Genomic DNA, 57,671 nt, shown 5'->3' with positions numbered 1-57,671 from the left:
CGTAAAGCTGGCGTAAGTCCTAAGCTATATCGCGAACAAATCACTTAAATTGATGTGTCGGTTGTTTTTTTGTTTTTACGTTTCGTTTGTTGAACCAAAAGACCACCGACTATCATTATGAGACCAAATAACGTAGAAATGTGTATCGTTTCACCGATGATGGTCGCGAGTAAAATGAGCGAGATGAAAGGTGATATAAAGATAAGATTGCTTATTTTAGCCGTGTTTTTTGTATTTTTTAGCGCGGTTAGCCACAATACGAAGGTAATGCCCATTTCAAATAACCCCACATAAGATACCGCAGCCCAACCTGTCCACGTAACTCCACTCCATGATGTATCGCTGTATAAACACAAGATAATACAAATGGGTAAAGCAATAAGAAACCCAAGTAGAACGCTGACGATAGGATCGGCCGTTTTTTTGGTATTAAGAATCCAATATCCCGCCCAAAGTAATGTCGAAAGTAGTGCCAAACCGACTCCTGTCAAACTAGTGACGTGTAAATGCAGTAGTTGACCTTGTGTGGCAATAATAACGACGCCGAAGTAACTTATGAATGCGGCAATCCAATCCTTTTTCGTAATCCGTTGGCCTAAAAATAGTGCCGCCATTACCGTCAGCGTTATCGCCCAACTGTAATTAATAGCTTGTGCTTGAGAGGCTGGCAGCAAGGCATAGGCTTTGAAAAGGATAAGGTAATAAGCTAAAGGATTAATTAACCCCATACACAAATAATAAAGCGGTGCTGCATAAAACTGTCGTGACACTTGGGCTAATTTGCCTGTTACCCCACAAATAATCAGTAATACGGCAGAAGATACAGCACTGGCAACTGTGACCATTTGCAAAGGCGTGAGTTGCTGTAGCGTGATTTTAAAAGCGGTCGCAACGGTAGACCATAATAAAACGGAGGCGAGCCCTAACACTAAAGCACGGCGTTCATCCATGAGGTGATTGTCCATAAGAAAAGATAGCTCAGTGTAGCGAGGGATTTATTGAGTAACAAACTGGACATTTATCCAGTATGGAAATACCATTTTCTCAAGGTAATAAAATGAGTAAGCTGTGATTATGCAATGGATTTTTGAACATCTCGACACCTTGATAGCCGCGTTGGCAAGCGCTGCGATATCAGGCGCTGGTGCAAGCTGGTGGCTGAAACAAAAACTACAGCTAAAATCTGAGCTGCTGCAACAACAGTTAGACAGCCAGATTCAGTGGCATGAACAGCAGCAAGCTCATTTACAGCAGTCGTTGGATAGTGCTAACAAAGAGCTCGATGAATTGGATAAGCAGCGTGATAGGGCCGAATACGAATTAAAACAATCACATGGAAAAGTGATGGCGGCGATGGAAAAGCTACGTTACTTTGAAGCTGTGAAGCAAGAAAGACAGCAGTACTCTGATGAGCTTAACCGAGTTCGCGAGCAAAAAGCGCAGTTAGAAGTACAATTAAAAGAGCAAGATGCTCGTCATGAACAGCAATTGGTGTCCAATCAGGAGAAGCTAGAATTACTGGAACGTGCGGAAGAACGCTTAAAGCAGCAATTTGAACAAGTAGCTAATCAGCTCTTTGAAGTCAAAACTGCCAAAGTTGATCAGCAAAACCAGCAGAGTTTATCGGCAATTCTAAATCCGTTACGCGAACAGCTTGATGGTTTTAAACGTCAGGTTAACGATAGTTTTAATTCTGAATCCAAAGAGCGACACACATTAGTTCATGAGCTAAAGAACTTACAACGTTTGAATGAGCAAATGGCACAGGAAGCTGTTAACTTAACTCAAGCACTAAAAGGTGACAATAAACAACAAGGTAATTGGGGTGAGGTGGTCTTAGCCCGGGTTCTGGCAGAATCAGGCCTGCGCGAAGGACACGAATATCAAACCCAAGTCAGCTTGCAAAATGATGCAGGTAAACGTTATCAGCCGGATGTTATTGTGTATTTGCCACACGATAAGCAAGTGGTGATCGATTCGAAAATGACATTAGTGGCCTATGAGCGCTACTTTAATGCAGACACTGACACCGCACGCGATAAGGCGCTGGGTGACCACCTAGCGGCACTACGTAGCCATATTAAGGGTTTGAGTCAAAAGGATTATCACCAGTTAAAAGGGTTGACGAGCTTAGATTATGTTTTAATGTTTATTCCGGTGGAACCTGCCTTCCAAGTCGCGATTCAAGCCGATCCAAGTTTGGTCAATGATGCGATGGAGCAAAACATTATTTTAGTCAGCCCTACAACACTCTTAGTGGCACTAAGAACCATTGATAATTTATGGCGTAATGATAGGCAGAACCAAAATGCGCAAGTGATCGCCGAACGGGCGAGTAAACTTTACGATAAATTGCGTCTATTCGTTGATGATATGGAAGTATTAGGTAGTACACTGGATAGAGCCAATCAAAGTTACCAAGGCGCAATGAACAAACTGTCGACTGGGCGAGGAAATGCTATTCGACAAGCGGAGAGTTTTAAGCAACTTGGCGTGGAAGTAAAACGAACCATGCCTCCCAAAACGCTAGAAAGAGCGATGCAAGGCTATGATGAAAGTACCTTGCCGGAAAGACATCCGCTTAAGGATAAAGTAAACTAGTAGCCCCAGTCGCCGTTTGAGAGTTAGGCTGTGCCTAAGAGGAATAGAAATGACGGATAACCGTGTAGAATCGAATTTAACTGACAATCAAGACACTACCCATTTTGGTTTTCAAACTGTAAAAACGACCGATAAAGCTAACAAAGTGGCCGAAGTCTTTACTTCTGTTGCGACTAAATACGACATTATGAATGACTTAATGTCGGTTGGTATTCACCGTCTTTGGAAGCGTTTTACAATCGACTGCGCAGGCGCTAGAGCTGGTCAAAAAATTCTCGACTTAGGTGGGGGAACCGGAGATCTGACGGCGAAGTTTTCACGCATAGTGGGTGACCAAGGTCGCGTCGTTCTTGCAGATATTAATAATTCAATGTTAAACGTTGGTCGCGATAAGCTACGTGATAGTGGTATTGTTGATAACGTGCATTATGTACAAGCGAATGCGGAAGAGCTACCTTTTCCTGATAATTACTTTGATTGTATCACCATCAGTTTTTGCCTACGCAACGTAACGGATAAAGATAAAGCGATTCGCTCTATGTTCCGAGTCCTTAAACCGGGTGGTCGCTTGTTGATTCTGGAATTTTCCAAACCATTACTTGAGCCATTATCCAAAGTGTATGATGCGTATTCATTCCATATTCTACCTCGTATTGGACAATTGATTGCTAACGATGCTGAAAGCTACCGCTACTTAGCGGAATCCATTCGTATGCACCCAGATCAAGACACCTTGAAAGGGATGATGGAAACCGCTGGGTTTGAACAGGCTCAGTATTTTAATTTGACTGGTGGCATTGTTGCGTTGCACCGAGGTTATAAATTTTAAGGCCAAAGATTATGCCCTTTGAACCATTCGTGACTGCTGTGATAGAGGGAACGTTAAATACCCTCATTAACGATAATCCAGATTCGCTCAAACGCTTGAATCGTTTAAAAGGGCGAACGATACAGCTGCACTTAAAAGAACTGAACAAAACGTTAACGTTTATATTCAGTCACCAAGTGGATGTGCTTGCTGATTATGATGGGGAACCCGATTGTTACTTATCGTTGCAGTTGTCGGTACTGCCAGAGCTTAAAGATCAGGCCAATATCACTCAGTTAATTAAACAAGATAAGTTAGTGTTGACTGGGGATATTCAATTAGCACAAAAATTTGCCCAATTGCTAGGTGAGTGTAAGCCAAATATCGAAGAGTGGTTGTCGCGTGTTACGGGAGATGTCGTGGCGCATTCTGCGGTAAGTGGTGTAAAAAGCGTTACGCAAAGCATCGTGACTCATGCTCGTAAACATCAACGACACTTAGGGCAAGTTGTGACTGAAGAATGGCGCCTAGCACCGACATCACTTGAACTTACGCATTACTGTGATCAGGTTGATCAGGTGAAAAGTCAGGCTGCCCGTCTTGAAGCCAAACTCACACAGATTCTGGAAAAGCTATGACGTTGTCAGAAATTAAGCGCCTATATCGTATTATTAAGGTGTTGCTGGAATATGGATTAGATGAGCTTGCGCCTGTCCATCAGTTCACCAAAGGTCCATTATTGGCGCGTAAAGCCTTATTTTGGATACGTAATCGTCATGCGGATAAACCGATAGGTGAGCGTTTACGCTTAGCATTAGAAGAGCTTGGCCCGGTGTGGATTAAATTGGGCCAGATGATGTCGACACGCCGTGATTTGTTCCCGCCACACCTTGCTGATCAGTTATCGTTACTGCAGGATAATGTAGCGCCATTTGATGGTCAGCGAGCTCAGCAATTGATTGAAGACGTGTTGGGAGGACCAATCGAAACATGGTTCCATGATTTTTCTATCAAACCATTAGCATCCGCTTCGATTGCCCAAGTGCATACTGCGCGTTTGAAAAGTAATGATAAAGACATTGTTATCAAAGTGATTCGTCCAGATATTCGCACTGTGATTGATGATGATTTACGCTTAATGTTTCGTTTAGCGCACATTGTTTCGAAATGCGTGCCGCATTCTCGCCGCTTGAAGCCCGTTGAAGTCATTAAAGAGTACAAAAAAACGTTAATAGATGAGCTCGATTTACGTCGCGAAGCGGCGAATGCGATTCATTTAAGACGTAACTTTTTAGGCAGTGATGAGCTTTACATTCCTGAAATTTATAGTGATTTTAGTAATGAAACTGTCATGGTTTCTGAGCGAATATATGGCATTCAAGTGTCTGATGTCGACGCGATAGTCGCACAAGGCACTGATATGAAGCTGCTCGCTGAGCGAGGTGTGACAGTCTTCTTTACACAAGTATTTCGCGACAGTTTTTTTCATGCGGATATGCATCCGGGCAATGTTTTTGTGAATGCTGATCGCCCAGAAAATCCACAATGGATTGGGTTAGATTGCGGTATTGTGGGCACATTAAATAGCGAAGATAAGCGTTATTTGGCTGAAAACTTCTTAGCGTTCTTTAATCGTGATTACCGCAAAGTGGCTCAACTGCATGTGGATTCAGGATGGGTACCTTATGATACCAATATTGACGAATTTGAAGGCGCGATTCGCGTAGTGTGTGAGCCTATTTTTGCTAAACCACTATGTGAGATTTCTTTTGGACATGTCTTATTGAATCTATTTAATACCGCGCGACGTTTTAATATGGAAGTTCAGCCACAATTAGTGCTTTTACAGAAAACGTTGCTCTATGTAGAAGGGTTAGGTCGTCAGTTGTATCCACAACTCGATTTATGGCAAACCGCCAAACCATTCTTAGAGACTTGGATGTTAGAGCAAGTCGGCCCCAAAGCCCTCTTTAATGCGATTAAAGAGAAGGCGCCACATTGGGTAGAGAAACTACCGGAGCTTCCTGAGCTGTTATACGATAGCTTGAAACAAGGGCGTGTGATGAATCAGAGAGTTGATGCTCTCTATGCAGGTTACCGTGAGAGTAAAAAACAACACTCTACGGGTAAATTTCTATTAGGTGTCGGCGCGACGCTTGTTATATGTTCAGCAATTTTTTTAACCAATCAGCAAGAGACATATGCGATGGGCAGTGGTTTCGCTGGAGTGGTTTCTTGGCTCTTAAGTTGGCGTACATATCGTCGCTAACGAGCAAAAATAATTTATTGATAATGGAGTAACCAATATGGGTGGTATTAGTATTTGGCAACTATTGATTGTTGCACTGATTGTTGTGGTGCTATTTGGCACGAAAAAGTTACGCAATGTCGGTAGTGACGTTGGTGGTGCTGTCAAAGGCTTTAAAAAAGCGATGGAAGAAGATGACTCTACCGCCAAAAAAGAGTCAGACAGTGATTTTGAAAACCAAAATATTTCTCATAAAGAATCCGCACAGAGTGACTCTACTGAGAAAAAACACGACAAAGAGCAGGCATAAATTTTGTTTGATATCGGCTTTTGGGAACTGGTTCTGATCTCCATTGTCGCGCTTGTCGTTTTAGGTCCTGAGCGATTACCTCATGCGATTCGTACAGTGATGAAATTTATTGGTGCAGCGAAGGGCATGGCGAATAACGTTAAAGATGAGTTAACGAAAGAGTTAAAGATTCAGGAACTGCAAGAGAACTTACGTAAAGCTGAGCAAATGGAGATGAAAAATCTTTCTCCTGAATTGCAAAAAACCGTAGATGATTTAAAGCACTCGGCGAATGAAGTTCAACAATCCATTGCGAAAGAAACATCGGCGATACAATCAGCTCATCAATCAGTGAGCCAGAATGCACAGCGAAAGCCTGTCGAACACTCTGCTAAGGCGGAAGATAAATCCGATAATCAGGCGTAATAAAAGAGTTACCGAATCAAGGTAACTCTTATGACTTGTCCAATATGAGGTTTCAATGTCGTCAGTTGAACCGGAACAACAAAGCCAGCCGTTAATTTCACATCTGCTTGAGTTGCGTAATCGTATTTTACGCAGTGTGGCAGCGGTAATGACCGTTTTCTTAGGGCTGGTTTATTTTTCCAATAAAATTTATGAATTTGTTTCTCAACCATTAGTTGAGCGTTTGCCGTCAGGCGCGAGCATGATCGCGACAGACGTCGCGTCTCCGTTATTTACACCACTCAAGTTAACGTTAATTGTGGCGGTATTTTTAGCGGTGCCGTTTATTCTTTATCAGGTATGGGCCTTTGTTGCGCCTGGCTTATACAAGCATGAACAGCGTTTGATTTTTCCACTTCTCATTTCAAGCTCTCTGTTATTTTATTCAGGAGTCGCGTTTGCATACTTTGTTGTTTTCCCGCTAATTTTTGGTTTCTTTACGACTATTTCATTGGGTGGGGTCGAGTTCATGACCGACATCACCAGTTATTTAGATTTTGTCTTGTCACTCTTTATGGCGTTTGGGATTGCGTTTGAAGTGCCTGTCGCGATTATTTTGTTGTGCTGGACAGGGGCAACAGATGTGCAGAGTTTGAAAGAAAAACGACCTTATATTGTGGTCGCTGCATTCATTATTGGTATGGTGTTAACACCGCCAGATATGATATCGCAAACACTGCTAGCGATTCCAATGTGCTTATTATTTGAAATTGGATTGTTTTTTGCGAGGTTCTATACACGCAGACATACCGATGACGAATCACAAACGACTGAGTAAGAAAAAAGCGACCGCAAGGTCGCTTTTTTACATTATTTTATCGTAACTTTTTCGCCACATTGTGCACAGCGATAGACTTCTTTAATGCCAACTAGTTTTTGTCGCCAAGTTCTATGTTGGCGTTCCAGATGGTTTCTATGATCACATTTGCGATTAGTCGCAGTGTTCTCATGGGGTTCAACGTTGTTAGCCATAAATTTAGTATAATTAGTTATTTATGGCGTAATTTTATACTTCATGCGTATGATTTTATGTGATCAATATCATTGAAAAAAACGTAATTATCAGGTTTGGTGTGTCGTTACTGAGACAAATTAAAAAGTTTTACTGCATTGCGAGTTGTCATGGTATCGACTTGCTCTTCTGAGTAATCTGTTAATGACACAATTCGTTCTAATACCAAACGTGTATAAGCAGGTTCGTTACGTTTACCACGATGTGGAACGGGAGCCAGATAAGGGCAATCCGTTTCTAGAATGACATAATTCATATCCAAATGAGGAATGACTTTGTCCATACCGCCATTTTTAAACGTGGATACGCCGCCCAGCCCTAAGTGAAAGCCAATATCATTAATCGCTTGAGCCTCCTCTAGGCTGCCACCAAAGCAGTGAAATACGCCACGTAAGCGACCATCTTGCTCTTGGCGTAATAGTTCGAGTGTTTCTTGAATACTATTACGAGTATGGATAACGACGGGAAGATCTTTTTCTTTTGCCCAGCGCAACTGAGTGATAAAGGCCTGTTCTTGCTGTGCTTGATAAGTGCTATCCCAATAGAGATCTATGCCAATCTCACCTACGGCAATGAATGGATGTTTATCAAACCACTGGTAAATAGTCTCGAGTGTACTGTCGACATTCTCATCAACGTAACATGGATGCAGTCCCATCATTGAACGACAATGATTTGGGTAGGCTGCCTCAGTGGCAAGCATTGGTTCAATGGATTCTAGATCGATGTTCGGCAATAGAATTTGAGTAATACCTTGCTCTGAGGCGCGCTGCACGACTTCGTCACGGTCGTGATCAAATTCATTGGCATATATATGGGCATGAGTATCTATCATTATACGGTCTCGGTAAAAAACAGTTGTATAAAGTATACGTGAGTCTGGTTCTTTACGTATAGAGGGTTTTAGTAATCAGGTTATGACACTTAATTCTTAGAGTGATATTATGAAAGTACACTTCAAGAGTGCCGCTCAATAACCTGAAGTGCGTATTGCATTTCAGGTGAAAACCAAAGGAGAGTAGCGTGTCTGTATCAATATTAGGCCAGTTCCCTGGCCGTCGTCTTCGTCGAATTCGTAAACATGATTTTAGCCGCCGTCTAGCTGCGGAAAATACTATTTCTGTTAACGATCTGATTTATCCAGTCTTTGTTCTTATGGGAAAAGGTCGACGTGAAGAAGTTGAGTCGATGCCTGGCGTTGATCGTTTATCTATCGATTTGTTGATTGAAGAAGCTCAATATTTGGCAAACTTGGGAGTGCCTGCTTTGGCGTTGTTCCCAGTTGTGAATCAAGAAGTAAAAACATTGGATGCTTGTGAAGCCTACAACCCTGAAGGCTTAATTCAGCGTGCGGTTCGCGAATTGAAATCTCATGTACCTGAAATGGGGATCATCACCGATGTCGCGTTAGACCCTTATACCACGCACGGGCAGGATGGCATCATTGATGAGACGGGCTATGTGCAAAATGACATCACCACTGAAGTGCTGGTCAAACAAGCGTTGTCTCACGCAGACGCCGGTGTGGATATCGTTGCACCATCAGACATGATGGATGGTCGTATTGGTAAAATACGTGCCGCCTTTGAAGAAGCCGGGCATATTAATACACAAATTATGGCGTACTCGGCAAAATACGCGTCTTGTTACTATGGGCCATTTCGCGATGCATTAGGTTCTTCATCTAATTTAAAAGGCGCGAATAAGAAAAATTACCAAATGGATCCGGCAAACAGCGATGAAGCCTTGCACGAAGTTGCTATGGATATTAATGAGGGCGCGGACTCTGTCATGGTGAAACCGGGAATGCCTTATCTTGATGTGGTGCGTCGTGTTAAGACAGAACTGCAGGTTCCTACCTTCGCGTATCAAGTTTCTGGCGAGTATGCGATGCATAAAGCTGCCATTATGAATGGTTGGCTCAAAGAAAAAGAAACCGTCATGGAATCGTTACTCTGCTTTAAGCGTGCAGGTGCCGATGGCATTTTGACGTACTTTGCGAAAGATGTAGCCGAATGGCTTGCTCAAGAAAATGCAGAAACAGCTCAGCACTTGAAGTCAGAATAATGCTCGATTGGTGATGACAAAACCAGCATATTTTATGCTGGTTTTTTTATTGTTAAAGATAAGAAGAGGTCTAGCACGGATGTGGCTTAGATCACTTTTTGTACACCTTTTTAACTGTAATGATAATTTTTCGCATTTAAGTCTTGCTATTTAAATGAGAATAGTTATTATTACATTCGTCTTAGGGAATAAAGCACACACGCTTATTTGATGCATAACTCACCGTCCTTGCAAAGAAAAGCCGTGATACTGATATTCTTTTTGACACGACATTGCTCACATTGCTTCCAGTGTAAATTCGGCTTTCAGGAAAATAACGTCTTATGTTATTTATCCTATATAGCTAAGCGACATCCTCGGGTGTCGCTTTTTTTATGTATGTACGATCCCGTAAACTATCCTCCTAGCATTGAGAGGGCTTTCTATAGATTGATCGGTGTTGAATAAACCTTCTGCAATAAGATCCTGACATTCCTCTAATATTCAAAATAAGATGCCAATATATTGTCCACAGTGGTCGATCGGGTGAGGATCCTTTGTAAGTCTTTGGATCTTTAAAAATGTTTAATATTATCAATAATTTAAATCTATATATCTGAGTGTTTAAGACCGTTTAATAACCAGTGGATAAAAACTATGAACAGAGTTATCCACAGAGGGGTGCTGTGTTGCAGAATAATTGAACGAGAAAAATTTGGGTTGTAACTATGTTGTCAATGGAAACCCGACGATAGTCGTGGCATTCTACGCGATAAACCGATTTCTTATTTGGACAACATTAAATTATGGCTCGCATTCCTGAAAATCCGCTGATTTTGATCGATGGCTCTTCTTATCTCTACCGTGCATTTCATGCCTATCCAGGCACGATGAGTAATGGTGACATACCGACCAATGCTGTATTCGGTGTTGTGAATATGGTTCGTAGCCTAATGCGTCAGTTTTCTTCTGAGCGTATTGCCGTCGTTTTTGATGCTAAAGGCAAAACATTTCGAGACGAGATGTATGCAGAATATAAAGCGAATCGTCCTCCAATGCCTGATGAGTTGCGTTGCCAGATAGAGCCTTTACACGCGATTATCAAAGCGCTCGGTTTACCGCTGATTTGTCATGAGGGAGTAGAGGCCGATGATGTGATTGGGACTTTAGCCTCGCAAGCCTCACATGCTGGTTTGCCGGTGCTGATCAGTACCGGTGATAAAGATATGGCTCAGCTTGTGGATGACAATGTGACGCTAATCAATACGATGACCAATGTTGTGATGGACCGTGACGGTGTTGTCGATAAATTTGGTATTCCGCCTGAGTTGATCATCGATTACTTAGCCTTAATGGGCGATAAAGTGGATAATATTCCTGGTGTTCCTGGAGTCGGGACTAAAACGGCGACGGCGTTGTTACAAGGGATCGGTGGGCTAAAAGAGTTGTACAACAATCTTGATGCAATTGCAGACTTAGGCTTCCGTGGCTCAAAAACGATGGCGAAAAAGCTAATCGACAATAAGAAAGAAGCGGAGCTTTCTTATGAACTGGCGACGATTAAACTCGATGTTGAAATGGATTTGGCACCTCACGATCTCGATAAAACGAAACCTGATGTGGATGCCCTGATTGAATTATATGGAAAAATGGCCTTTAAATCATGGCTTGCTGAACTACTAGATGGTGGTGATGGCGTAGTCGTCGCAGATGAAAAATCAGGTGCTGGTCGTTATCAGGCCGCAGATAAAGCGGCTCCACAAGCCAATGCTGCGAAGATTGATCGCAGCCAGTATGTCACTATTTTGGATGAAGCGACATTCACTGAGTGGCTGGAAAAACTCAAGTCCGCAGAGGTTGTTGCATTTGATACCGAGACCGATAGCTTAAACTATATGGTTGCTAATTTAGTTGGCGTGTCATTTGCGATTGAAGAAGGGCTGGCCGCGTATGTTCCTGTGGCTCACGATTACCTTGATGCGCCAACACAATTGGGGCGTGATTGGGTATTAGAGCAATTAAAACCACTATTGGAAGATGCCAACCTTGCCAAGGTTGGACAGAACCTTAAATATGATATGAGTGTACTGGCTCGTTATAATATCCACATGCAAGGTATCAAGCATGACACTATGCTCGCATCCTATGTCTACAATAGTGTAGGCGGTAAGCATGATATGGATAGCTTAGCATTACGTTTTTTACAGCACAGCTGCATTTCGTTCGAACAAATTGCGGGCAAAGGTAAGGCGCAACTGACGTTTAATCAAATTGATTTAGATGAAGCCGGGCCGTATGCAGCAGAAGATGCTGATGTGACTTTGCGTTTACACAATGCACTGCAACAGCAAATGATAGGTGATGGGTCATTAGAAACCATTTATAACGATATAGAGATCCCTTTGGTTCCGGTTTTATCACGTATGGAACGGACGGGTGTGTTCATTGATGACATGCTGTTAGGGGCCCAGTCTCAAGAACTCTCTTTACGTCTTGATGAGTTAGAGCAAAAGGCTTACGACATCGCAGGACAAGAATTTAATCTTGGCTCGCCTAAGCAATTACAAGCGATTCTATTCGATAAAATGGAATTGCCAGTTGTGAAGAAAACGCCTTCAGGCGCTCCATCGACTAATGAAGAAGTATTACAAGAGTTGGCGTTAGATTACCCACTCCCTGCCGTGCTCCTAGAGTACCGTGGTCTGGCAAAATTAAAATCGACCTATACCGATAAACTACCGAAAATGATTAATGCGGAAACAGGGCGAGTCCATACGTCTTATCATCAAGCGGTGACGGCAACGGGACGTTTATCATCGACAGAGCCAAACTTACAGAATATTCCAGTACGTAATGAAGAAGGGCGTCGTATTCGCCAAGCATTTGTTGCCCCCCATGGCCATAAAATCATGGCGGTCGATTACTCGCAAATCGAGTTACGTATTATGGCCCATTTATCGGGTGATGCTGCGCTATTGTCAGCCTTTAAAGAGGGGAAAGACATTCACTCGGCAACCGCGGCAGAAATTTTAGGAGTGACGATTGATCAAGTGACGAGCGAGCAACGTCGTAAGGCGAAAGCCGTTAACTTTGGTTTAATCTATGGCATGAGTGCCTTTGGTTTGGCTAAGCAGCTAGGGATCCCTCGTCATGAAGCTCAGCACTACATGGATACGTATTTTGAACGTTATCCAGGCGTGATGCAGTATATGGAAGACACACGCAGCCGAGCGTCTGCACAAGGCTATGTCGAAACAATTTATGGGCGTCGTCTACATTTACCAGAAATTTCTTCACGTAATGGTATGCGTCGTAAAGCAGCTGAGCGTGCTGCAATCAATGCTCCGATGCAAGGGACCGCAGCGGATATCATTAAAAAAGCCATGCTATTGGTGGATGAGTGGATTGAAAATGAAGGGGACGGTCGGGTACGTCTTTTAATGCAGGTTCACGATGAACTGGTTTTAGAAGTCCAAGAGCAACACTTGGCTGAAATTGAAACAAAAGTACGTGATCTTATGGAGTCTGCAGCACAACTTGAGGTGCCACTTATCGCGGAAGCTGGACACGGCGATAATTGGGAGCAGGCTCACTAAGCCCAGACTGCAACGGTGCATGTTAAAAAGCGAACGTCGCGACGCTCGCTTTTTTTATTTCGAGTCATGCATAAAACGTTTTCTATTTGCCTATTTCATAAAAAGTTAATGAAAAAAACTTACAAAAATGGTTTTCATTTCTGAGCAATTGTTGTACATTATCTCTTGTAGGGTACAGAGGTAAGATGTTCTATCTTTCAGACCTTTTGTTTCACGTTATTGGATTAGGCTGATTCAGCCGCCCCAGTCAGTTTTTGACTGGGGCGTTTTTTATTGTGCAAACCCCTTTCTACAACTGCCTTCCCAGCATATCTATATTGTTTTTATTCCTCGTTACAAAGCGATTTTTGTCCCATTATTTTTTGTCTACGCTTGAGCGATAGGTGATGCGCTTAGGCAATATCATGTTTGAATAAATTTAACAGTTTTGTAATAAAACTTCAGTTTTAGCCCTAAAATGGCGCGCTATGATAAGTTAAGGTGCAAGGGGGTCGCGTAGCTAAGGGCACGTAAGGGCGATGAGAGACTCGCTGAGATTTAGATTTGCACTTTACTGGTGCGTTTGAGCCGAATATAAAAAAACCTCACTAAGTCGTGAGGTTTTTTTGAAACAGAGCAGGAGTTAACCATGCATTATTCTTGTTCATCGACGCCGGTGTCTTCTATATCGATAAGCGTGTCTTCTGCATTTACTGCATACCACTCATCAAGACGCTGTCTGAGAATATCCACACCTTGGCCGTTTGATGATGAGAACGCTGCAACTTGCACGTCTCCGCCCATGGTTGCGACGTCTTTACGGACCATTAATTCTTGAGCTTTGCGTGCGCCGCTTTTGAGTTTGTCTGCTTTAGTGAGTAATACTTGTACTGGGATATGGCAATCAATCGCCCAGCCAACTAATTGTCGGTCGAGATCTTTCATTGGGTGGCGAATATCCATTAAGACAACCAATCCTTTAAGATTTTCACGTTTTTGTAAGTATTCACCTAATGACTTCTGCCATTTCTTCTTCATTTCAAGCGGGACTTGAGCAAAACCGTAGCCGGGTAAATCGACAATATGACAACTGTCTGTCACTTTGAACAAGTTAATTAGCTGGGTACGGCCTGGTGTTTTACTGGTTTTTGCCAAGGCTTTTTGGTTCGTTAAACGATTTAGTGCGCTTGATTTGCCAGCATTTGAGCGACCCGCAAATGCAATTTCAACACCGACGTCATCAGGTAGGTGGCGAATATCTGGGGCACTGGTGACGAATTGGGTGTTCTGATAATGAATTTTTGCGTTCACTCTAGTTACTCCATCTTTACGGATTCAAGGTATTGGTTATTGCTGACAATGGTCTGTGCTATCCACAGAACCAGCGATTATACCATGAGTGCTTTTAATAAAAACGAATAACTCACTTTGAGCTTTATATTTTATCTAGCTCGAGTCCATGAAACGTACCGCGTAGTATGGTTGTTTGATTCTATCTGGAGAAATATCGCTTTTTTATACTTTGTAGTGCGAAATAAAACAAGCTTTCGCAGTGTGTCTAACTCTTATTGAGTCATGCTTGAACTATTCATATAGCCCATTACTTTCAAACGTGGAATTCACATTATTAATTGTGTGTTGATGTACGGAGCCTCACAAAGGAAGGGAACTTGAATGTCGATATATAAAAAAAGCATGTTAGCCACTGCATTGTTACTCAGCAGTACGACGCTCGCACTGGCCAGTAATCCAATTATTAAACATATTTATACCGCTGATCCGTCGGCGGCTGTATTTGACGATACGGTTTACATCTATACCGGTCATGATCAAGCAGAAGTAACGGATACAGGTTATCGAATGTATGATTGGCATGTATTTTCGTCGCAGGATCTTGTGAATTGGCAAGATCATGGCCCCGCCCTCTCTTTAGAGGACTTTAGTTGGGCATCGGCCGATGCTTGGGCTGGCGAGGTCATCAAGCGGGGAGATAAATATTATTGGTATGTGCCTGTCAATAATGACCGTGATGGCTGGTTTGGTATTGGTGTGGCGGAGAGTGATTCTCCAAGCGGGCCATTTCATGATGCGTTAGGACATGCCTTGATTACCGATAGCATGACGCCAAATGAAACTTTAGATATTGATCCCACGGTATTTATTGATAACCAAGGGCAAGCCTACATGTTTTGGGGCAATGCCACTGACGGTGGCTTAATTAAAGCCGTGAAACTGAAAGAGAACATGGTCGAGCTTGATGGAGACATACAAACCATTGGTAATGATCAGGTCCCTTGGTTTACCGAAGCGCCTTATGTACATGAACGCAACGGTACGTATTACTTATCTTATGCTGCTGGGTGGCCGGAGCGGATTGTCTATTCCACCTCCACCAACCCTATGGGGCCTTATCGTTATCAAGGGATCATTTTAGAGGCGGATGATGTCAATTCCCCAACGAGCCATCAGTCAATCATTACCTATCATGATCAATCTTATCTTGTTTATCACAATGCAGAATTACCGGATGGCGGAGAATATCGGCGTAGTGTGGCAATGGATAAGTTGGAATATGATCAATCAGGTCATATTAAAAAAGTTATTCCAACCCAGCAAGGCGTCGGAACGCCTGGATTGTCAGGGGAGTTCGTGGTCAAAAATAGGCTAAGTGAGCGTTGTTTACAGCCGAATCAAGATAGCATGAAGCTGGTTCAGCATAGTTGTAATGCAACCGTCAATCAGACGTTTCAATTGCGTCATACTTTAGATGATCGGTATAAGCTGATACATAAAAAAACTGGACAAGTACTCGATATTCGCTCTTCTTCGACAGACAATGGAGCGCTTGCGGTATTGCGTCCTGATAGTAATAGTATGAGTCAATATTGGAATATTACTCAGCAGGATACGCCACAGGCTTTCCATGTGAAAAATAGTCAGAGCCAAAAGTTATTAGAGAGTATTAATGCGGTAACGACGCAAGATGCGGTTGTTGGTCAGTGGCAAAATAACGGAGGGTATCAACAAGATTGGTTACTACTGCGTGCCAATGCAACCACCATTACTCCCGTTGGATGGGAGGACAGCCAATTATCGTTTCGTGCGAATGGCGTATGGCTAGAGACGAATCCGACCCCTGCAACATCGAGCCAATTTAAAGTTGTTGCTGGGCTTGCTGACCCGCAAGGTATCTCTTTTGAATCAGTCAGCCATCCGGGATATTATTTGCGTCATCGTAATTTTTCTTTATATATGGAGTATAATAAAGGAAATACGTTTGCCGCAGATGCCACTTTTTATCGACGTCAAGGGTTATCGAATCCTGATAAAACCTCGTATGAGTCGTATAATTACCCGCAGTATTTTATTCGCCATAAAAACTACCAACTCGTGGTAGAAACGCTCTCATCGGATCTCGATAAAGCGGATGCAACCTTTCACGAAATGTGAGACTAGGTGTTTTGCTTGAAATGATGCAAAAAACGACAGCGGCGGCTGTCGTTTTTTGCAATAAGCGGGAATTTGGTTGTAAAGTCTCCACTCTGAGGTGGATTTCTGGTATGTTGCGCATCCCATTCAAGGAGTCCAGGTTATGCATTTATGCCCTTTGTGTCATGGTGAGAAAACGACCGCCTATTTTTCGGATGAGGTGCGTGACTATCTACAATGCGTACGATGTTCATTGGTATTTGTTCACCCTGAACAGCGGTTAGATGCAGCGCGAGAAAAAGCGTTTTATGACCTGCATGAAAATAATCCCCAAGATATGGGGTATCGACGGTTTCTATCACGAGTGAGTACTCCACTCCTTGAACGGTTAAGCCCTCATTCTCAGGGGCTAGATTTTGGATGTGGGCCCGGGCCTACATTGTCTGTGATGCTTGAAGAAGCCGGACATAAAGTTGCGTTATACGACATTTTTTTCCATCCTGATAAAGAGTCGTTGCGACATACTTATGATTTTATGACTGCTACGGAAGTGATTGAGCATCTACATGATCCTCATCAGGTGTGGCAGCAATGGTTGAATTTGGTTAAGCCGAAAGGCTGGATTGGTCTTATGACCAAGATGGTACAAAATGTGGAAGCATTTGCTGGATGGCACTATAAAAACGATCTAACCCATGTGGTGTTTTTTAGTCGCGAAACCTTCCAGTTTTTGGCTGAGCGGGATAAGCTCGAACTTGAATTTATTGGCAATGATGTAATTCTACTGAGGAAGGCCCAGCAATGAGTCGCTCAAAAAAATCCAGAAAACCTGGAGCTAATAGCAGTGCTGAAATAATTGTTACTCGTAATCGTAGCGAAGCTGATCAAGATGGTCGTCTCCGTAAACGATTGAAAAAACGTAAAGGCTTGAAAACAGGCCAGCGTCATTCAACGGCTCAAGATGAGCAGGCGAATAAAGGCGGTCAAAAACGTGATGCTCGTTTGGGTAGCAAGAAAAAAATACCACTCATCGTGGAAGCACCTAAAAAACAGACTAAACAAGAACGTCGTGTCTCCGCAGCACAAGAGCTAGAGATGCTGGAAAATGATGCGCAACTTGCTGTATTAATGACTCGCCTTGAAAACGGTGAGAAGTTAGGTGTAGGTTTACAAAAGTATGTTGATGAAAAACTTGATCGTATTGAAATCTTAATGGATCAATTGGGTCTGTTTGATGATGTAGAAGATGACGCAGAGGAAGAAGTTCCGGCCGCGCCTTCACAGCCATCGAAAAAACAGTCAGCACCTAAGTCGGATGATGATTTATTAAGTCAGTTTCAAGGTATCGACATCGACAGCTACAAATAAGGTCGTACTATGAATATTATCCTGTTATCCGTTGTTGCTTGTGTCATTATTGCGGGACTTGCTGCATACGCGGGATATTTATTATTCCAGCTTAAGCAGCAAAAAAAGTTGCAAGCCCATCACCGTGCGATTGCGATTGAAAAACGTAATGCGAACATCTTTGAAAGCGTAAATGTCTTATGTATGACTGGTATCCAAGGTCAATGTGATCTCTCTGAGATCAGCATTCGTGTTTACTGTATTATGGATTATTTACAGGGTGACGAGCGGGTACAAAATTTTGATGATGAGTATCCAGCCATCGCTGAGCTATATCATGTGGTGAAAGATATGGCGCGCGGGGAATCTCGCCAAGAGTTACCGAAACGCGACCGTATGCAGCAAAATTTCACTCGCATGAAAGCCGAATCTCGTTTGAATGACTCGATTGTTGAAGAATTGAAAGCGTTAAAACAACGTATCGCGCCTCTCAATAATCAAATTTCTATTCAAATGGTATAAATATCGTCGGTGGGTTGGGTTAGTGATCAAGCTAGCAAAACCGAACATTTAGACCCCATCTTGTTCATTTTGCCACACGCCTAAGTCTTGTCGTGTGGCAAACTATTCATTCTGTGTTTCATTGTGGAAATTACCTTCATGTCATCGTCAGTTGTACCGAGTCAGCAAGTGGTTTGGGATCAGGATATTCTCAACAAATACAACTATTCAGGTCCTCGTTATACGTCGTATCCTACCGCCCTAGAATTCCATGAGGCCTTTACCAGTGCAGAGCTTGATATGGCATGTACGGAATACCCTGAGCGCCCATTATCCCTCTATATTCATATCCCATTTTGTCACAAGCTCTGTTACTACTGCGGATGTAATAAAATCGTGACAAGGCATGCTGAAAAAGCCGATGAATATTTGGATGTACTCGATCAAGAGATACGTCAACGTGCGGCTTTGTTGCAAAACCGTACCGTGACGCAGCTGCATTTTGGTGGTGGTACACCAACATTCCTGACTAAACCGCAAATCACGCGTGTGATGTCGGTGGTGCATGAAGAATTTACGTTTTCAGATGATGCCGAAATTAGTATTGAAATCGACCCACGAGAAATCGAGCTCGATATTCTTGATCATTTAAGAGCTGAAGGTTTTAACCGCATCAGTATTGGTGTACAAGATTTTAATAAAGACGTGCAGGTGAAAATTAACCGTGAGCAAGATGAATCTTTCATTGTTGCAATGGTAGAGCGAGCAGCCCAGTTGGGGTTCCGCTCAACTAACCTTGATCTTGTGTATGGATTACCGTTGCAAACAGCGGATAGCTTTATGGATACATTAAAGCGTGTGGTTGAGGTGCACCCTGGGCGCCTATCCGTGTTTAACTATGCGCATATGCCACGCTTATTCCCCGCACAGCGTAAAATCCATGATGAGGATTTACCGCAGCCAGAAGAAAAAATGAAAATTTTGCAAAATACCATCGAGTATTTGACGCATGCTGGTTACCAGTTCATTGGTATGGATCACTTTGCTTTACCAGATGATGAGTTAGCGTTAGCGCAGCGTGAAGGCCGTTTACATCGCAACTTCCAAGGGTATACCACGCAAGGTGAATGTGATTTAGTTGGCTTTGGGGTATCTGCAATTTCTATGATCGGTAATACCTATTCACAGAACCAAAAAGAATTGAAAAAATATTATCAGCAAATGGATCAATTACGTCATGCTTTATGGAAAGGGGTTTCGCTTGATGATGATGATCTCATTCGACGTGAGGTCATTAAGCTATTGATGTGTAATTTCAAGCTTGATAAGCAGGCGATAGAGTCTGAGTTTGGAGTTACGTTTTCTCACTACTTCCAGCAAGATCTTGAATTAATGCAAACCTTTATCGATGATGGTTTGGTGGTTACCAGCGAGCGTTATTTAGAGGTGACCCTAAAAGGGCGATTATTGATTAGGAACATTTGTATGTGCTTTGACCGTTATTTACGTCAGCAAGCGCGACAACAACAGTTTTCCCGAGTGATTTAACAAAAAAAACCAGCGTTTAGACGCTGGTTTTTTTATGTAATAGCGACTTTCTTACTCGGGTAATAAGGATAATGCCTTACGGCTCACATCCTGCGCTGCCTGAGTTTTATTCTGCTGCGCCAGCACTTCAGATAAACGAGAGTAATCAGCAATGCTTGTACGGATTGAAAGTGCTTGTTCTAAATGAAACTGTGCGTCTGACCAATTGTTTTGATACTCATACAGTTTAGCAATAGCGCTATGGGCTTCCGCGTTATGGGCGTTTTTCGCCAACACTCGCAATAACAATTTTTTCGCATCTTGTTGGTGTACTTGAGGAACCTCAGCAATCAACATATAGAGTTGCGTTGAAGGTGAGCTCTTCATGACGCGTGTTATAAAGGGTAGTGCCTCTTTGCCCTCACTGACGTTAAGCAAGTGCCTCGCGACAGCTGCTGTAATCACCGCGTTTTTCTTGTCGTGTCGGTTTAGGGTTTCCCAGTGTTCAATCAAATCATGACTGTTATTGCGCTTAGCTATGTCTGCTAAAACACCGACATGAGCAGTCTCTAATAACTCTCTATTTTCGGCTTCAGTGAGATGGTTAAACTTACGCAGCTTAGGCAAAATTTCAATTAATGGTTGCCACCTATGTAAGGTGATATAACAGCGCTTGAGTAAGTTCAGTAAAATCGGATTATTGGGCGCATCGGGTTGTAGGCTTTGTAGCGTTTTCAGTCCTAGAGAGATATGCCCATCGTTAACTTGTTGTTTAGCACGAGTCAGTTCTACCGCTAATTTAGCATGGTTCTGCTCATTGGCGAGCGCTAAGTAGTGATCGCGTTTTTTAATATTGCCTAAGTTATCTGCCGCTTCTGACGCCATAAGATAGCAGAGTAAAGGGTTATCATGATGTTTAGCCCAGCGAATGACTTTTTTCTCAGCTTGTTTAAAGTCGCCTTCAATGAGCTTAATGATACCTTCATTCGTAAGACGGCGAGAACGACGAATTTTACGAATGGTGAACCAATTAAAGGTTTTGAAAGTACTACTGAGCACTTTTTTAACGATAAACTCCAGAGCGAAGATAGCGATCAATAAACCCACAACCATAATAACTAAGGTCGTAACACTCATTTCAATGGTTTTATTGGCGATAGAAATGAGTACATAGCCTTGTTGTCCTGAGTACTCAGAGCCGACGAACAGCCCAAGCCCCAGAATAATAAACAGTACAATCGCTCGGATCATGATTTATCCTCCGATGTTAATGAGGATACTTGGCGACGTAGACGTTCGTGTATGAGCGTTGACAGTTTGGCTTGTGATTCTAGCTTAGCCGGATAGTCCACCTTGACTTGTTTGTCGGCAAGTGTGGTTAAGGTATGACGAAAGCTCGTCACGCTATGATCGCTGTCACTAAAGAAGCGTCCCGCCCAATCACTTGCCGTATTTAACGTTTCAGAATAGACCTTTTGCTGGTGGTTATACACGGCACGAATCGCTGTCTCGAGCTTGGCCTTCATGTTTTCACGCAAATAGAAATCTTGCTTAGGTGACAACAGTGGAACGGCATTACCATCGCGAGTGCGGAAGGTAATAAAGTGGCTAGTAAAATCTTTGAGTGACGTCCATAAGTTTTGTTGCCAGTCATTGATATTGGTAGAAACCGTTTGTGTCTCTGTGGCTTTGGCTTTGGGTATAATGGCGTTAGCAATAGGGAGTGAGTCGACTTTACGCTCCAGGCTGCTCAGGCGTAATACTAAGCCATCTTGATCAATGAGCGGAATGGCTTTAAGTGCCGTAATATCATTGGCCATGGCTTGACGTAAAGACGTTAAGCTTGGATCGTTGAGTGCGGCGATACGCTCGTCGGCACTCTCCATTAGAGCAACTGCCGTGCTTGGGTCATGCTCTAGGTATAATTTACGTCCTGCCAGTTTTACGAAGTAATCAGCTTCGGCAAGTAACCAATCATTAGAGCGATTGCCTTTTAGCTTAGCGATGGCCATTTGTAAGCTATCTAGACTTTTCTGTTGTTGATCCAATGTTGTTTTTAACGTGTCTTGCAAATGTTTTGCTTGTTGATCAAATTGTTGCTGTGCGTTATCTAGCTTGGATTGCAAGGCGCTCTGGTTACGTTGCAAAGCCGTGTTTAATTGGGCAATCTGGCGTTGATACTGTTGGTTTTTATGGTAACTGTATGCCCCTAAACCACCACCAAAGACAAGAGAAATGACAATCGCTATTGCCCCTAAGCGCGCGCCTTTTTTTGAGATTGATGAAGAGGGTGGCACAGAGTTTGAAGTGTGGGTGTTTTTGCTAGTGTCCGCTGTATTTGAGTCAGTAGCGGTGGTTGACGAATGATGGTTACTTGTCATTGCTTGAGTCCTGTTGGTTAGGGCTGAGGGCCGCCACTAAATCTGTATTATGTGCACTACCGCTGACAATAATCTGTGTAAAGCCGAGCGTGTCAGCATAGTCGGCAATGCGTTTGCTCGGCACTAATAACGTTTGCTGAGTAGGCCAGTTTGTCTCGATATCTTTAAATAAACCCATAAAGAGTGTGAGCTGTTGTTGGCTTGTGATCACTAAGGTATCGATCCCCATGGCTTGCCACTCAGTCAGGCGCTGTTTTGCCAGTATAGGTACGTTAGTGCGTTGGTATACCTCTTTATAACTGACCTTGGCACCTCGTGCTGCTAGCGTGTCATAGATGATGTCTCGACCTCCATTACCACGTAAAATCACAACATTTTTATCAATAATATCGACCAGTTCAGGGAGAGCAACTAAGTGCTCACTATCACTGATATCTGGAAAGTGTACTGTCTGTCCGCAGGCTTTGCTCAAACATTGTGCGGTTTTTTGACCCACGGCAAAATATCGGCAGGGTTTCGGCCATGATTGTCCTTGTTGTGCCAGCGAGTGGGTGGCAAAACTGACAGCATACTGGCTTACCGCAATAATAATGTCGCTGTTATTAAGAGCGTCATGTAATCCGATAAGCTCATGGCCCGGTTGAATCTCGATCAATGGCTGATGAACGGATTTCATCCCACGGGCATTAAGCATCTGACAGAGTTCTTTGCCAGATTCTTGTGGACGTGTGACCAAAACCTGCTTCATTATATTTACTCGTGCTCTTGATACAGTTTACTAAGAATGTCTCCTGCGCCATCGGCTAAAAGCTGTTGGGCGAGTTGTGTTCCAAGCTGCTGTGCATGGCGACGATCACCGCGAATTTCGCCACGGATAATCTGTGAGCCATCAGGTTCACCAACTAAGGCTCGTAGCCACAACGTATCACCTTCTAAAAGTGAATAACTGCCAATCGGCACCTGACAGCCACCTTGTAATGTATTATTCATTGCGCGCTCACACAGTACGCGATCAGCCGTCTCTGTGTGATTGAGCGGTGCGAGTAAATCACGCAGGTACGTATCGTCTAAACGGCATTCGATACCTACCGCACCTTGGCCTACCGCAGGAAGTGATTGTTCCGGCGTAATATAGCTACGAATACGAGATTCGAGATTGAGGCGTCGCAGGCCAGCAGCTGCGAGAATGATGGCGTCATATTGGCCATCATCAAGTTTACCTAAGCGTGTTCCCACGTTACCACGGAGTTCCTTGATAATGATGTCTGGACGCGACGCTTTTAATTGGCATTGACGACGTAAACTGCATGTCCCCACAACTGCGCCATGTGGCAAAGCATCGATGTCTGGGTAAGTATTTGATACAAATGCATCACGTGGGTCAGCGCGTTCGCAAATCGTCACTAAGCCTAATCCATCAGGAAAGTCGACGGGCACATCTTTTATCGAATGCACAGCTAAATCGGCACGTCCTTCTAACATCGCCACTTCTAATTCTTTCACGAATAAGCCTTTGCCACCCACTTTTGCCAGTGGGCTATCCAAAATGACATCACCGCGCGTCACCATCGTGACCAGTTCGACTTCTAGTCCAGGGTTTGCGGTTTCTAGAGCATCTTTGACATAGTGTGCTTGCCATAATGCAAGCGGGCTTTTACGTGTGGCGATACGAATAGGGCGTGTTTGATTCATGACTTATCCAGCAAAACATTGAAATATGCTTTAATACTATCATTTCCCACGGTAGAAACTCACTAGTGATTGTTTCGGTGTACGCTGCGAAATAGAATTTTCTTGGTATAAACAAAATAGTGTGACTTGTATCTCGTTAAGATTATGCACTATGCTTATCACACTCTGATGGAATTTAATGTAATAATTAGGTGAAAAACTCAACCTTAGTGCACTACGACTTTGGTATAACTTTATAGGCCATAGCTTTACCGTGATTAATTAAAGTGTTAAATTGATCACGTTTTATTGGTGTGTTTGTTCACTAAATGAACAGCGCGAACCTATTGGATGCAGCAGTCAGGATGTTAACTTGCGTTCTTATATCGTCACTTTGATCAAACGAGCAGATAAACTCAATCAGCAGCGCACTGAGCGTGCTCTCGGTCTAATGAGTATGCAGGGACAGCGTGTTTTCCACGCGATACCGGTTTTATTGCACTATAATCATCCGCAACTTCCTGGCTATATTGATGAGTGTGTTCCTCATGGTATTCATTGTTTCCAATTAAACGATGTACAAACTGAATTTGTTAATGATTTACACCTAACCTCTGCTTCACCTCTCGCCACTCCTTCTTCTCTTGATATTTTAGCCATGTATACCATGGGCAGTACGTCTTCTATTGGCCAGAGCACATCGAGTGATCTCGACATCTGGGTATGTGTCGCACATACCATGCCAAGTGAGCAGCGCCAAAACTTACTCAACAAGTGCTCCATGATTACTGAGTGGGCGAAAAGCCTCGGCGTAGAAGCGAATTTCTTTATTATGGATGAGGAACGATTTAGGCATAATCGTTCAGAAGCGATGACCGGTGAAAATTGTGGCTCTTCACAACACCTGTTGTTATTAGATGAATTTTATCGCTCTGCGGTCTGTTTAGCTGGGAAGCGTTTGTTATGGCAAATTGTTCCGCCAGAAATGGAAGAGTGCTACGACGATTACATTACTGAGCTCATTGCGCAAAACTACATTAATATCGACGAATGGATTGATTTTGGTCAGTTAAACGGTATTCCGGCTGCGGAATATTTTGGTGCTAATCTCTGGCAACTTTATAAAAGTATCGACTCACCATATAAGTCAGTTTTAAAAGCCATTTTACTCGAAGCTTATTCTTGGGAATATCCGCATACCCAACTGTTGAGTGTTGATACTAAGCGTCGTTTTTTTACTGACGAGCCTGATCTGTACGGGATGGATGCATATTATTTGATGCTAGAAAAAGTCACCCGTTATTTAGAACGCATTGGGGACTTAAGTCGGCTGGAATTAGTGCGTCGTTGTTTCTATTTAAAAACCCATGAAAAACTCTCAAGAGAGCCCGGTCATGGTTCCGTTGCTTGGCGGCGCCGAGCGCTTGAAGAAATGACTCAAGCTTGGCAATGGCCAATGTCGCTGATTACGCATTTAGATGCTCGCCGCCATTGGAAAGTACAGGAAGTGAAAGTCATGCATAACGCGTTGTTAGATGCGTTAATGCAAAGTTATCGTAATCTTATCCATTTTGCACGCCGTAACGATATTACTTCAGCCATCAGTCCCCAAGATATTTCTATTTTAGCGCGCAAGCTCTATGGGGCGTTTGAGGTGTTGCCGGGTAAGGTGACACTGCTTAATCCGCAGATTTCCCCAGATTTGCATGAGTCGGATTTATCGTTTGTTGAAGTGGCACCAGGGCGGGTCAACACCGCAGGTTGGTATTTGTATAAGCAACCACTGGTCGCCTCACGCATGATCAGTCAGCGACCGCTAGAACATAATGAATATTTAAGTAAATTAGTTGCATGGGCTTTCTTTAATGGTCTCATCACAGAGTCAACACGTTTACATTCAATGGTTCAAGAAGGTAACTTGGATATTGATAAGCTTTATCAAATGGTGAGTGATTTACGCAATACATTTTCACTACATAAGCGCCGACCAACCATGTCAGCGTTGGCAAGTCCGTGTGAAATTAGCCAATTGGCGATGTTTATTAATTTTGAAAAAGATCCGACATCCAAGCTGCGTGGGAAGGCTCTGAAAGTCGATCTGAAAAATATTGATATTTTGAGCTTTGGTACGGAGCATATTAGCTTAATTGGTAGTGTTGATTTGGTCTATCGAAATTCTTGGCAAGAAGTGAGAACGTTACACTTTGAAGGCGAGAAAGCCATGATCGACGCATTAAAAACCGTATTAGGTAAAATGCACCAAGATGCGCTGCCGCCTGAATCTGTGGATGTGTTTTGTTATAGCAAAAACTTCCGTGGTGTGATGCGTAATCTTGTTTATCAGTTATTGGCTGAATGTATTGATTTACGTTTACGACCGATGGAAAAAGAGAAGCGCCGTCGTTTTAAAGCGTTACGGATTGGACATCAGATGTATGGGCTGTTTTTTGAGCGACGAGGTGTATCGGTTCAGAAGTTAGAAAACTCGGTCGATTTTTATCGTAGTATATCAAGTAATAAAGTCAGCGGTACGCCTCTGCTGATGTTAGATAAAGACGATGATTATGAACTACCCACCGTTGTCGATGGCTTCGCGAGTGAAGGTTTGGTGCAGTTTTTCTTTGAAGATAAGTGCGAAGGTTTCAATATTTATGTGTTGGATGAAGTGAATCGAGTCGAAGTTTATCACCAGTACAGTGGCGAAAAAGATGAAATGATTGCCGCGGTTAATGGTTTTTATACCTCGGTTCGTGATGAAAATAATATCGCGGCAAAATTTATTAATTTTAATTTACCGCAGTATTACCAAATTGTTCGCCCAGAAGAAGGGGGCGACTATGTGGTGCCTTATCGTAATGATGCTATTCCGTATTCTCGGCCCAATAAAGCCGTAAACGCTTAAAAAAAGAGCATGCCATTGGCATGCTCTTTTGGTTTATTCCCAATCAATATCTTCATTCGCATGCTTTTCACATTCGGTTTTTACCATGCTGGTGAATTCCCCTCCAGTTTTGGTACATATCCATTGTTCGTTCTCGTAGCGGAAATGAAATCCTCCTGAACGTGACGCGAGCCATAGTTCTTTCATCGGTTCTTGGCGGTTAATAATCACTTGGCTGCGGTCTTCAAACTCAAGCGTCATTACATTACCAGAGGTTTCATAGTCGATATCGGCACCCGAGTTATCGATCATTTCTTCAATGGTTTGCAGCTGAACATCAGCGAGCTGATGAAATTCTGTATCATTCATCTCGGTCTATCCTATTGCTTTTCTTGACTGTGGTGCGATTATAGGGGGCATTGAATAAATAATCACGAAAAGCAAAATGAAAAAATGGATAACCGCGTTATTTTTACTATCTGTAATGACGTTAACAGGGTGTGGGCAGACGGGGCCACTTTATATGCCTGACGATTCACAGCAGAAGCAGAATACAGAAAGTCAGTAAATTCAATTATATGAGATAAAGGATACGAGCTTGGATTACTTCAATTATCAGGACGATGGTCAACTTTGGGCTGAAGATATGCCGCTTAGCGAATTGGCTGAGTTGTACGGTACGCCTCTATACGTCTACTCGCGTGCGACATTTGAACGTCATTGGCATGCGTTTGATAAGTCGGTCGGCGATCACCCGCATTTAGTATGCTATGCCGTTAAAGCAAATTCTAACATTGGTGTATTAAACGTTTTAGCACGCCTTGGTTCAGGATTCGATATTGTGTCGGGTGGTGAATTAGAGCGGGTGATTGCTGCGGGTGGTGAACCCTCCAAAATCGTTTTTTCTGGTGTCGGAAAAACCGCAGCAGAGATGAAGCGAGCATTAGAACTCAACATTAAGTGTTTTAACGTTGAATCAGAGCCTGAACTTGATCTCCTCAACAAAGTGGCCGGTGAACTAGGTGTTAAAGCTCGCATTTCTCTACGTATTAATCCCGATGTTGATGCACAAACTCATCCTTATATTTCAACGGGTTTACGTGACAATAAATTTGGTATCGCTTTTGAGCGAGCGCCAGAAGTGTACAAACTGGCACAAAGCATGGAGCATCTTGAAGTATCAGGTATCGATTGTCATATTGGATCACAGCTCACTGCTCTTGAACCGTTTATTGATGCGACAGATCGCTTATTAAACTTGATTGATGAATTGCTCGAACAAGGCGTACCGATTCACCATCTCGATGTTGGTGGTGGTTTAGGTGTGGTCTACCGTGATGAAATGCCTCCACAGCCTTCTGAATATGCGAAAGCCTTGTTATCACGCTTGTCGGCGCATCCTGATCTAGAGCTTATTTTTGAGCCTGGCAGGGCAATTGCGGCGAATGCGGGTGTGTTATTGACACAAGTAGAATTTCTAAAGCACACAGAGCATAAGAATTTTGCCATTATTGATGCGGCCATGAATGATCTAATTCGTCCAGTATTGTACGAAGCATGGCAAGATATTATTCCGGTTAAGCCACGCCAAGGTGAAGCGAAAGCGTACGATTTGGTGGGACCTATCTGTGAAACCGGTGACTTCCTTGGCAAGGACCGCTCTTTGGTGCTGCAAGCCGGAGATCTTCTTGCGGTACGTTCTGCCGGTGCGTATGGTTTTGTGATGGCATCGAACTACAATACGCGCGCGCGCGCAGCAGAAGTGATTGTCGATGGCGACAAGTCTCACCTTGTACGTCAACGTGAAGAATTAAGTAGCTTATGGGCACTAGAAAGTGTCTTGCCGGAGTAAATAACGCATTATGCATTTTCATTTTTCTAAAATGCACGGATTGGGTAACGATTTCATGGTTGTGGATTGCGTTACCCAAAACGTCTTTTTTTCACCTGACTTGACGCGTCGTTTAGCGAATCGTCATACCGGTGTTGGTTTTGATCAATTGCTGATGGTCGAAGCACCTTATGATCCAGAAACGGATTTCCATTACCGTATTTTCAATGCCGATGGCAGTGAAGTCGAACAATGTGGTAATGGGGCGCGGTGTTTTGCGCGCTTTGTGCGTATGAAAGGGTTAACCAATAAATACAGCATTAATGTCAGCACTAAGAAAGGTAAGATGGTACTGAGTGTCGAAAATGACGATCAGATTACTGTGAATATGGGGGTGCCGATTTTTGAGCCAGCGAAAGTCCCATTTAGAGCCAAACAAGCTGAAAAAACGTACATCATGCGTGTTGCAGAGCAAACCTTGTTCTGTGGCGTAGTGAGTATGGGTAATCCTCATGTTGTGACGGTGGTTGATGATGTGGATACCGCACCGGTTGAAGTGTTGGGGCCAGAGCTGGAATCACATGAACGTTTTCCTGAACGAGTGAACGCTGGCTTTATGCAAGTGGTCAATCGTGATGAAATTCGCTTACGTGTGTATGAACGTGGTGCTGGTGAAACTCAGGCATGTGGTAGCGGTGCATGTGCAGCTGTCGCTGTAGGCATTGCACAAGGATTACTAGACGACAATGTTACCGTACACTTACCGGGTGGCAAGTTGGTGATTCGTTGGCAAGGTGAAGGGCAGCCACTTTTGATGACGGGCCCCGCTGTACACGTTTATGATGGTCAATTATCTTGCTAAAGAGGAACCGTTTTGTCACAACCTGAAGCCGATACACTGACGGCGAAAATAGTCGAAGAGTATTTGAACGATCATCCAGATTTTTTTCAAGATCGTCCTGAGTTAGTTGAACGACTTGCTTTACCCCATCAAGAAATGGGGGCGGTATCCTTGGTACATGTTCAGCTTTCTCGTCAGCGGCAGCGTATCGAAGAGCTAGAAGAAGAAATTACCGCATTTATGTCACTGGCGGCATCGAATGATAAAACGTTCCATGAGTTTATGGAGCTTGAATCGACCCTGATGCATTGTTCTTCTATGGAGCAAGTTGTGGCGGCTTTAGAAGCAAAAGCGCAGGTCTTGGGGTTAACGGCCTATTTAAGATTGATGGATACCCCTTGTCGACAATATCAATGTGATAAAGAGGCGTGGCAACGTTTTTCGACGAACCATTTAAATGGGCAAGATGCTTACTTGGGTCGCTTACGTCAGGTAGATCGTCACCAGTTGTTGGGCGATAAGGCGTTTTTACCTGAGCTAGGTTCTTATGTTGTGTTACCCTTACGTAAAGGGCGCTCATTAGGTTTTCTCGCATTTTCGAGCGAAGATGGCGGCCACTTTCAGCCAAGTATGGATACGTTGTTTTTACGTCATCTTGCTTTGGTTATCGCCCATTTAATTGATACTTTACCTTGGCAAATTATTGATGAAAGCAGACGCAGTCACTCCTCTTCCTAGAGCATTGCAACAACCCTTAGAGCGTTTTTATGAGTATTTACGCAGCGAAAAAGGGTTGAGTTTACATACTCAGCGTAATTATAAACAGCAACTAGAAACCATGGGTCATCACTTGCATGAGCTTGGCGTGAAAGGTTGGATTGATGTTGATGCGGGATGGGTAAGACAACTCGCGAGTAAAGGCATGCGTGAAGGTATGAAGTCGAGCAGCTTAGCGACGCGTTTGTCGTCACTACGCAGCTTTTTCGATTTTTTGATTTTACGTGGTGACATGAATGCCAACCCAGCTCGCGGTGTGTCGGCACCAAGAAAACAGCGCCCGTTACCTAAAAACCTTGATGTTGACGAAGTAGCGCAGCTATTAGATGTGAACGAAGATGATCCCTTATCGGTGCGTGATCGGGCGATCATGGAACTGATGTATGGCGCTGGTTTGCGATTGGCAGAATTGGTATCTATCAATATTCGTGATGTGCATTTTCGCTCAGAAGAAATCCGTGTCATAGGTAAAGGTGATAAAGAGCGCAAAGTGCCGTTTTCCGGGCAAGCCAGTGAATGGGTTGCTAAATGGATGAAGCTGCGCTCTCAATTTGCTCAACCTTCTGAACCCGCTTTATTTGTGTCCAAGTTAGGAACGCGAATTTCTCACCGTAATGTACAAAAACGGATGTTGGAATGGGGGCAAAAACAGTCGGTGTCGAGTCATATTAGCCCGCATAAATTGCGTCACTCGTTTGCGACGCATATGCTGGAGTCGAGTAATAATCTACGAGCTGTGCAAGAGTTATTGGGCCATGAAAATATTTCAACCACTCAGATCTATACGCATTTAGATTTTCAGCACCTTGCTCAAGCGTATGATCAGGCTCATCCTCGCGCTCATAAAAAAAACAAGGATTAGTATGTTTTATCGCAACATGCCAACCATTCAGGCGATGACGTTTGATTTGGACGACACGCTCTACGATAACTGGCCAGTGATTCGTCATTTGGATGCTGAAATCACGCAATGGATACATGAGCGCCATCCGGTAACCGCCACGAAGCCAGCGCAATGGTGGGCACAAGTGAAACAGCAAGTTTTAGAGGCTGATCCTATGCTCGCGCATGATGTATCAACTTGGCGTTTACAGCAAATTACACAGGGGTTAGTGGCATTAGGATACGAACCTGAGCTGGCCTTGACGTCGGCGCAGGCCGCGATGGAACAAGTACATTACTTACGTAACCTAGTGACGATACCGGATGACACTCATCGCGTACTTGCTCAGCTAGCGCAACATATTCCGCTGGTGGCAATTACCAATGGTAATGTTGACGCAGAAAAAATTGGTTTAAGCCAATACTTCACGGCCGTTTTTCGTGCGGGCCCCGATGGGCGTGCGAAACCATATGGTGACTTGTTTGAGAAAGCAGCGTCGATATTACCTTGCTCTCGTCACAGTATTTTACATGTCGGGGATCACCCTGTGACTGACGTGCTCGGTGCTAAGCAACACGGCTTTCAAGCTTGTTGGTTTAATGACCGGTTTGATAACGCTAAAGATTGTCGACGTTTAACGGTATTACCTGATATGGAAATACACACGCTTGCGCCGCTTTTGGATCTCGTGAATCGTGTTTAACTAATATGCTGACGGCTCCTAGTGGTGCCGTCTGTCTTTATGAATTTTTTGTTTTTTCGTTATCCGCGATGTAACGCGTGCCCACTTTTATCCGCTTGATATACAGCCATAAACTCATCTAAAAATGCGGTTAACTGCTTGGCAATCACTGGTTCATTCATTTCTTTAAGTAACACGCTCGCAACTTCTAGGGTACATAAGTGACCGGATTGTTGGTTGCGACGTAATTGATATTGCGATTGCATGCCTTGTGTTGATAACGCTACGAAAGGGAGCGCTTTTAGCCAAGGGCTCTTACGTACTATCTTCTGAGCCTCTTGCCACGTAGCATCAATAATAATGAAATGAAAAGGACGCTTATCGTCTGTTGACGTTACTAACTCTGTAAACGTCATACTGTTGGGCGCCGGGTAAACCACAACCGACTGTGTATTGGGATCTTGAATTAGCTCTAGTAGCTGAGGTTCGATTGCGGTTCTTTGCCATGTATAGGCGTTACAGTGGGGCAAGGCGCGGCATAACCAGCGACCAGTATTAGTATCGCGGGTGACCTCCTTTTCATGCATCAGCAAGGTTAAGTGCAGCTCACAGTCCGGTGCATGTGGTATCTGTGAACATACACATTGATATTGCAGCTGACATTCTGGGCAAGATGCTCGCATGTTTAAAGATGAATTCCTTGTTGTCTTGGCGATATACCACCTGAAAACAGCATAACCGCATCATGAGGCTGAGCAACATTGGGTTCAGTCGGTTGATAGTGGCCATCAGTGAAAGAGAGACGTTGCAGTTTACCCGATAGCTGCGAAGTGATCACTAGGTCGCGCCAGCCCTCGGTGGATTTGTTCGATAGATACACCGGAATATTGGTGATGATTTGGCTATTAAATACCCATTGTCCGCTAACGTTGTTAAATACGAGAAGCGAACCTTCTTTCTTTTGTTGCCAATCCATATAAACCAGCAACTCTGAATGTTCATCACCATTGAGATCATAGGTTAACCAACGGTAATGATGGTCACCATTTGCCAGTTTATGTTCGATAAGATAGCGGCGTAGTGCCTGATCAACGTTTTCATCGTATTCTGATGAGGCAATTAAAGATGTCGGCTTTTTGCTACGGTCAGGCTCTTCTAAACCAACAGAGTCGTGATAATCTTTGTATAACGTTAATCCTCCATTGGCAATTGGGTAAACTGTATCCCCGACTTTTTCTTGTGAGGCGCTAAACGTTTCATGTTTGGCATGAAAGATACGTTGAGTGACTAAGTATTGTTGGTCATGACGAGTCATCACCACGTCAACCTGACGGTTACCAAGAGATTGCCAGTAACCAGTTTCAACCACATCTGGTTGATCGTTTTCATAACTATAACGCGTCACCGCAGTATGATCGCGACTGAGCTGCATGCTCACCGTAAAACCTTGATTAGTTTTAGAAGCGGCATAGTAGACTCCTGCCCATTTTAATGAGCTGTCCGTATTACCTAGGATCGCGCAGCCACGATAAGTGTGTTGCTGATGACGTAGTGCGGCTTTCCATCCATACAAGGTATGAGAATGTTGATTGATGCAATATTTTGCATCTAGGGTTAAGTCGCCGTCGTTGGTTTGGTATTTGCGACGCTGTTCAGAGAGTTCGCCTCCTGAAAGCGCCAATTGAGACGACTGTCCTTGCGATGGACTAAATATAATACCGTCTTGGGTGAATGTCGCAGACCATTTATCCGGTGTGTTCCCAAATGCCCGAGTGGGAAGTGGATAAAGGTGACACTGATGTTGTGATTTACCGCTGAGCACATTGATATGAGTGACGACAAAGCGTCCAGCATAATCGCCGTTATCACCGCTTTGACTTGGTGGTTTTATATAACCGACCATTTCACCATAATGTGAGTCATAAGGGGAAGCGCTCACGGATGCCGCTTTTGTCATTAGCGATTGCGGTAATGAGAGCTGAAATTGTTGCTGACTTCCACAGGGCGTTATGGTTTGTGAGTTTGGACCGATAACCACGCTACCGCGCAGCATAAAAGATTGTGGTTTTATCGATTCAGGGTGGTTTAAATCAGCCAGTTGAGTTTGTTTGGGCGGTGAGGTTGACGAGCAAGCTGCTAAAGCGAGACTGCTCAATAGAATTACTGGGTTTTGCAGTGCCTTCATGGTATATCTTCCTTGTCACAACCGAACGATGGATATCATTATGGCATACTGGTTATTTAAAACAGAACCGGATACTTTCTCTATTGACACTCTGCGGACACAAAAAACGACGTGCTGGGAAGGAGTTCGCAATTATCAAGCAAGAAATATGTTGCGAGACAAAGTTAGAGTCGGTGATGAGGTCTTGATTTACCATTCATCCTGTCAGCGGATTGGGGTTGCGGGCATCGGTCATGTCGTCAAAGCAGCCTATCCCGATCATTTTTCTTGGGATATATCGAGTGATTATTACGATAGTAAATCGTCACCGGAGAACCCTAGGTGGTTTATGGTTGATATTGAATTTTCGCGCAAGCTGTCGCGAGTTATTCCGTTATCAGAGCTTAAGGCTCATCCAAGCTTACAAGCGATGCCGCTAGTACAGCGAGGTAATCGTTTGTCTATTATGCCAGTGACGGATGAAGAATATCACGCGATTATCAGCTGTGAATAATCCTTTGCTAAGATAAAATAACCCAGTAAAGCATCTTACGCTTTACTGGGTATGCTTTTATTTCAAAAGGTTATCTTCAAGATATTGAGCAACAGCATCATGCTCATTACTACCAATACGCTCGATAGTTGGAATAGCTTCAATCACTTGTGGGTGCGCTGTACCCATCAGTAACCCCTTGCCAGCCATAGATAACATTTCTACATCATTCATACCATCACCAAAAGCAATGCAATCTTGTAAGCCTAGCCCGAGTGACTCAGAGACCGTTTTGATAGCATTACCTTTTGAAACGTTAGGCCCCATGACTTCTAAACACCATGGCGAAGAGAAACAAATAGTAAGTTGCTCACCAAACGTGTCGTTAAGGCGCTGCTCAAAAATGCGTAAATGTTCGTGATCTTTTTGCAAATCAGTAAAGAAAACCTTCGCTACGTTATCAGTAGGTGCGTCGTCTGAATGAAAAGTATTGAAAGAAAAGCCCGACTCATTGTGGAAGTTTTCTAGTGCATCTTTATCTTTATTTAAGTGCCATGTTTGATCACGATAAATATGTACGTAAATACTATGTTCATTTTTCAGCATATCCACAACGGGTTGGACTAAATGCTCAGGAATATTTTGGCTGCTCATAAGCTGGTTATCAGGAGTATGAACACGAGCGCCATTTGACGTTATCATATAGGCTGGGATCCCAACCGTGTTACGAATTCCTGCTACATCGACATGGTGACGACCTGTCGCAAAGATAAAAGTATAACCACGCTCATGCAATTTCTTTAATGTGTGCTTGGTTTTTTCACTTAATTTATGATCGGGGGCGAGTAGCGTACCGTCCAGATCAGAGGCGACAATTTGGTAAGATAAAGGCGATTGTTCAGCGGTCATAAACCCTCTTAATGGTATGCGTATTGTTGTCAGATCTAGCAAATGCAGTTTAGCATTTAGTGTACTGCAAAATGGCCGAGAAAAAGAGGGTAAAGCAAGGAGGAATTGATTTCCTCCATTGAGGCGTTGATTGTCGGTGAGTTATTGTATGGCTGAAAAATGCTCAAGAATTTGTGTGAGTGTCGGGTTACGATATTCGTCCGCCTCAAATAAAAGTTCATGATATCCATTAGGAATAACCGACAAGCGCGCATTCTTATTGGTTTTTGACAGTTTATTTATGAAGCGTTGCTGGGCTTTATTGTCGACGATTTTATCGTGTTCCGCTTGTATCAGAAGGGTAGGAATAGTCACTTGTCGAGTTAGCTGAATACATTGTTTCGCCGCCATTAACCCTTGCCATACCCAGCGAGTACTGGCTCCTCCTAACTTTAGCTCGGGATCGTTATCGTAGAGATCCCTAAACCATTGATAACGAATTTCACTATGTGAAAGGGGATTATCTGAAAATGGTTTCGCTAGATAGTCACTATGTCCTGGGGCATACCGAGGTTGAGGTGACAGCGACGTTAATAAATAGGTTAGCGGAATAGCGATCAGTTTAAGTTGCCACGGAATGTTTACGCCAAACATCGGGGCGGTGAGAGCCACCGCAGAAAATGGATGTTGAGGATACATTTGTAGGTAGCGAGTGGCGATTGCCCCGCCCATAGAGTGGCCCAAGAGAAAACATTGCTCATATTGTTCTAATTTAAAAGTCTTAAGTAGCTCATGTAGATCGCAAACATAGTCATTGAACTCGCCGACATAGCCCATTTGGACATTATCGATTAAACGTTGTGACCGACCTTGCCCACGATGATCAAAAGAGTAAATATCATAGCCTTGTTGGAATAAATCAAAGAAAAGTTCTTGATACTTCCATGCCGATTCTATACGACCATTGACTAATACTATCGCTTTGTTGTGTGCAGGGGAGGTGAGCTGACACCAATAGATACGAGTTTTATCAAAAGAGCGATAAAACCCCTCTTCGCGCTGAGACCAGAATTGAGCGATGTCTTTCGTCATGCGTTCTGGGAACTCATGTTCTTGAGTTAACCCGTATGGATTGCCTGCTGGTGTTGTCATCACAGAGGAAAATTACCTTATCGAAATTATGTGTCAAAAAGCGAATGTCTATATGACTATAGTATCTTATTTTAAGCCGACCTGCTGAGAGCTCGTCACTTTTGGCGAAAAATTATGGTAAATGACAGGGGCTATTTTAGCAATCAGATGAGTAGGGTATTGCCAGCCCTCATGAGAGTAAATGTCATATTCCTCGCGGTCATCATGAGAAAAATTGGTATCGACAAAATGGGTGTTAAAGGTGCAAGGTGGTGTTTAGGAGGTTGATACTATTGACTATTTTTATGCAGGCTCATGGCAGAAATAATGCTGAGCGATAAAAACGTGAAGCAAAGAAAAGATACCCACCCCCCAGGGAAGGGGAGTGAGTATACGGGGGAGTACTATTGGAGCCAGGCGTTAAGCATCCAAATTAATTTTTCTTGTTCACGAATATAGTCGCTCATTTGAGAAGCGGTACCTTCATCACCTGTTTCCGATGCCAATGCCAAAACACTACGCTGTTGAGTAATTAGTGTATTAAAGCCATCGACTAAGCCTTGCATCGTGCTTTGTCCATCTGTGGCATTGGTATGTTCTTGAATGTCAGTCTCTGCTAAGTAGCTAGTAAAGCTATGCAGTGGTCGTTCGCCTAACGTTAAAATACGCTCGGCGACTTCATCTAATTTCGTCTGTAGGTCAGTATAAATTTCTTCAAACTTCGCGTGTAACTCAAAGAATTCTTTACCTTTGATATTCCAGTGATATCCGCGAGTGTTCATGTAAAAAACGTGATAGTTCGCGAGTAATTTATTTAAAGAAGCAGCAAGCTGTTGGCTTTGTTCTGTATTTAGACCGATTAAATTCGTTGTCATATTCTCACCTCTATTTGAAGTTCATGAACGATTTGTTGAAAACAATCTTATCGGGAGAAGTGTCGAAATAGAAATTGAAATTTTGTATTAATCTAATAGGTGATATCTATCTTCTGATAGTTGACCTACCATTGACTGTTGGTTCACAACTAAACGATATACCGCTTTATAGTGATGGAAATAATAGACTGGGAGGATATATGGAAGAAAAAAAGCGTGTTGAGTTTTTTGATGTATTACGCTGTGTTGCAGCGATTGCGGTTATCGCAATTCATACACTGGCACCGTATCGCGATCTTTATGGTGTCATACCTGATAGTGAGTGGTTAACCGCTGTCACGTTAAATGGTTCTACACGTTGGGCTGTACCTGTCTTTATTTTAATTTCAGGGGCTCTGTTAATGAGTGATACTCGCCCTTTTAATGCCGACTATTACATCAAACGCCGTTTAGGCAAAGTGGTATTACCTTTTTTAGCTTGGTCAGCATTTTATGTCGTATTATCAGGGTTTAGTGCGCAAGGTTTTAATAGCGAAGTCGCCACTGAGACCGCTGCAAACAGCTGGCATCATGGCACCTACTACCATTTAGGCTTTTTCTATTACTTCATTCCACTCTATTTTGTTATTCCATTGTTTCAGTGGGTCAATCGTCATTCCAATGATGGTGTTTGGGTGGCATATGTCGGGGTGTGGCTTATCACGACAACGTTATTTTTATCGCATATTAATGGCGTGTGGAGTTCACAATATTGGCTATACACAGGCTATTTACCTTTAGGTTACCTGCTATACAAACGCTTACCAATTACGTCTCTAACGGTGGCGATTGCAACTATTTTGGGGCTTCTATCACTGTATTTTACTGTTCATTCTGTCGTTGAGTTGAGCGTCATGAAAGGTGAGTACTCGGTGGGGCGTTGGTTGTCTTATAAAACGATTAATGTCGTACTTGCGGCGAGTATGATTTTTATTCTAGGTCGAGCGATAACGCCCTATTTACCGGAAACCTTAATGAAAGGTATTCGAGTCATGAGTAAATATAGCCTTGGTATTTATCTATTGCATCCAATATTTTTATGGCCAATGAAAGCGTTTGGTTGGTATCAAGGAAACCCTAGCTGGGTTATTCCACTATGGATGCTGATTAGTGGTGCAGGTGCGTTGACGTTAAGTTGGTTGCTCGCTCGTTTCAAAGTAACGCAGTGGCTGGTACCATAAACGAAGGTATTAGTCGGTCAGGTTGTGTAGTTGCTCACAACCTGACGTGACAATGTTTGCCTACACTTAGAATCTCAGTGAATCTTTATCTCGTCTTTAAAGTATGAGAATTGTTATAGATTTAGGGGGTGGGAGGGGCAATGTCAGACATTGAACAAGTGGTAACGTGTACGCGAAAGTTAGAAACATTATTGAGAGAGCAGTATCACGCGGAAGGCAAAGGGCTGCATCAATTAATAACCAGCTGTCAGCAACGCTTACCGCGCCACATTGTCGGAAAGCTTCGTTTCATTGCGACAGTAAGAAATAAAATTGTGCATGATGATCACTATCGATTAGATAATCGGTCTGATTTTATGGCCGCATTTAAGCAGTGCCAGAGAGAACTCACTCCTAGAAGTGGCCGTTTTGTATGGCGTATCGCAGTGTCATTAATGTTGTTGATGACGCTTGCAGCCGCCGCTGTGTACTATGCCCATTGGGATCTGCTCGATAAGCATTTCTTTTCTCGTTAATCGTATTTTATGCTTAAAAAAAAAGACGCTCATAAGAGCGTCTTTTTTTTGTACTGATATGATCAGTACATCATTGGCAGTGTCATTAAACCTACAACCACTGCAATCATAACCAATCCTTGCTTTTGAGATGAAGACATACGACACCGCTCCTTTAATTATTGTTTACACTATGAGTAATAGAATAGCATTATTTTATGTGTGGGATCAATTCACAGTAGATAAGAATCCCATAAATACCCATAAAGTATGGTTATTTTCCTTTAAATTATACTTTAAGTAGTGATTTTTCAGGGGGGACTAATAGAGCTTTTCATGAGTTTCTCAATGGTATTTTTATTTTAAATATTTGATAAATAATGATTTATTAAGTGTTTGTTTATTGCTCTACTTTTGTTTTTTATAGTTTTGGCGATTACAGAGCAGTATTGTTATTTTTGTGTAAAAATAATTTTTTAAGTCGTTTTTTTATAGGTTTTATACGTTTGTAATGTAGAACGTTATGAATTTTGCTAGATAATAGAGCATTAATGTCTTTTCATGAGGATTTTATTATCACCCTGTTAAAGTAAACGTTTGCTTTATTTTGTTGTTTTTAACTTTTTGTTTTATTTGGTTTTTTATTTTTATTTTTTAAATTTAATCGTGTTTTTATTGGGGTTTTTCCGTAGTATTTCACTTTTAAATGATCAATAAAGTAAGTTCTAATCATTTTTTCAATTATAGACTGAATTTTTTCTGTTTTTTTGCTGATAAGGCAAAGAGTCATCAATCCGTTTGCTTACGTCGAACTTTTTCTGATCTTTTCTGGACTTACGCGTTGGCATCTCTAAACTGGCAACATGTGCGTAAAGAGGCAATGTGAACATGTGGAGTTGGATTTCTGTCGCTTTATCTGGGTATATCAGCATTTATTCGTATATAAAAAGTGATATTAAACAGGCGATTATATTTAAGTTGATGAGCTTGGGGGTATTATGTTCCATCCTTTATTCTGCCATGCCGTTGTCGACCGAGCCTGCCATGTGGGTATTGGTTAGCTTATTAGCTGCGATGTTTGCTGATGGGTTATACTATTTTAAGTCATGTATAAAAGTGAGTTTTATTGCCTTTCTGTGTTCTCAGGTTTTATTAAGTAAGGCCTTTTGGTGTCAATTATCCGGTGGCATAGTATGGTGGATGCCTGCCTTACTTATCGCATCAGGTGTGGTCGCTTTTTTCTTATTGTTGCCTCAGCTTGATAAATTGATTTTTCCGGTCTTGTTAATGGGCTTAGTCTTGATTCAAATGACATGGGCGGCCGGAGAGGTATGGTTAACGGCCAACGATACGATGTCGATATTGGGCTTTTTAGGCTGTATTACATTTATCTTGACTTGGGTCATTCAAGCCATCCATGACTTTAAGCGTCCGATTAAAGGTGGGCAGTACTTAGTCTCAAGTATGTATTTATTCGCGCAGAGCTTAGTGGTTATTTCGGTTATGTAAGTACTGTTTATTGGTTACGGACTTACTAATCGAATTATCATTAATTGGTTGTTATACTCACGCCTGTCATAAATGGAGCAGAAGGTATTATGGAAATTTTTTCAGCGGCAATCATGCTTTTTTTGATCATGGACCCACTTGGTAATTTGCCCGTTGTATTATCGATTTTAAAGCACTTTGATAAGCGAAGAAGACGTATCATCTTAATTCGTGAACTGATTGCTTCACTGGTTATTTTAATGCTGTTTTTGTATGCCGGTAAGTCAATCTTAGGATTTTTGCATGTACAGCCGGAAACGCTAAGTATTTCCGGTGGGGTGATCCTCTTTATTATCGCGATTAAAATGATTTTCCCGAGTGCCGGAAGTATTACGGGTTTAGCCGTTGGGGAAGAACCGTTTATCGTTCCTATCGCGATACCTATGATTGCGGGTCCTTCAGTGATTGCCGCATTATTATTACTCTCGACACAATATCCGCATCAGATGATGGAGCTTTCTGCTTCCGTCTTTCTCGCTTGGTTAGGAACCGCGGGTATCTTAATGTTCTATGGTTTTTTCCATAAATTATTAGGTGAACGTGGTTTAAAAGCGGTTGAGCGTTTAATGGGATTACTACTTGTCATGGTATCGACACAGATGCTCTTAGATGGCTTAAAAAGCTATATGGCGGGCTAATCTTCTCGATGTCAATTAGATAAAAAACGCCAGTCATGTGACTGGCGTTTTTTTATTGCATATGTTTACGTCGAATATCCAACAGAGCAAAAATTCCGAAGATGAGAATGGACCATTTCTCCCAGCGACTCATGGTGATTTTATCTCCGAAAGCACCAATGAATATGAGTGTTTGCAGGCCATGCATCATAAATAAGAAGCCCGTCATAATATACAAGGCGATGGCGGCGTTGCCTGGGAATGGATGCACAATATTGGTGAGCAGTATAAGCCACACAAACCCAATCGCGGCTTTGGCCGCGAAAATCAATGCTTTCATGGTTCGCTCCTTTCAAATAAACGGTAGCTGACTTGTCCTGCCTGTTTTTCTTTCAGTAGTTGCCAGTGATTTGGCATTATAGGTAAGACTAATTCTTTCTCTGTCTCAATATAGATCAAAGCCTGAGGTGTTAACCAATGATTATCTTCTAGGCGGTGAATCACCTCTTCAAGCAAACCTTGCCTGAAAGGCGGGTCGATAAACACGACATCATAGGCTTCTCCCGGTTTATCGAGATAAGCCAAACTATCAATGTTGTGTACATCAATGTTTTCTGCTTTTAGTGCAGTAACATTTTTTGATAACTGCTGGCAAACTTGCCTATTCATTTCTAACATTGTCACTTGAGAGGCTTGGCGCGAGGCCGCTTCGAAGCCTAATCCACCGGAGCCTGCAAAGACATCAAGGCAACGTGATTGGGGAATGTCTTGAGCAATCCAGTTAAAGAGGGTTTCTTTGACTCGATCTGTGGTCGGACGTAAGCCTTGTGCATCATGTACTGGCAGTTTTCTTCCTCGCCATAAGCCACTGATAATTCTTACTTGTCCAAGTGAATTCGCGTTTGTTGCTGGTTTTTTATGAGGACGTCTTGCCATAGATTTTTTGACCGCTCATTAAGTGTTACTATATCGAGCCTGCCAGTCTATAGACTGGCGTAAGGCGCATAAATTAAAAATATGACAAATTGTACCAAGTGATCGTAAAACTTTTCACTGCTTTGTCATTTTTTCTTTTCTTTCGGGGGATAATTCTCTGAGAAAAGAGTCATAGTTAGTTAAGCAAATCTAGGATACTCCCTAATGACAGAAAAAAAGAAACGTGGCTTACTGTCATGGCTCGGTTTTGGCGATGACGAAACCAGTCAGACAAATAATGAAAAAGAAATAAAGAATCAAGCAGAAACGGTTGCTCAGCCGGAACCAAGCGTTGAATCTCAAGAAACAGAAACAGAAACAGAAACAGAAACAACGAGTAATGATGATAAAGCGCAAGTACTCGAACCTGTGCTGGAAACGATTCAAGAGCAAGAGAAACCAACGGAAAGCTTTTTTGCACGTCTAAAGCGTAGTTTAAGTCGTACTAAAGCGAATATTGGTTCAGGGTTCTTTGGTCTTTTCAAAGGAAAAAAAATTGATGAAGATTTATTTGAAGAATTAGAAGAGCAGCTATTGATTGCTGATGTTGGCATGGAAACGACGACAAAAATTATCAATAGTCTGACTGAAAAAGCCACACGACAGCAATTAAAAGATGGCGAAGCGCTTTACGATCTTTTAAAAGAAGAAATGCGTGAGATTCTCGCAACGGTTGAACAACCACTCCCAGTGGATACCACCAAAGCACCGTATGTTATTTTGATGGTTGGAGTGAATGGTGTCGGTAAAACGACGACAATTGGTAAGCTTGCTAAGCAATTCCAGCAAGAAGGTAAGAGCGTTATGCTGGCCGCTGGTGATACTTTTAGAGCCGCGGCGGTAGAACAGCTACAAGTATGGGGGCAACGTAATAATGTTCCTGTAGTCGCTCAGCATACCGGAGCAGATAGCGCATCCGTTATTTATGATGCGATTGAGGCGGCCAAAGCACGCGGTATAGATGTAGTCATTGCTGATACAGCCGGACGTTTGCAGAATAAAGCGAACCTGATGGAAGAGTTGCGTAAAATTGTGCGGGTGATGAAAAAGATCGACGATGCTGCACCCCATGAAATTATGTTGACCTTAGATGCAGGCACTGGACAGAATGCCATTAGCCAAGCCAAATTATTTACCGAAGCTGCGCCACTAACCGGAATTACACTGACCAAGTTAGATGGGACAGCAAAAGGCGGGGTAATCTTCTCTTTAGCGGATCAATTCAAAATCCCAATTCGTTATATTGGTGTGGGTGAAGGCATTGATGATTTACGCCCATTCGAGACTCAACAGTTTATTGATGCGCTTTTCAGTCGTGATGACTAACAATGTAAATAGCATGTCCGTTTAAGGCTTAGAAAGGAATAATGTGTGATTAAATTTCAACAAGTAAGTAAGGCGTATCGAGGTGGACGGCAAGCCTTACAAAAGGTCGATTTTCATTTGCGAAGAGGTGAAATGGCTTTCTTAGGAGGCCACTCCGGTGCAGGTAAAAGTACACTTTTGAAATTAATATGTGCGATAGAGCGTCCGACTGATGGGCGATTGAGTTTTAACGATCATGACATCACACGGATCCCTAATAAGGATATTCCTTTTCTAAGACGTAATATTGGCATTGTGTTTCAAGACCATCGTTTATTAATGGATCGCACCATTTATGAAAATGTCGCTTTGCCAATGCGGATTGAAGCGGCCAGTGAATCTGAAATTAAGCGACGCGTGTCTGCGGCGCTCGATAAAACGGGTTTATTGGATAAAGCCCGTTGTTTTCCTACGCAATTATCGGGAGGTGAGCAACAACGTGTCGGTATTGCTAGAGCCGTCGTCAATCGCCCAACTTTATTATTAGCTGATGAACCAACGGGTAACTTAGATCCAGAGTTGTCTAACCGAATTTTACGTTTGTTTGAAGAATTTAATCGAGCGGGCGTGACGATTTTACTTGCGACGCATGATATTAATTTAGTCAATTCACGACCACAATATCGCCATTTTGAACTGAACCAGGGTTTTTTAAGTGAGGTACAAGGGTATGGCCAATAAACTCTTAAAAAATAAAAAAGCACCGAAATCCAATCCTGGCAAAAGGCTCAAAACGGATCGTTATTTTACGGTTCAGTGGAAACAAGCCAAAGCCTCTTTTCGTCAGATATGGCAACGTCCTCTAGGTAATATCATGACCTTAGCCGTAATTTCCATGGCACTAACGTTACCGAGTTGTTTTTACTTAGTGAGTAAAAACCTTTCAGCGGTTGCGACTCAAATGAGTGATTCTTCTCAAGTGAGTGTGTATATGAATGAAGGGGTATCTGAGGCTCGGGTTATGTTGCTCAAAGACGAAATAGAGCAGCGCGATGATGTCTCGGCGGTGAAATATATTTCACCGCAGCAAGGAATTGAAGATTTAAGCGCCAACGCAGGATTTGAGCAAGCGATTAGTTTATTAGACTCTTCAGTGCTCCCTGCGGTACTGATAATTACGCCAACAACGGATCAAAAGTTAGCCGTGAAATCGTTAGCGGCAGCCGTGCAAAAAAAGCAGGGTGTCGCTGATGTACGTTTGGATGAAGATTGGCTCTCAAAATTAGATGCGATTCGTAGTCTGGCGAGTATTTTGGTGATGAGTTTATCGGTATTAATGTTAATTTCCGTCTTCTTAATTGTCGGAAATACACTACGCTTTAACGTACAGGCAAATAAGAATGAAATCCAGACGATGAAACTGATCGGTGCGACCGATAGTTTTATTTTACGTCCTTATTTATACTCAGGAATGTGGTTTGGAGTGATTGGCGCAGTTGTCGCTTGGGTCATGACCATGGTGATTACGTTATTATTGAGTCATGCCGTGGCTGAGCTTGCCGACTTATATGATAGTCATTTTTCTCTTTTAGGTTTAGGCCTTGAAGACTCATTACTGTTGATAATGTTAGGTACGTTAATTGGATGTGTCGCGGCGAAAGTGTCTGCCAGCCGTCATTTAAAAGAAATTGAACCTATTTAATCGGGCAATGGTGCAAAACGTAACACTTTTCACTGAGTGTTGACTTGCTTGTTAAGATTGAATATAGATAATATTTGATTAGACTTGAAAACCGTTCATGTTCGGTTCAGTATATAAAAGATACACTGGCTCTAGTTTATATAACGATGAGGAAACGAATGACTAAACAAGCGTACCCAATGGCTTTAGTAACGCAGGATAGCTTAGATAGCTATATCCGTTCTGTGAATAGCTATCCGATGTTGACTGCGGAGGAAGAGCATTCTCTAGCTGAGAGGTTACACTATGATGGTGATATCGAAGCTGCGAAAGGTTTGATCTTGTCCCATTTGCGTTTTGTTGTTCACGTTGCTCGAGGTTACTCTGGTTACGGTTTACCAATGGCTGACTTGGTGCAAGAAGGCAATATTGGCTTAATGAAAGCGGTTAAGCGTTTCAACCCAGAAGTGGGTGTGCGATTGGTGTCGTTCGCTGTGCACTGGATCAAAGCTGAGATCCATGAATATGTACTGCGCAACTGGCGCATTGTAAAAATTGCCACCACTAAAGCACAGCGCAAGTTATTCTTTAATCTACGTAAATCAAAAAAACGTTTAGGTTGGTTTAACAACGGTGAAGTAGAAACGGTTGCACGTGAATTGGGTGTTGAACCTTCAGAAGTCCGTGAAATGGAATCTCGCCTTGCTGCGCAAGATCCAACGTTTGAAATGTCGTCAGATGATGATGAAAATACCTCTTATTCTGCTCCAGTGTTATACCTTGAAGATAAGCATTCTGATATCGCCGATAATATTGAAGCTCAAAACTGGGAAGAGCACACAACCCAGCGATTGGTTTCAGCACTCTCCACTCTAGATGAGCGCAGTCAAAATATTGTGCGTTCTCGTTGGTTAGATGATCAGAAAATGACTCTACAAGAGTTAGCAGATAACTATGAAGTCTCTGCAGAGCGCATTCGTCAGCTTGAAAAGAATGCCATGAAGAAATTAAAAGAAGCGGTGGGTGATATCTAATAACGAGCATCCATTGTAGTAATAAATAGAAAAGCTGAGATCATATGATCTCAGCTTTTTTTTATGCCCGATCTGAAATGCGATCAAAAAACCAGCGTAACCTGTGGATAAGTCTGTGGTAAGTTTATTTATGAGTTGTCATCAGATCGCATAAATAAAGGGTTTAGAGGCGTTTCATTTTTGGGGATATGTTTATTCTTACTCACAGAAAAGTAAGGATCATTACTACATATTGTGGATCCAAGATCGTTATGGCACCTTATCAACGCAATCCACAGGTTTATCCACAATTTTACCGGATCCAGATCCTTTTTGATAACCTTACATTGTCCGTGTACTTGTGTGGAACTGAATAGGTTATAATGTGTACTTCAATATGAGTTAAAAAAGAAGTGAGACACCCTATGGATCAATTCCAACATATCGATGTCGTCAGTGCTCAAGATCTGATAGAAAAGAGAGCCGCTAAGATCGTAGATATTCGCGATCCTCGATCATTTAAAGAGGCTCATGCTGAGTCTTCATATCATTTAACCAATGACACCATGGTTGAGTTTATGAATGAAGTAGACTTTGACGAACCAGTATTGGTGATTTGCTACCACGGCAATAGTAGCCAAGGCGCGGCTCAATACTTGATCAGTCAAGGGTTTGATGAGGTTTACAGTGTTGATGGTGGCTTTGAAGCATGGCAACGCGCTAATCTTCCTGTTGCAACCAACATGGCGAAGTAATAATGATTAAACTGGTTACTCTCAATAATCCTCGTATGGCGCAAGCCTATATTGATTACATGTCTACTCACCAGGTGGTGATTCAGTTATTCCCCGAGGGAGAGGGCCAGTTCTCATTATGGCTTGCTGATGAATCACAGCAAGAATTCGTTGTCGCTGAGCTCAATGCTTTCTTACATGATCCTACTCACTCCAAATATCTTGCTGCATCTTGGTCTAGTAATAATACCAGTCGTCCTCATTTACAGTATGCCTCGCCAAAACTCATGACGATGGTGAAAGAAAGGGCTGGAGCGTTCACTTTAGCAATGATGGCGCTCTGTACCGTTATTTTTGTATTGCAGCAATTTGGATTAGGAAGCCGGGTATTTGAGGCATTGCATTTTCCATCGACACAAGCACAGCATTGGCAATTGTGGCGATGGGTAACCCATGCTTTACTGCATTTTTCTATCCTGCATATCGTGTTTAACTTGTTGTGGTGGTGGGAGTTTGGTGGACATATTGAGAAGCGTCTCGGTAGCGTGACACTACTTAAAATCTTTGTAGTATCGGCCGTGTTATCGGGAGCAGGGCAGTATTGGGTTGCTGGCGCTAATTTTGGTGGATTATCTGGAGTGGTGTATGCACTATTGGGGTATTCATGGATGCTCTCTTATTACTTACCGAGTGCAGGTGTGAAGATTGAAAAACCAATCATTGGATTTATGCTGTTTTGGTTAGTATTAGGGTATGTACAACCCTTCATGGCGATTGCAAATACGGCTCATTTGGCGGGTTTGATAGCGGGCGTCGGCTTAGGTCTAAGTGATGTGTGGCGTTGGCGTCAATCATAAACATTAGCCCACGCTGCGTGTAACAACAGTGTGGGCTTCACTCAGTGGTGGCGGTAGCGCTACCCGAGTTTATTGGTACATATATTTAGTGAAAAGCAAGTCAGCAATAATTTTGCGACCGGTTTCGGCTAAGAGAATATTATTAATTTTATCGACGAGATGTTTACGAATATCTTCTCTGCCTGAAAGAGACTTAATTTTATCTTCACTTTCTTCACCAAGCTGCTCGACGATTGCATCACGAATCAATGGTTGGTGACGTTCAACAATCGGTAGGTCGGCATCACTTGCGACCATGATGTCGACTCTCACTTGTATGTACCCGAGCTTTTTCCCCTTTGTATGAAAGTTCGTCGTGAGATCGGGTTGAAGGGTAAAATAGGCGAGCTTATGGGTTGCCGGATCTTTGGCTTCTTCTGAAAATGCAGAAAAAGACACGAGCAGGCTCATAGTAATAATCAATTGGGTTATAACACGTTTTAGCATATTGGTATCTTTTCTTTAGTGGTTTCCGATATTCGAAAGGCGACGCTCTTGATACAATAAAGCATTCCATCCATAAATGATAAAGAAAGACGTGGCGTCTCTATCAATACTTATCTTGTCACTCAGAATATTAGTATGAATAAGTCAATTTCGCTTCACCTATCTGATTTATGCCAAGTGTATTGGCACAAACCAGACGAATTTACTTACCCCAATGCCGAATCCATATCTTGGTTACAAGAGATGGCATCATTGTCTCAGCGTTTAGCTCAAGATTGTCATCAACTTAAAGTGAAAGTGATCAATAATCAACATGTTGCATTTAATTCTTTTCGGCCTATTGAGCACCAAGGTTTGCCGTGTGAAGACTATTGGGTGAGGGATGTTGTGCTATGTGGAGATGATCAGCCTTGGGTTATCGCACGAACATTAATTCCCTTATCAATGCTAGAAAACACGCCATATGACTTAGCTAAGTTGGGCAATAAACCGCTCGGACTGACGGTTTTTAATAATAAACATGCCAAAAGAGATCAATTGGAAGTTGGATATCTCTCAAAAGAGCATCCAGCATTGCTGGCTCGTCGCTCTCGCCTCTGGATGGACCATCATGCGATGCTAGTGTCAGAAATATTTTTGCCTGAATCCCCTATTTATAAGTAAGGAGAGAGACTGAATGTCTTTTAAAAAACTGCAAGCCTTTTGGTTTTTAACTCGAATGAATCGACCTATAGGCTCTCTTCTTCTGCTGTGGCCTACCTTGTGGGCCTTGATTATGGCTGCTCAAGGCATGCCTGATTGGAATGTCACTTTAGTCTTCGTGCTTGGCGTGTTTTTAATGCGTTCAGCAGGATGTGTGATTAATGATTTTGCAGATAGAAAAGTCGATGGGTTTGTAAAACGTACTCGAAATAGACCTTTACCATCAGGAGAGATATCGTCTAAAGAAGCCATCGCATTGTTTGTGATTTTGGGGCTCATTTCTTTTGCGCTGGTCTTAACTATGAATGACTTAACGATACGTTTGTCGTTCTTTGGTATGGGACTCGCATTTATTTATCCTTTTATGAAACGGTTTACTCATTTACCACAACTGTTTCTTGGATTGGCATTTAGTTGGTCAATCCCGATGGCGTGGGCGGCGCAATCAGGCGATATTTCACCGATCGCTTGGGTATTATTTGTCGTCAATGTTGCTTGGACTATCGCTTATGACACCCAGTATGCGATGGTCGATCGTGACGATGATTTGGTCATTGGTATTAAATCGACAGCGATACTCTTTGGCCGTTGCGACAAGCTCATTATTGGTCTGTTGCAGTTGTTTTCATTGGGATTATTAATCACGCTCGGTTGGGTTGAACAATTAGGCGTCAGCTTTTATTGGGGATTATTATTGGCTGGTGGGTTGTTTGTATATCAACAACATTTAATACGTCACCGCGAACGAGGACCGTGTTTTGAAGCGTTCCTTAATAATAATTATGTAGGCGGCGCGATTGCCTTGGGTTTATTAATTGCGTATTGGTAATGCGTGATTATTCTTTGCTTAATCCCGTGCCCGTATCAGGTACGATACGCAGTTGTGTGTAATGACGATTTGTAATAAAAAGAGGCCCTGTGTGGGGCCTCTTTTTTTATCGTTAATGTTGCTTTGCTTGAGCGTTTAAGCTAACTGAGTATCGCGATATAAGCTTTCTTGAATCGTTAAACGCACTTCAGGCGTTATCATCGTATTAAGCTGATCAGTAAATGCTTGGCATTGTTCTAGCTGTCTCTCACCATTCTCATCGATATAACCTTGTTGCTTTAAGGTCACAAATAATGCACTAAATACGCCTTTATCGAAGAACTCGGGCGCATTAATACCATGCAAACGGCCAAGACGTTGCGCGATAGCTTGGCTATGCTTTTCTAATTCTGATTTATTCAGTTCTGAATGCATCACTAGTAAATTCAAAGCAATGGCATAACGTTGCAAGGTTTCAGCAATGATACGACCAAGGCGCATAGTACGTTGGGCATTGTTTTGTTTCATGGTGACGATATCACCATCAACGACAATTAATTGCTGCTGTGCAAACTCTTGCAAATATCGTTCAATTAATTGGGGCATCTCATTGATGTCATGAGTAATAAACAGCTCTTGTTTTAAAAACGGATAAATCGTCGTGACATGTTTAACAATGTCTTCTTTATGAATACTCTGATGACGTACAACGATTTGTGCTATCAACGACGGTATCGCAAGTAAGTGGATAATGTTATTACGGTAATAGGTCATTAAGATAGATTGCTGCCGATCAAGAGAAATAATATCGCCCATTTTATCGGTTTCGATAATGAACTTATCTAAAGACTCTGCATGTGTGACGAGCTCTTCGGCACTTTGTTCAGGTACGGTGACGGTGTCAGAATAAGGCACATTGGTGAGTAGCTTCATATAACAATCCACCTGCTTGATGAGACTGTTACGCGATAGTGCACGCTGTCGAGATGCCAAGAGTGCTGTCGCGCACAACGTCATAGCATTAGCCGCGGCGGCCCCATTAATATGCGTCATCATCTTAGTCGCAAGATCGTTGACCACCGGTGTCAGCCATTGCGGCTTACTGTTACCAAGAGGGTCAATATCTTGCGTCCATTCCGGCACTTTTTCATTCAGATACTGATTAATAGTAATCGGCTCACCAAAATTGACATAACCCTGTCCGAAGTTACGTAGTTTACGGATCGTACGCAGCACAAGGCCTGCATTTTCTTTTTCTTTACGATTTCCTTTCAGCTCTTTCGCGTATGAGTTTACTTCCATGACATGTTCATAGCCAATATAGACTGGCACGAGTGTCACGGGACGGTTTAAACCACGTAGCATAGCCTGAATGGTCATGGCGAGCATACCTGTCTTAGCCGGTAGTAAACGGCCCGTACGCGAGCGGCCGCCTTCACTGAAGTACTCAACAGAATAACCTTTAGCAAATAGCTCAACTAGGTATTCGCGAAAGAGTGTGGAATACAGTTTATTGCCTTTAAAACTCCGGCGAATAAAGAATGCGCCACCACGTCTAAATAGTGGTCCTGCTGGAAAGAAATTTAGGTTAATGCCTGCTGCAATATGTGGAGGGACCATGCCTTCATGAAACAACACATAAGATAATAATAAGTAATCCATATGACTACGATGACATGGCACATAAACGACTTCATGACCGTCTTGAGCTAAACGACGGACTGTGGATGCATTATTAACGTTTAATCCTTGATAAATACGGTTCCATAACCAGCCGAGGAGGCGATCTCCTTTTTTAACAAACGAATAAGAAAAATTAGCCGCGATCTCATCAAGTATTTTATGTGCTTCGTGACTGGCTTTTTCTTCCGAGATTTTTTTGCTCTTGGCTTCATCAGCAATGGCTTTCTTTACCACAGGAGAGGTCATTAAGCGTTTAAATAATTGATGTCTACCCGGCAAATCAGGCCCAGATGCGGCTAACTTTTGACGCGAGAAATGAATACGTGCAACGCGAGCAAGCTTATGGGCAATCGTCACATCCGTGCCGTGTTGATCGGCCATATAGCGTAATGACACCACTGGACTAAATCGGACTAGGCAATCTCGGCCGTGTTTAATGACCATTTTCGCTTTTTGTAATGATGTATAAGCGCGCAGGTAAGGTTTACATTGACCTTCTTTACCTGGACTACGTCCCCATAATACGGTGACAGGAATGACTTGGATATCCAGCTCAGGGTCGATTTTATGCTGTTTGAGTAATTGTTCGAATAGTTCGACAGACGCGGTTGGAATATCGGTATAACGACGACGCTTGTTTGGTCGAGACGTATTATAAACAAAACGATCGAACGATTCGCCATTAATAATCAGAGGTTCTAGCGGATCTGGCAGACCTGCGTTTAACGCGTAGTGACGTAGGGTTAGTAAGTCTACGTTAGAGCGAAAAGGTAGAGCATAAACAATAGGTTTGTTAAGATTAATTGCTAAGTCATCGACGGGATTTGCAGGTATTGCACTGCCTTTCACTAGGGGCTTTAGTGGCAGTTTCAGTAGCGAACGCGTGTAATGGTGTCTTGACGACATAAGAGCTCTAAGCCTCAGGAAATAATAGTGTATTCAGACATATTCTTGCCGCACAGTAGTCGTATGCAGTGAGTATGACTCAATGAGTGGATGAGTTTTGGATATCAAGAATAGCAGAGCTGGTCAAACCTGTTAAATCTTATTGCCATTATTCCTGTCATGAGATCGTGAAAATTCGTGTTATCTCAAGGATGAAGCGAGCCTATCACTCATCATGACCGGATAAGTTAGGCAAAAGCTCGTCATCATCTGTGGTCCTGAATGATAAATGTAGACGTTGATTAAACGTACAATTTGTCTTTATCTAAAAAATAACCAATTGGCTTTCCTTTTAAACAAATACTGGATATACTCACAGTCAACTGTATAAAAAGACAGGTGAATTATGAAGCCGTTAACGCCACGACAACAACAAGTATTTGAACTCATCAAAAGTAAAATTGATGAAACCGGAATGCCACCGACACGTGCAGAAATCGCGCGTGAACTTGGTTTTCGCTCTGCTAATGCAGCAGAAGAGCACCTGAAAGCTTTAGCACGTAAGCAAGTCATTCAAATTGTACCCGGTGCTTCGCGTGGTATTCGTGTTATACCTGACGTCATTGCCGACGTTGAAGTCCCTGTCGATTTAGGTCTGCCGTTAATTGGTCGTGTTGCCGCAGGTGAGCCGATCTTAGCTCAAGAGCATGTCGAATCTCATTACCATGTTGATCCCATGATGTTTCGTCCAAGCGCTGATTTCTTATTGCGAGTTCAGGGCGAGAGTATGAAAAATATTGGTATTATGGATGGTGACTTACTGGCTGTGCACAAAACGCAAGATGTTCGTAACGGACAAGTCGTTGTAGCACGTGTAGAAGACGATGTTACGGTGAAGCGTTTAGAGCAAAATGGTTCAACGGTATTTTTACATGCTGAAAACGAGGCTTTTTCACCGATTGAAGTCGACTTGAAATCACAGCATATGAGCATCGAAGGTGTTGCCGTAGGTATTATTCGTAATACAGATTGGATGTGATATAGATTTGAGACTTATTCTCATTTACTTGTTATATTGAGTGATATTCATTATCATCTAACTTACATGCTGCATGTATTGAAGGAAGATGATAATGTGCTCTCGCCTATCTGAACCAAACCAAACAGTTAATGCTATTCCTGCCCATTTGCTACAACCACTATGGTTTCGTAGCCGCGAAAGCTTATCTGACAATGGGGTTATCTATGATCCGATTGCCGCTGATGTATGCCAACGTTGTCATCTTTCTATGGATTGTGGGCGTGCGAACCTTGCTCAGCAACAACTCCTTAACGCGACGCTTACCCAGCAATGCGACCAACGGGTCCGCCAATTTCTAGAGAGACACCCTGACGGGTGGATTATTAATTTAGGAGCTGGGCTCGATACCCGTTTTTATCGCATTGATAATGGCTTATGTCATTGGATTGAAGTGGATGTCTCCGAACACTTACTGTTACGACAAAAGTTGTTTCATCGCAGTGAACGCTATCAAAATATGGCGGGCAGTGTGAAAGACCTTTCCTGGCTACAGAATTTACCCATGTCAGACAGCACACCAACATTGATCCTTTGTGAATATGCGTTATTAGATTGTGATAATCATGCGGTTAGCCATGTGGTGAAAACTCTAGGGCGACACTTCTCTGCGGCGACAGCGTGTTTTGTGCTAGCGGGGGATAAAACGTCCACCCCGCTTGGGAAAAAGCTAGGAACGTCATTGTATGCCCATGGCTTTGCAGATTGCCAAACGGCTATGTTGAACTGTTTACCATGGTTGAAAAAAATAGCGATGACATCGCCACTTGATCATCCATGCCCACGTTGGAAGTGGTGGCAAAAAGGGTTAGGGGCTTGGCAAAGGTATAAATATCGCTTCACCCCTGTAATCGTGTCTATGCGCTGGTAATTACTGGATAGTTTCTTGCTCTTAACTTAGTTACACTTTCTACCTAACGCATAGGGAGCTAAGTGTGAACTCAATTTATCAAACCTTATTAAACCGTACAGTGCATCGCCAAGTATTATGGTTGGCGATCCCCATGGTGTTATCCAATATTACCGTCCCTTTACTTGGGCTGGTGGATACTGCCGTGATTGGCCATCTTTCACATGCGTGGTATCTCGGCGGGGTTGCGCTAGGCAGCACCTTAATCAGTGTTTCTTTATGGCTATTGGGCTTTTTACGTATGTCGACCACAGGTTTGACTGCGCAAGCGGTCGGACGCGCTAACCGTGAGCAACAAGCTCGCGTGTTATTGCAGGGGCTCGCCATGGCGATGCTGTTAGCATGCGGCTTTCTATTGATTCATCAATGGATTGTGGATGTGGCTTTTCATTTTAGTGATGCTAGTGACAAGGTGAAACACTACGGTGAGCAATATTTCTCGATACGCGTATTGAGTGCTCCCGCAGCGTTAGCAAATTATGTATTACTTGGCTGGCTACTGGGAACACAAAATGCGAAAGCACCGATGTGGATGGTCATTCTTACCAATATCGTGAATGTTTCTTGTGATTTATGGTTTGTTGTTGGCTTAGAGTGGCAAGTCGCAGGTGCAGCATGGGCCTCTGTTATCGCAGATTATGTCGGCACGATATTCGCGCTGCTATGTGTCTGGCGTTATTGGGTAAAACAGCACTTACCGCTACCTTGGGTGGCTTGGCGTGGTAGCACGCAAGGCCTGAGTCGTTTTATAAAATTAAACCGTGATATCTTTTTGCGCTCGTTATGCTTACAACTGGTCTTTAGCTTCATGACTTTTCAAGGCGCAGCGTTAGGTGATCGTACTGTCGCTGCCAATGCGATTTTGATGAGTTTTGTCATGTTTATCTCTTATGGCATGGATGGCTTTGCGTATGCAATGGAAGCCATGGTGGGTAAAGCGATAGGTGCGGATAGTCGGCAGCGTCTCAAAGAAGCCATGATAGGGACGGTGTTTTGGAGTTTGCTCATTTGTAGTGGGCTAACGGTAGTATTTGGTGTGCTGGGAGATACCTTGCTTGGCTTTATGACCAACATTGCCGAGGTACACCATATCGCACTTATTTATCTCCCATGGCTGGTGGCTATGCCATTAGTGTCGATGTGGTGCTTTCTATTAGATGGTGTATTTATTGGCGCGACTAAAGGCATCGAAATGCGCAACAGTATGTTTGTTGCAGCGGCGACGTTCTTTGTTGTATTACTCAGTACGCCACTATTAGGCAATCACGGCATATGGTTGGCTATGCTATGTTTTATGGCTATGAGAGGCTTAACCTTGGCGTTTGTTTTAACCCGGCAATGGCGACAGCAGATCTTTTTCTCGCATGTAGAAAATCATTAATTAGAAAGTAAAAATCCGCTGTGACAGCGGATTTTTTGTTGTAATGAAACGCTAGATTTAGAACAAGCGGTTTAATCCATTTAAGGCCGCGACGCGATAGGCTTCTGCCATGGTCGGATAGTTAAACGTAGTATTGACGAAGTAGTCAATCGTATTCGCTTCTCCGGGTTGTTCCATGATGGCTTGTCCGATGTGAATGATTTCAGAGGCGCGCTCACCAAAACAGTGAATACCGAGGATCTGTTTGGTTTCACGATGGAACAATATTTTCAAGCTGCCCACTTTCATATCGGCAATTTGCGCCCGTGCCAAGTGTTGGAACGAAGAGCGTCCAACTTCGTAAGGCACTTTTGCGGCGGTTAACTCTTGCTCTGTTTTACCTACTGAACTGATTTCTGGAATGGTATAAATACCAGTCGGAATCTCTTCAATTAACTTAAAGGTAGCCTGACCGTGGACGATCGATTGGGCGACAAAGCGTCCTTGGTCATAAGCGGCGCTCGCTAGGCTAGGGTAGCCAATAACATCACCGACCGCATAGACATTGTCAATTTCCGTTTGATAGTTCTCGTTGACATGCAATTGCCCACGACTATTCGCATTCAAGTTAATAGCAGGCAGATTGAGCTTTTCTGTATTACCTGAACGACCGTTAGCGTACAACAGGCAATCGGCTTTCATTTTTTTACCAGATTCGAGATTAATCACGACGCCGTCGTCTCGGCCTTCAATGCTCGAGAATGCCTCGTCATTACGAATCACCACACCACTGTTCCAGAAGTGATAAGACACAGCATCGGAGGTTTCGTTATCGAGAAATGATAGTAAACGCTCGCGGGTATTGATGAGATCGGTTTTTACCCCTAATCCGCGGAAAATAGACGCATACTCACAACCAATGACACCAGCTCCGTAAATGACAATGTGGCGAGGGTCGTGCTCTAGGTTAAGAATCGAATCACTATCGTAAATGCGTGGGTGCGAGAAATCGACGCCTTCAGGATGATAAGGGCGTGAGCCAGTTGCAATGACAAATTTCTCCGCCGTAATGTGTTCTACACCCCCTTCGCTATCTGTTAAAGCCAACGTATGTTGATCAACAAATTGCGCAACGCCAAACAATAAGGTGCACAAGTTACGATCGTAGAACCCTTGGCGTAAACGTGTTTGTTGGTCAATAACATGATTGGCATGGGAGAGAATGTCTGAGAAGCGAAGCTGGAGATGTTGGTTATTTTTGCGAAAGAGTGGGTTTTTATTAAATTCAAGAATTCGGCTTACTGCGTGGCGCAATGCCTTAGAGGGAATGGTTCCCCAGTGAGTACACCCACCACCAACGCCGCTTTCTTTTTCGATTATGGCGACGTTCTTTCCAGCTTTGGCGAGTCCCATTGCAGCCCCTTCACCGCCTGGGCCACTACCGATGACAATTACGTCGAATTGATACTTAGCAGTCATTGGATTTCCTTTTGTTATGATTGTTAACAACATATTATCATTATGTTTTTGCCATTGATAAAACTTGTAACAATAAAAGTGTATGCACAGTGTAAAAGATCATACGCCGTATTTAAATACTACGACAGTTGTTGTTTTTTGACTCGTTTTTTTCATTATCGTTCGAAGATGTCGCGAGTTACTTAGACAAATACGCTAAGGAAGTTATAGTATGAATCAGAGTTCTTTGTAGAGAGGCGGCATTGTTTATGAAACCGACTGGAATTCGAGCCCAGCAAAAAGAGAAAACTCGTCGCTCTGTCATTGATGCGGCATTTAGTCAGTTGAGCGCTGAACGAAGTTTTTCGAATTTGAGTTTGCGTGAAGTCGCACGTGAAGCCGGTATCGCACCGACGTCATTTTATCGACATTTTAAAGATATGGATGAATTGGGTTTAACCATGGTCGATGAAGGTGGCTTATTGTTACGACAGTTAATGCGCCAAGCTCG

58 protein-coding genes (2 of these 58 cut by a window edge) are annotated in these 57,671 nt (G+C 42.9%); 40 read left to right on the top strand and 18 right to left on the bottom strand.

Features of this window, described 5'->3' with window-relative positions:
- Positions 1-48, top strand: partial view of an arabinose operon transcriptional regulator AraC gene (gene araC, locus OCU30_RS12100; RefSeq protein ID WP_077315445.1) — the final stretch only. The gene continues 792 nt to the left of window position 1, outside the view; 48 of the gene's 840 nt are visible here — the last part of the coding sequence; the start codon falls outside the window, past its left edge; its stop codon occupies positions 46-48.
- Here araC and OCU30_RS12095 read toward each other — a convergent pair.
- Positions 45-950, bottom strand: a complete 906-nt coding sequence (locus OCU30_RS12095) for a DMT family transporter (RefSeq protein ID WP_077315446.1) — start codon at positions 948-950, stop codon at positions 45-47. The two genes, araC and OCU30_RS12095, sit on opposite strands and share 4 nt — an antisense overlap.
- Positions 951-1,074: 124 nt before the next feature.
- Between OCU30_RS12095 and rmuC the strand changes: the two genes are divergently transcribed.
- The 7 genes from rmuC to tatC are packed head-to-tail and all read left to right on the top strand — an operon-like array spanning position 1,075 to position 7,189.
- Entirely contained in the window at positions 1,075-2,601 is a 1,527-nt protein-coding gene (gene rmuC, locus OCU30_RS12090) for a DNA recombination protein RmuC (protein ID WP_077315447.1), read from the top strand.
- A gap of 49 nt (positions 2,602-2,650) precedes the next feature.
- Positions 2,651-3,430, top strand: coding sequence for a bifunctional demethylmenaquinone methyltransferase/2-methoxy-6-polyprenyl-1,4-benzoquinol methylase UbiE (gene ubiE / locus OCU30_RS12085; protein WP_077315448.1), 780 nt, complete (start codon positions 2,651-2,653; stop codon positions 3,428-3,430).
- An 11-nt stretch (positions 3,431-3,441) separates the two neighbouring features.
- Complete coding sequence (locus OCU30_RS12080; protein ID WP_077315449.1) at positions 3,442-4,047, top strand: ubiquinone biosynthesis accessory factor UbiJ; 606 nt, start codon at positions 3,442-3,444, stop codon at positions 4,045-4,047.
- Positions 4,044-5,678, top strand: a complete 1,635-nt coding sequence (ubiB, locus tag OCU30_RS12075; protein WP_077315450.1) for a ubiquinone biosynthesis regulatory protein kinase UbiB — start codon at positions 4,044-4,046, stop codon at positions 5,676-5,678. The genes OCU30_RS12080 and ubiB overlap by 4 nt, the downstream gene beginning before the upstream one ends.
- 37 nt (positions 5,679-5,715) lie before the next feature.
- A complete protein-coding gene (tatA, locus tag OCU30_RS12070; protein ID WP_077315451.1) occupies positions 5,716-5,967 on the top strand; it encodes a Sec-independent protein translocase subunit TatA in 252 nt (83 codons plus the stop codon).
- Between the two features lie 3 nt (positions 5,968-5,970).
- Positions 5,971-6,372: a Sec-independent protein translocase protein TatB gene (gene tatB / locus OCU30_RS12065; protein ID WP_077315452.1), complete on the top strand. Its 402-nt coding sequence runs from the start codon at positions 5,971-5,973 to the stop codon at positions 6,370-6,372.
- Positions 6,373-6,427: 55 nt separating this feature from the next.
- Positions 6,428-7,189, top strand: a complete 762-nt coding sequence (gene tatC, locus OCU30_RS12060) for a twin-arginine translocase subunit TatC (protein WP_077315453.1) — start codon at positions 6,428-6,430, stop codon at positions 7,187-7,189.
- A 301-nt stretch (positions 7,190-7,490) separates the two neighbouring features.
- Here tatC and OCU30_RS12055 read toward each other — a convergent pair whose 3' ends face one another.
- Positions 7,491-8,258 carry a TatD family hydrolase gene (locus OCU30_RS12055; RefSeq protein WP_077315454.1) on the bottom strand — a complete coding sequence of 256 codons (768 nt, stop codon included), beginning with the start codon at positions 8,256-8,258 and terminating at the stop codon, positions 7,491-7,493.
- A gap of 188 nt (positions 8,259-8,446) precedes the next feature.
- Between OCU30_RS12055 and hemB the strand changes: the two genes are divergently transcribed.
- From hemB to spfP, 3 genes are all read left to right on the top strand, one after another.
- Positions 8,447-9,490 carry a porphobilinogen synthase gene (hemB, locus tag OCU30_RS12050; RefSeq protein WP_077315455.1) on the top strand — a complete coding sequence of 348 codons (1,044 nt, stop codon included), beginning with the start codon at positions 8,447-8,449 and terminating at the stop codon, positions 9,488-9,490.
- Positions 9,491-10,275: 785 nt separating this feature from the next.
- Positions 10,276-13,065, top strand: coding sequence for a DNA polymerase I (gene polA, locus OCU30_RS12045; RefSeq protein WP_077315456.1), 2,790 nt, complete (start codon positions 10,276-10,278; stop codon positions 13,063-13,065).
- Between the two features lie 185 nt (positions 13,066-13,250).
- Positions 13,251-13,298, top strand: coding sequence for a small protein SpfP (spfP, locus tag OCU30_RS17385; protein WP_438356636.1), 48 nt, complete (start codon positions 13,251-13,253; stop codon positions 13,296-13,298).
- A gap of 400 nt (positions 13,299-13,698) precedes the next feature.
- On the opposite strand, the gene yihA is transcribed toward spfP, so the two are convergent.
- A complete protein-coding gene (yihA, locus tag OCU30_RS12040) occupies positions 13,699-14,355 on the bottom strand; it encodes a ribosome biogenesis GTP-binding protein YihA/YsxC (protein ID WP_077315457.1) in 657 nt (218 codons plus the stop codon).
- 363 nt (positions 14,356-14,718) lie between these two features.
- On the opposite strand from yihA, the gene OCU30_RS12035 reads away from it, so the two are divergent.
- The 5 genes from OCU30_RS12035 to hemN all read left to right on the top strand — a co-directional run bounded on the left by OCU30_RS12035 (position 14,719) and on the right by hemN (position 19,869).
- A complete protein-coding gene (locus OCU30_RS12035; RefSeq protein ID WP_077315458.1) occupies positions 14,719-16,494 on the top strand; it encodes a family 43 glycosylhydrolase in 1,776 nt (591 codons plus the stop codon).
- Positions 16,495-16,636: 142 nt separating this feature from the next.
- The gene (locus OCU30_RS12030) at positions 16,637-17,278 is read left to right on the top strand and encodes a class I SAM-dependent methyltransferase (RefSeq protein ID WP_077315459.1); all 642 of its coding nucleotides are present in this window, start codon (positions 16,637-16,639) and stop codon (positions 17,276-17,278) included.
- Positions 17,275-17,841 carry a Der GTPase-activating protein YihI gene (gene yihI, locus OCU30_RS12025; protein WP_077315460.1) on the top strand — a complete coding sequence of 189 codons (567 nt, stop codon included), beginning with the start codon at positions 17,275-17,277 and terminating at the stop codon, positions 17,839-17,841. Before OCU30_RS12030 ends, yihI begins: the two co-directional genes overlap by 4 nt.
- A 9-nt stretch (positions 17,842-17,850) precedes the next feature.
- Positions 17,851-18,342, top strand: coding sequence for a DUF2489 domain-containing protein (locus OCU30_RS12020; RefSeq protein WP_077315461.1), 492 nt, complete (start codon positions 17,851-17,853; stop codon positions 18,340-18,342).
- Positions 18,343-18,480: 138 nt separating this feature from the next.
- The gene (gene hemN / locus OCU30_RS12015) at positions 18,481-19,869 is read left to right on the top strand and encodes an oxygen-independent coproporphyrinogen III oxidase (RefSeq protein WP_077315462.1); all 1,389 of its coding nucleotides are present in this window, start codon (positions 18,481-18,483) and stop codon (positions 19,867-19,869) included.
- Between the two features lie 51 nt (positions 19,870-19,920).
- On the opposite strand, the gene OCU30_RS12010 is transcribed toward hemN, so the two are convergent.
- The 4 genes from OCU30_RS12010 to hemC are packed head-to-tail and all read right to left on the bottom strand — an operon-like array spanning position 19,921 to position 23,921.
- Positions 19,921-21,099, bottom strand: a complete 1,179-nt coding sequence (locus OCU30_RS12010) for a heme biosynthesis HemY N-terminal domain-containing protein (RefSeq protein WP_077315463.1) — start codon at positions 21,097-21,099, stop codon at positions 19,921-19,923.
- Positions 21,096-22,229 (bottom strand): uroporphyrinogen-III C-methyltransferase, encoded by a 1,134-nt coding sequence (locus OCU30_RS12005; protein ID WP_077315464.1) that lies wholly within the window; start codon positions 22,227-22,229, stop codon positions 21,096-21,098. Before OCU30_RS12005 ends, OCU30_RS12010 begins: the two co-directional genes overlap by 4 nt.
- Positions 22,219-22,977, bottom strand: coding sequence for a uroporphyrinogen-III synthase (locus tag OCU30_RS12000; protein ID WP_077315465.1), 759 nt, complete (start codon positions 22,975-22,977; stop codon positions 22,219-22,221). Before OCU30_RS12000 ends, OCU30_RS12005 begins: the two co-directional genes overlap by 11 nt.
- Positions 22,978-22,982: 5 nt before the next feature.
- Positions 22,983-23,921 (bottom strand): hydroxymethylbilane synthase, encoded by a 939-nt coding sequence (hemC, locus tag OCU30_RS11995; RefSeq protein WP_077315466.1) that lies wholly within the window; start codon positions 23,919-23,921, stop codon positions 22,983-22,985.
- 352 nt (positions 23,922-24,273) lie between these two features.
- On the opposite strand from hemC, the gene OCU30_RS11990 reads away from it, so the two are divergent.
- A complete protein-coding gene (locus OCU30_RS11990) occupies positions 24,274-26,802 on the top strand; it encodes a class I adenylate cyclase (protein WP_077315467.1) in 2,529 nt (842 codons plus the stop codon).
- Positions 26,803-26,835: 33 nt separating this feature from the next.
- Here the strand turns inward: OCU30_RS11990 and cyaY are convergent, their stop codons facing one another.
- Positions 26,836-27,150 carry an iron donor protein CyaY gene (cyaY, locus tag OCU30_RS11985; protein WP_077315468.1) on the bottom strand — a complete coding sequence of 105 codons (315 nt, stop codon included), beginning with the start codon at positions 27,148-27,150 and terminating at the stop codon, positions 26,836-26,838.
- A 76-nt stretch (positions 27,151-27,226) separates the two neighbouring features.
- Between cyaY and lptM the strand changes: the two genes are divergently transcribed.
- Genes lptM through yigB form a run of 6 tightly spaced genes read left to right on the top strand, consistent with a single transcriptional unit; the run spans position 27,227 to position 31,816 of the window.
- Positions 27,227-27,349 (top strand): LPS translocon maturation chaperone LptM, encoded by a 123-nt coding sequence (lptM, locus tag OCU30_RS11980; RefSeq protein WP_077315469.1) that lies wholly within the window; start codon positions 27,227-27,229, stop codon positions 27,347-27,349.
- 30 nt (positions 27,350-27,379) lie between these two features.
- Complete coding sequence (lysA, locus tag OCU30_RS11975; RefSeq protein WP_077315470.1) at positions 27,380-28,633, top strand: diaminopimelate decarboxylase; 1,254 nt, start codon at positions 27,380-27,382, stop codon at positions 28,631-28,633.
- A 10-nt stretch (positions 28,634-28,643) separates the two neighbouring features.
- The gene (gene dapF, locus OCU30_RS11970; protein WP_077315471.1) at positions 28,644-29,474 is read left to right on the top strand and encodes a diaminopimelate epimerase; all 831 of its coding nucleotides are present in this window, start codon (positions 28,644-28,646) and stop codon (positions 29,472-29,474) included.
- 12 nt (positions 29,475-29,486) lie between these two features.
- Positions 29,487-30,191, top strand: a complete 705-nt coding sequence (locus tag OCU30_RS11965) for a DUF484 family protein (protein WP_077315472.1) — start codon at positions 29,487-29,489, stop codon at positions 30,189-30,191.
- Complete coding sequence (gene xerC, locus OCU30_RS11960; protein WP_077315473.1) at positions 30,160-31,092, top strand: tyrosine recombinase XerC; 933 nt, start codon at positions 30,160-30,162, stop codon at positions 31,090-31,092. Before OCU30_RS11965 ends, xerC begins: the two co-directional genes overlap by 32 nt.
- Before the next feature lies 1 nt (position 31,093).
- Positions 31,094-31,816, top strand: a complete 723-nt coding sequence (yigB, locus tag OCU30_RS11955) for a 5-amino-6-(5-phospho-D-ribitylamino)uracil phosphatase YigB (protein WP_077315474.1) — start codon at positions 31,094-31,096, stop codon at positions 31,814-31,816.
- Between the two features lie 59 nt (positions 31,817-31,875).
- On the opposite strand, the gene OCU30_RS11950 is transcribed toward yigB, so the two are convergent.
- Together OCU30_RS11950 and OCU30_RS11945 are read right to left on the bottom strand one after the other, a co-directional pair.
- On the bottom strand, positions 31,876-32,478 hold the full coding sequence (locus OCU30_RS11950) for a tRNA-uridine aminocarboxypropyltransferase (protein ID WP_077315475.1): 603 nt from the start codon (positions 32,476-32,478) through the stop codon (positions 31,876-31,878).
- A 2-nt stretch (positions 32,479-32,480) separates the two neighbouring features.
- The gene (locus OCU30_RS11945; protein ID WP_077315476.1) at positions 32,481-33,980 is read right to left on the bottom strand and encodes a hypothetical protein; all 1,500 of its coding nucleotides are present in this window, start codon (positions 33,978-33,980) and stop codon (positions 32,481-32,483) included.
- Between the two features lie 40 nt (positions 33,981-34,020).
- Here OCU30_RS11945 and OCU30_RS11940 point away from each other — a divergent pair, with 40 nt between their 5' ends.
- On the top strand, positions 34,021-34,473 hold the full coding sequence (locus tag OCU30_RS11940; RefSeq protein WP_077315477.1) for an EVE domain-containing protein: 453 nt from the start codon (positions 34,021-34,023) through the stop codon (positions 34,471-34,473).
- Positions 34,474-34,530: 57 nt separating this feature from the next.
- Here OCU30_RS11940 and OCU30_RS11935 read toward each other — a convergent pair whose 3' ends face one another.
- The 3 genes from OCU30_RS11935 to OCU30_RS11925 all read right to left on the bottom strand — a co-directional run bounded on the left by OCU30_RS11935 (position 34,531) and on the right by OCU30_RS11925 (position 37,346).
- On the bottom strand, positions 34,531-35,361 hold the full coding sequence (locus tag OCU30_RS11935) for a Cof-type HAD-IIB family hydrolase (protein ID WP_077315478.1): 831 nt from the start codon (positions 35,359-35,361) through the stop codon (positions 34,531-34,533).
- Positions 35,362-35,502: 141 nt separating this feature from the next.
- Complete coding sequence (locus OCU30_RS11930) at positions 35,503-36,492, bottom strand: alpha/beta fold hydrolase (protein ID WP_077315479.1); 990 nt, start codon at positions 36,490-36,492, stop codon at positions 35,503-35,505.
- 383 nt (positions 36,493-36,875) lie between these two features.
- Positions 36,876-37,346: a Dps family protein gene (locus OCU30_RS11925; RefSeq protein WP_077315480.1), complete on the bottom strand. Its 471-nt coding sequence runs from the start codon at positions 37,344-37,346 to the stop codon at positions 36,876-36,878.
- Positions 37,347-37,546: 200 nt separating this feature from the next.
- Here OCU30_RS11925 and OCU30_RS11920 point away from each other — a divergent pair, with 200 nt between their 5' ends.
- From OCU30_RS11920 to OCU30_RS11905, 4 genes are all read left to right on the top strand, one after another.
- Entirely contained in the window at positions 37,547-38,566 is a 1,020-nt protein-coding gene (locus OCU30_RS11920; RefSeq protein WP_077315481.1) for an acyltransferase, read from the top strand.
- A gap of 140 nt (positions 38,567-38,706) precedes the next feature.
- Positions 38,707-39,081, top strand: coding sequence for a DUF4145 domain-containing protein (locus OCU30_RS11915; protein WP_077315482.1), 375 nt, complete (start codon positions 38,707-38,709; stop codon positions 39,079-39,081).
- Positions 39,082-39,942: 861 nt separating this feature from the next.
- The gene (locus OCU30_RS11910; RefSeq protein WP_205408838.1) at positions 39,943-40,569 is read left to right on the top strand and encodes a lysoplasmalogenase; all 627 of its coding nucleotides are present in this window, start codon (positions 39,943-39,945) and stop codon (positions 40,567-40,569) included.
- A gap of 89 nt (positions 40,570-40,658) precedes the next feature.
- Positions 40,659-41,246, top strand: a complete 588-nt coding sequence (locus OCU30_RS11905; RefSeq protein WP_077315484.1) for a YhgN family NAAT transporter — start codon at positions 40,659-40,661, stop codon at positions 41,244-41,246.
- Positions 41,247-41,298: 52 nt separating this feature from the next.
- On the opposite strand, the gene OCU30_RS11900 is transcribed toward OCU30_RS11905, so the two are convergent.
- Positions 41,299-41,565 (bottom strand): DUF1145 domain-containing protein, encoded by a 267-nt coding sequence (locus OCU30_RS11900; RefSeq protein ID WP_077315485.1) that lies wholly within the window; start codon positions 41,563-41,565, stop codon positions 41,299-41,301.
- Complete coding sequence (rsmD, locus tag OCU30_RS11895; protein WP_077315486.1) at positions 41,562-42,161, bottom strand: 16S rRNA (guanine(966)-N(2))-methyltransferase RsmD; 600 nt, start codon at positions 42,159-42,161, stop codon at positions 41,562-41,564. Before rsmD ends, OCU30_RS11900 begins: the two co-directional genes overlap by 4 nt.
- Before the next feature lie 204 nt (positions 42,162-42,365).
- Here rsmD and ftsY point away from each other — a divergent pair, with 204 nt between their 5' ends.
- The 6 genes from ftsY (at position 42,366) to glpG (ending at position 47,790) form a co-directional block, all read left to right on the top strand.
- Entirely contained in the window at positions 42,366-43,526 is a 1,161-nt protein-coding gene (gene ftsY, locus OCU30_RS11890) for a signal recognition particle-docking protein FtsY (RefSeq protein ID WP_077315487.1), read from the top strand.
- 45 nt (positions 43,527-43,571) lie between these two features.
- On the top strand, positions 43,572-44,246 hold the full coding sequence (gene ftsE / locus OCU30_RS11885; RefSeq protein WP_077315488.1) for a cell division ATP-binding protein FtsE: 675 nt from the start codon (positions 43,572-43,574) through the stop codon (positions 44,244-44,246).
- A complete protein-coding gene (gene ftsX / locus OCU30_RS11880) occupies positions 44,236-45,207 on the top strand; it encodes a permease-like cell division protein FtsX (protein ID WP_077315489.1) in 972 nt (323 codons plus the stop codon). The genes ftsE and ftsX overlap by 11 nt, the downstream gene beginning before the upstream one ends.
- 158 nt (positions 45,208-45,365) lie before the next feature.
- Entirely contained in the window at positions 45,366-46,220 is an 855-nt protein-coding gene (gene rpoH / locus OCU30_RS11875) for an RNA polymerase sigma factor RpoH (RefSeq protein ID WP_077315490.1), read from the top strand.
- Positions 46,221-46,624: 404 nt separating this feature from the next.
- Complete coding sequence (gene glpE / locus OCU30_RS11870) at positions 46,625-46,954, top strand: thiosulfate sulfurtransferase GlpE (RefSeq protein ID WP_077315491.1); 330 nt, start codon at positions 46,625-46,627, stop codon at positions 46,952-46,954.
- Between the two features lie 2 nt (positions 46,955-46,956).
- A complete protein-coding gene (glpG, locus tag OCU30_RS11865; protein WP_077315492.1) occupies positions 46,957-47,790 on the top strand; it encodes a rhomboid family intramembrane serine protease GlpG in 834 nt (277 codons plus the stop codon).
- A 69-nt stretch (positions 47,791-47,859) separates the two neighbouring features.
- On the opposite strand, the gene OCU30_RS11860 is transcribed toward glpG, so the two are convergent.
- A complete protein-coding gene (locus OCU30_RS11860) occupies positions 47,860-48,276 on the bottom strand; it encodes a flagellar basal body-associated protein FliL (protein ID WP_077315493.1) in 417 nt (138 codons plus the stop codon).
- Positions 48,277-48,411: 135 nt separating this feature from the next.
- Here OCU30_RS11860 and OCU30_RS11855 point away from each other — a divergent pair, with 135 nt between their 5' ends.
- Together OCU30_RS11855 and ubiA are read left to right on the top strand one after the other, a co-directional pair.
- Positions 48,412-48,939 (top strand): chorismate lyase, encoded by a 528-nt coding sequence (locus OCU30_RS11855; protein ID WP_077315494.1) that lies wholly within the window; start codon positions 48,412-48,414, stop codon positions 48,937-48,939.
- A 13-nt stretch (positions 48,940-48,952) separates the two neighbouring features.
- Positions 48,953-49,807 carry a 4-hydroxybenzoate octaprenyltransferase gene (gene ubiA / locus OCU30_RS11850; RefSeq protein ID WP_077315495.1) on the top strand — a complete coding sequence of 285 codons (855 nt, stop codon included), beginning with the start codon at positions 48,953-48,955 and terminating at the stop codon, positions 49,805-49,807.
- 135 nt (positions 49,808-49,942) lie between these two features.
- Here the strand turns inward: ubiA and plsB are convergent, their stop codons facing one another.
- Positions 49,943-52,375, bottom strand: coding sequence for a glycerol-3-phosphate 1-O-acyltransferase PlsB (gene plsB / locus OCU30_RS11845; RefSeq protein ID WP_077315496.1), 2,433 nt, complete (start codon positions 52,373-52,375; stop codon positions 49,943-49,945).
- Between the two features lie 385 nt (positions 52,376-52,760).
- Here plsB and lexA point away from each other — a divergent pair, with 385 nt between their 5' ends.
- The 3 genes from lexA (at position 52,761) to dinF (ending at position 55,723) form a co-directional block, all read left to right on the top strand.
- Positions 52,761-53,393 (top strand): transcriptional repressor LexA, encoded by a 633-nt coding sequence (gene lexA / locus OCU30_RS11840; protein ID WP_077315497.1) that lies wholly within the window; start codon positions 52,761-52,763, stop codon positions 53,391-53,393.
- Positions 53,394-53,487: 94 nt separating this feature from the next.
- Positions 53,488-54,303 carry a class I SAM-dependent methyltransferase gene (locus OCU30_RS11835; RefSeq protein ID WP_095532944.1) on the top strand — a complete coding sequence of 272 codons (816 nt, stop codon included), beginning with the start codon at positions 53,488-53,490 and terminating at the stop codon, positions 54,301-54,303.
- Between the two features lie 64 nt (positions 54,304-54,367).
- On the top strand, positions 54,368-55,723 hold the full coding sequence (dinF, locus tag OCU30_RS11830; RefSeq protein ID WP_077315499.1) for an MATE family efflux transporter DinF: 1,356 nt from the start codon (positions 54,368-54,370) through the stop codon (positions 55,721-55,723).
- A 57-nt stretch (positions 55,724-55,780) separates the two neighbouring features.
- Here dinF and sthA read toward each other — a convergent pair whose 3' ends face one another.
- Complete coding sequence (sthA, locus tag OCU30_RS11825; RefSeq protein ID WP_077315500.1) at positions 55,781-57,181, bottom strand: Si-specific NAD(P)(+) transhydrogenase; 1,401 nt, start codon at positions 57,179-57,181, stop codon at positions 55,781-55,783.
- Between the two features lie 248 nt (positions 57,182-57,429).
- Between sthA and fabR the strand changes: the two genes are divergently transcribed.
- Positions 57,430-57,671, top strand: partial view of an HTH-type transcriptional repressor FabR gene (gene fabR / locus OCU30_RS11820; RefSeq protein ID WP_077315501.1) — the beginning only. 382 nt of this gene lie beyond the right edge of the window; 242 of the gene's 624 nt are visible here — the first part of the coding sequence; its start codon is at positions 57,430-57,432; the stop codon falls past the right edge of the window.

Source organism: Vibrio palustris (assembly GCF_024346995.1).
Taxonomy (GTDB): Bacteria; Pseudomonadota; Gammaproteobacteria; order Enterobacterales; family Vibrionaceae; genus Vibrio; species Vibrio palustris.
Note: the sequence above shows the minus strand (reverse complement) of the source record. Positions and strands in the feature narration are given on the sequence as shown.

Bases quoted from the DNA above. Each gene is read 5' to 3' on its own strand.
- OCU30_RS12095 (WP_077315446.1), bottom strand. From the start codon at position 950: ATGGATGAACGCCGTGCTTTAGTGTTAGGGCTCGCCTCCGTTTTATTA.
- rmuC (WP_077315447.1), top strand. From the start codon at position 1,075: ATGCAATGGATTTTTGAACATCTCGACACCTTGATAGCCGCGTTGGCA.
- ubiE (WP_077315448.1), top strand. From the start codon at position 2,651: ATGACGGATAACCGTGTAGAATCGAATTTAACTGACAATCAAGACACT.
- OCU30_RS12080 (WP_077315449.1), top strand. From the start codon at position 3,442: ATGCCCTTTGAACCATTCGTGACTGCTGTGATAGAGGGAACGTTAAAT.
- ubiB (WP_077315450.1), top strand. From the start codon at position 4,044: ATGACGTTGTCAGAAATTAAGCGCCTATATCGTATTATTAAGGTGTTG.
- tatA (WP_077315451.1), top strand. From the start codon at position 5,716: ATGGGTGGTATTAGTATTTGGCAACTATTGATTGTTGCACTGATTGTT.
- tatC (WP_077315453.1), top strand. From the start codon at position 6,428: ATGTCGTCAGTTGAACCGGAACAACAAAGCCAGCCGTTAATTTCACAT.
- OCU30_RS12055 (WP_077315454.1), bottom strand. From the start codon at position 8,258: ATGATAGATACTCATGCCCATATATATGCCAATGAATTTGATCACGAC.
- polA (WP_077315456.1), top strand. From the start codon at position 10,276: ATGGCTCGCATTCCTGAAAATCCGCTGATTTTGATCGATGGCTCTTCT.
- OCU30_RS12035 (WP_077315458.1), top strand. From the start codon at position 14,719: ATGTCGATATATAAAAAAAGCATGTTAGCCACTGCATTGTTACTCAGC.
- OCU30_RS12030 (WP_077315459.1), top strand. From the start codon at position 16,637: ATGCATTTATGCCCTTTGTGTCATGGTGAGAAAACGACCGCCTATTTT.
- yihI (WP_077315460.1), top strand. From the start codon at position 17,275: ATGAGTCGCTCAAAAAAATCCAGAAAACCTGGAGCTAATAGCAGTGCT.
- OCU30_RS12020 (WP_077315461.1), top strand. From the start codon at position 17,851: ATGAATATTATCCTGTTATCCGTTGTTGCTTGTGTCATTATTGCGGGA.
- hemN (WP_077315462.1), top strand. From the start codon at position 18,481: ATGTCATCGTCAGTTGTACCGAGTCAGCAAGTGGTTTGGGATCAGGAT.
- OCU30_RS12010 (WP_077315463.1), bottom strand. From the start codon at position 21,099: ATGATCCGAGCGATTGTACTGTTTATTATTCTGGGGCTTGGGCTGTTC.
- OCU30_RS12005 (WP_077315464.1), bottom strand. From the start codon at position 22,229: ATGACAAGTAACCATCATTCGTCAACCACCGCTACTGACTCAAATACA.
- OCU30_RS12000 (WP_077315465.1), bottom strand. From the start codon at position 22,977: ATGAAGCAGGTTTTGGTCACACGTCCACAAGAATCTGGCAAAGAACTC.
- hemC (WP_077315466.1), bottom strand. From the start codon at position 23,921: ATGAATCAAACACGCCCTATTCGTATCGCCACACGTAAAAGCCCGCTT.
- cyaY (WP_077315468.1), bottom strand. From the start codon at position 27,150: ATGAATGATACAGAATTTCATCAGCTCGCTGATGTTCAGCTGCAAACC.
- lptM (WP_077315469.1), top strand. From the start codon at position 27,227: ATGAAAAAATGGATAACCGCGTTATTTTTACTATCTGTAATGACGTTA.
- dapF (WP_077315471.1), top strand. From the start codon at position 28,644: ATGCATTTTCATTTTTCTAAAATGCACGGATTGGGTAACGATTTCATG.
- xerC (WP_077315473.1), top strand. From the start codon at position 30,160: ATGAAAGCAGACGCAGTCACTCCTCTTCCTAGAGCATTGCAACAACCC.
- yigB (WP_077315474.1), top strand. From the start codon at position 31,094: ATGTTTTATCGCAACATGCCAACCATTCAGGCGATGACGTTTGATTTG.
- OCU30_RS11950 (WP_077315475.1), bottom strand. From the start codon at position 32,478: ATGCGAGCATCTTGCCCAGAATGTCAGCTGCAATATCAATGTGTATGT.
- OCU30_RS11945 (WP_077315476.1), bottom strand. From the start codon at position 33,980: ATGAAGGCACTGCAAAACCCAGTAATTCTATTGAGCAGTCTCGCTTTA.
- OCU30_RS11940 (WP_077315477.1), top strand. From the start codon at position 34,021: ATGGCATACTGGTTATTTAAAACAGAACCGGATACTTTCTCTATTGAC.
- OCU30_RS11935 (WP_077315478.1), bottom strand. From the start codon at position 35,361: ATGACCGCTGAACAATCGCCTTTATCTTACCAAATTGTCGCCTCTGAT.
- OCU30_RS11930 (WP_077315479.1), bottom strand. From the start codon at position 36,492: ATGACAACACCAGCAGGCAATCCATACGGGTTAACTCAAGAACATGAG.
- OCU30_RS11925 (WP_077315480.1), bottom strand. From the start codon at position 37,346: ATGACAACGAATTTAATCGGTCTAAATACAGAACAAAGCCAACAGCTT.
- OCU30_RS11920 (WP_077315481.1), top strand. From the start codon at position 37,547: ATGGAAGAAAAAAAGCGTGTTGAGTTTTTTGATGTATTACGCTGTGTT.
- OCU30_RS11915 (WP_077315482.1), top strand. From the start codon at position 38,707: ATGTCAGACATTGAACAAGTGGTAACGTGTACGCGAAAGTTAGAAACA.
- OCU30_RS11905 (WP_077315484.1), top strand. From the start codon at position 40,659: ATGGAAATTTTTTCAGCGGCAATCATGCTTTTTTTGATCATGGACCCA.
- OCU30_RS11900 (WP_077315485.1), bottom strand. From the start codon at position 41,565: ATGAAAGCATTGATTTTCGCGGCCAAAGCCGCGATTGGGTTTGTGTGG.
- rsmD (WP_077315486.1), bottom strand. From the start codon at position 42,161: ATGGCAAGACGTCCTCATAAAAAACCAGCAACAAACGCGAATTCACTT.
- ftsY (WP_077315487.1), top strand. From the start codon at position 42,366: ATGACAGAAAAAAAGAAACGTGGCTTACTGTCATGGCTCGGTTTTGGC.
- ftsX (WP_077315489.1), top strand. From the start codon at position 44,236: ATGGCCAATAAACTCTTAAAAAATAAAAAAGCACCGAAATCCAATCCT.
- rpoH (WP_077315490.1), top strand. From the start codon at position 45,366: ATGACTAAACAAGCGTACCCAATGGCTTTAGTAACGCAGGATAGCTTA.
- glpE (WP_077315491.1), top strand. From the start codon at position 46,625: ATGGATCAATTCCAACATATCGATGTCGTCAGTGCTCAAGATCTGATA.
- glpG (WP_077315492.1), top strand. From the start codon at position 46,957: ATGATTAAACTGGTTACTCTCAATAATCCTCGTATGGCGCAAGCCTAT.
- OCU30_RS11860 (WP_077315493.1), bottom strand. From the start codon at position 48,276: ATGCTAAAACGTGTTATAACCCAATTGATTATTACTATGAGCCTGCTC.
- OCU30_RS11855 (WP_077315494.1), top strand. From the start codon at position 48,412: ATGAATAAGTCAATTTCGCTTCACCTATCTGATTTATGCCAAGTGTAT.
- ubiA (WP_077315495.1), top strand. From the start codon at position 48,953: ATGTCTTTTAAAAAACTGCAAGCCTTTTGGTTTTTAACTCGAATGAAT.
- plsB (WP_077315496.1), bottom strand. From the start codon at position 52,375: ATGTCGTCAAGACACCATTACACGCGTTCGCTACTGAAACTGCCACTA.
- lexA (WP_077315497.1), top strand. From the start codon at position 52,761: ATGAAGCCGTTAACGCCACGACAACAACAAGTATTTGAACTCATCAAA.
- OCU30_RS11835 (WP_095532944.1), top strand. From the start codon at position 53,488: ATGTGCTCTCGCCTATCTGAACCAAACCAAACAGTTAATGCTATTCCT.
- sthA (WP_077315500.1), bottom strand. From the start codon at position 57,181: ATGACTGCTAAGTATCAATTCGACGTAATTGTCATCGGTAGTGGCCCA.